This window comes from Yeosuana marina (assembly GCF_011762485.1).
GTDB classification, from domain to species: domain Bacteria; phylum Bacteroidota; class Bacteroidia; order Flavobacteriales; family Flavobacteriaceae; genus Yeosuana; species Yeosuana marina.
Genome location: NZ_JAAKGI010000001.1, coordinates 115343 through 173013, shown reverse-complemented (window position 1 = coordinate 173013; position 57671 = coordinate 115343). Strand labels below are relative to the sequence as shown.

The 57671-nt window shown below is 33.0% G+C and carries 55 protein-coding genes and 1 tRNA gene (2 of these 56 running past the window's edge); 35 read left to right on the top strand and 21 right to left on the bottom strand.

The window, feature by feature from the left end:
- From G5V56_RS00705 to G5V56_RS00685, 5 genes are all read left to right on the top strand, one after another.
- On the top strand, window positions 1-854 hold the 3' end of the coding sequence (locus tag G5V56_RS00705) for a M16 family metallopeptidase (protein ID WP_166959760.1). The gene continues 1960 nt to the left of window position 1, outside the view; the window shows 854 of its 2814 coding nt (coding positions 1961-2814); its start codon lies off the left edge, out of view; the stop codon is at window positions 852-854.
- 11 nt (window positions 855-865) lie between these two features.
- Complete coding sequence (locus tag G5V56_RS00700) at window positions 866-1312, top strand: protein-disulfide reductase DsbD domain-containing protein (RefSeq protein ID WP_166959757.1); 447 nt, start codon at window positions 866-868, stop codon at window positions 1310-1312.
- 15 nt (window positions 1313-1327) lie between these two features.
- Window positions 1328-3298 (top strand): protein-disulfide reductase DsbD family protein, encoded by a 1971-nt coding sequence (locus tag G5V56_RS00695; RefSeq protein ID WP_166959754.1) that lies wholly within the window; start codon window positions 1328-1330, stop codon window positions 3296-3298.
- An 85-nt stretch (window positions 3299-3383) separates the two neighbouring features.
- A complete protein-coding gene (locus G5V56_RS00690) occupies window positions 3384-4904 on the top strand; it encodes an aminotransferase class V-fold PLP-dependent enzyme (protein ID WP_166959751.1) in 1521 nt (506 codons plus the stop codon).
- 237 nt (window positions 4905-5141) lie between these two features.
- On the top strand, window positions 5142-5351 hold the full coding sequence (locus G5V56_RS00685) for a PID-CTERM protein-sorting domain-containing protein (RefSeq protein ID WP_166959748.1): 210 nt from the start codon (window positions 5142-5144) through the stop codon (window positions 5349-5351).
- Here G5V56_RS00685 and G5V56_RS00680 read toward each other — a convergent pair whose 3' ends face one another.
- Complete coding sequence (locus G5V56_RS00680; protein ID WP_166959745.1) at window positions 5352-5951, bottom strand: riboflavin synthase; 600 nt, start codon at window positions 5949-5951, stop codon at window positions 5352-5354.
- A 65-nt stretch (window positions 5952-6016) separates the two neighbouring features.
- Here G5V56_RS00680 and pdxA point away from each other — a divergent pair, with 65 nt between their 5' ends.
- From pdxA to G5V56_RS00595, 17 genes are all read left to right on the top strand, one after another.
- Window positions 6017-7063, top strand: a complete 1047-nt coding sequence (gene pdxA / locus G5V56_RS00675) for a 4-hydroxythreonine-4-phosphate dehydrogenase PdxA (RefSeq protein ID WP_166959742.1) — start codon at window positions 6017-6019, stop codon at window positions 7061-7063.
- A 74-nt stretch (window positions 7064-7137) separates the two neighbouring features.
- On the top strand, window positions 7138-7677 hold the full coding sequence (locus G5V56_RS00670; protein WP_166961081.1) for a YceD family protein: 540 nt from the start codon (window positions 7138-7140) through the stop codon (window positions 7675-7677).
- Window positions 7678-7686: 9 nt separating this feature from the next.
- On the top strand, window positions 7687-7890 hold the full coding sequence (rpmF, locus tag G5V56_RS00665) for a 50S ribosomal protein L32 (protein ID WP_069829108.1): 204 nt from the start codon (window positions 7687-7689) through the stop codon (window positions 7888-7890).
- 179 nt (window positions 7891-8069) lie between these two features.
- A complete protein-coding gene (locus G5V56_RS00660; protein WP_166959739.1) occupies window positions 8070-9074 on the top strand; it encodes a beta-ketoacyl-ACP synthase III in 1005 nt (334 codons plus the stop codon).
- Between the two features lie 13 nt (window positions 9075-9087).
- Window positions 9088-9576: an acetyl-CoA carboxylase biotin carboxyl carrier protein gene (accB, locus tag G5V56_RS00655; protein WP_166959736.1), complete on the top strand. Its 489-nt coding sequence runs from the start codon at window positions 9088-9090 to the stop codon at window positions 9574-9576.
- 86 nt (window positions 9577-9662) lie between these two features.
- Window positions 9663-11015, top strand: a complete 1353-nt coding sequence (gene accC / locus G5V56_RS00650) for an acetyl-CoA carboxylase biotin carboxylase subunit (protein WP_166959733.1) — start codon at window positions 9663-9665, stop codon at window positions 11013-11015.
- A gap of 170 nt (window positions 11016-11185) precedes the next feature.
- The gene (locus tag G5V56_RS00645; RefSeq protein WP_166959730.1) at window positions 11186-12301 is read left to right on the top strand and encodes an NAD(P)/FAD-dependent oxidoreductase; all 1116 of its coding nucleotides are present in this window, start codon (window positions 11186-11188) and stop codon (window positions 12299-12301) included.
- 1 nt (window position 12302) lies between these two features.
- Window positions 12303-13001 carry a monofunctional biosynthetic peptidoglycan transglycosylase gene (mtgA, locus tag G5V56_RS00640; protein ID WP_166959727.1) on the top strand — a complete coding sequence of 233 codons (699 nt, stop codon included), beginning with the start codon at window positions 12303-12305 and terminating at the stop codon, window positions 12999-13001.
- Window positions 12991-13452, top strand: coding sequence for a GreA/GreB family elongation factor (locus G5V56_RS00635; RefSeq protein WP_240911187.1), 462 nt, complete (start codon window positions 12991-12993; stop codon window positions 13450-13452). The genes mtgA and G5V56_RS00635 overlap by 11 nt, the downstream gene beginning before the upstream one ends.
- A 57-nt stretch (window positions 13453-13509) precedes the next feature.
- Window positions 13510-14649, top strand: coding sequence for an NAD(P)/FAD-dependent oxidoreductase (locus tag G5V56_RS00630; protein WP_166959724.1), 1140 nt, complete (start codon window positions 13510-13512; stop codon window positions 14647-14649).
- Entirely contained in the window at window positions 14646-15356 is a 711-nt protein-coding gene (locus G5V56_RS00625) for a methyltransferase domain-containing protein (RefSeq protein WP_166959721.1), read from the top strand. The genes G5V56_RS00630 and G5V56_RS00625 overlap by 4 nt, the downstream gene beginning before the upstream one ends.
- Window positions 15356-16408, top strand: a complete 1053-nt coding sequence (locus G5V56_RS00620) for a type III polyketide synthase (protein WP_166959718.1) — start codon at window positions 15356-15358, stop codon at window positions 16406-16408. Before G5V56_RS00625 ends, G5V56_RS00620 begins: the two co-directional genes overlap by 1 nt.
- Window positions 16402-17199: an enoyl-ACP reductase FabI gene (locus tag G5V56_RS00615; protein WP_166959715.1), complete on the top strand. Its 798-nt coding sequence runs from the start codon at window positions 16402-16404 to the stop codon at window positions 17197-17199. Before G5V56_RS00620 ends, G5V56_RS00615 begins: the two co-directional genes overlap by 7 nt.
- An 85-nt stretch (window positions 17200-17284) precedes the next feature.
- Window positions 17285-17731 (top strand): 3-hydroxyacyl-ACP dehydratase FabZ family protein, encoded by a 447-nt coding sequence (locus G5V56_RS00610; protein ID WP_166959712.1) that lies wholly within the window; start codon window positions 17285-17287, stop codon window positions 17729-17731.
- The gene (locus G5V56_RS00605; RefSeq protein ID WP_166959709.1) at window positions 17728-19002 is read left to right on the top strand and encodes a beta-ketoacyl-[acyl-carrier-protein] synthase family protein; all 1275 of its coding nucleotides are present in this window, start codon (window positions 17728-17730) and stop codon (window positions 19000-19002) included. Before G5V56_RS00610 ends, G5V56_RS00605 begins: the two co-directional genes overlap by 4 nt.
- 17 nt (window positions 19003-19019) lie before the next feature.
- Window positions 19020-19274 carry an acyl carrier protein gene (locus G5V56_RS00600; RefSeq protein ID WP_166959706.1) on the top strand — a complete coding sequence of 85 codons (255 nt, stop codon included), beginning with the start codon at window positions 19020-19022 and terminating at the stop codon, window positions 19272-19274.
- A complete protein-coding gene (locus G5V56_RS00595) occupies window positions 19271-19840 on the top strand; it encodes a 4'-phosphopantetheinyl transferase family protein (RefSeq protein ID WP_166959703.1) in 570 nt (189 codons plus the stop codon). Before G5V56_RS00600 ends, G5V56_RS00595 begins: the two co-directional genes overlap by 4 nt.
- On the opposite strand, the gene G5V56_RS00590 is transcribed toward G5V56_RS00595, so the two are convergent.
- Together G5V56_RS00590 and G5V56_RS00585 are read right to left on the bottom strand one after the other, a co-directional pair.
- The gene (locus tag G5V56_RS00590; protein WP_166959700.1) at window positions 19799-20737 is read right to left on the bottom strand and encodes an ABC transporter ATP-binding protein; all 939 of its coding nucleotides are present in this window, start codon (window positions 20735-20737) and stop codon (window positions 19799-19801) included. The two genes, G5V56_RS00595 and G5V56_RS00590, sit on opposite strands and share 42 nt — an antisense overlap.
- Window positions 20738-20800: 63 nt before the next feature.
- Window positions 20801-22924, bottom strand: a complete 2124-nt coding sequence (locus G5V56_RS00585; RefSeq protein WP_166959697.1) for a prolyl oligopeptidase family serine peptidase — start codon at window positions 22922-22924, stop codon at window positions 20801-20803.
- A 100-nt stretch (window positions 22925-23024) separates the two neighbouring features.
- Here G5V56_RS00585 and G5V56_RS00580 point away from each other — a divergent pair, with 100 nt between their 5' ends.
- Window positions 23025-23975, top strand: a complete 951-nt coding sequence (locus G5V56_RS00580) for a M28 family metallopeptidase (RefSeq protein WP_166959694.1) — start codon at window positions 23025-23027, stop codon at window positions 23973-23975.
- A gap of 66 nt (window positions 23976-24041) precedes the next feature.
- On the opposite strand, the gene G5V56_RS00575 is transcribed toward G5V56_RS00580, so the two are convergent.
- From G5V56_RS00575 to G5V56_RS00555, 5 genes are all read right to left on the bottom strand, one after another.
- Window positions 24042-24479: a hypothetical protein gene (locus tag G5V56_RS00575; protein WP_166959691.1), complete on the bottom strand. Its 438-nt coding sequence runs from the start codon at window positions 24477-24479 to the stop codon at window positions 24042-24044.
- Between the two features lie 24 nt (window positions 24480-24503).
- A complete protein-coding gene (locus G5V56_RS00570) occupies window positions 24504-25493 on the bottom strand; it encodes an aspartate-semialdehyde dehydrogenase (protein ID WP_166959687.1) in 990 nt (329 codons plus the stop codon).
- A gap of 135 nt (window positions 25494-25628) precedes the next feature.
- Window positions 25629-26030, bottom strand: a complete 402-nt coding sequence (gene mscL, locus G5V56_RS00565) for a large-conductance mechanosensitive channel protein MscL (RefSeq protein ID WP_166959684.1) — start codon at window positions 26028-26030, stop codon at window positions 25629-25631.
- A gap of 72 nt (window positions 26031-26102) precedes the next feature.
- The gene (gene alr / locus G5V56_RS00560; protein ID WP_166959681.1) at window positions 26103-27209 is read right to left on the bottom strand and encodes an alanine racemase; all 1107 of its coding nucleotides are present in this window, start codon (window positions 27207-27209) and stop codon (window positions 26103-26105) included.
- The gene (locus G5V56_RS00555) at window positions 27202-27849 is read right to left on the bottom strand and encodes a thymidine kinase (RefSeq protein WP_166959678.1); all 648 of its coding nucleotides are present in this window, start codon (window positions 27847-27849) and stop codon (window positions 27202-27204) included. Before G5V56_RS00555 ends, alr begins: the two co-directional genes overlap by 8 nt.
- A gap of 106 nt (window positions 27850-27955) precedes the next feature.
- On the opposite strand from G5V56_RS00555, the gene G5V56_RS00550 reads away from it, so the two are divergent.
- Window positions 27956-28684, top strand: coding sequence for a hypothetical protein (locus tag G5V56_RS00550; protein ID WP_166959675.1), 729 nt, complete (start codon window positions 27956-27958; stop codon window positions 28682-28684).
- Complete coding sequence (gene rsmI / locus G5V56_RS00545) at window positions 28681-29352, top strand: 16S rRNA (cytidine(1402)-2'-O)-methyltransferase (RefSeq protein WP_166959672.1); 672 nt, start codon at window positions 28681-28683, stop codon at window positions 29350-29352. The genes G5V56_RS00550 and rsmI overlap by 4 nt, the downstream gene beginning before the upstream one ends.
- Before the next feature lie 127 nt (window positions 29353-29479).
- Here rsmI and G5V56_RS00540 read toward each other — a convergent pair whose 3' ends face one another.
- Window positions 29480-30364, bottom strand: coding sequence for a hypothetical protein (locus G5V56_RS00540; RefSeq protein ID WP_166959669.1), 885 nt, complete (start codon window positions 30362-30364; stop codon window positions 29480-29482).
- Between the two features lie 21 nt (window positions 30365-30385).
- A complete protein-coding gene (locus tag G5V56_RS00535; RefSeq protein WP_166959666.1) occupies window positions 30386-30976 on the bottom strand; it encodes a carboxymuconolactone decarboxylase family protein in 591 nt (196 codons plus the stop codon).
- Window positions 30977-31045: 69 nt separating this feature from the next.
- Between G5V56_RS00535 and G5V56_RS00530 the strand changes: the two genes are divergently transcribed.
- Window positions 31046-32056, top strand: a complete 1011-nt coding sequence (locus tag G5V56_RS00530; protein WP_166959663.1) for a dipeptide epimerase — start codon at window positions 31046-31048, stop codon at window positions 32054-32056.
- Between the two features lie 6 nt (window positions 32057-32062).
- Window positions 32063-33091, top strand: a complete 1029-nt coding sequence (locus G5V56_RS00525; RefSeq protein ID WP_166959660.1) for an aminotransferase class I/II-fold pyridoxal phosphate-dependent enzyme — start codon at window positions 32063-32065, stop codon at window positions 33089-33091.
- Window positions 33092-33143: 52 nt separating this feature from the next.
- Here G5V56_RS00525 and G5V56_RS00520 read toward each other — a convergent pair whose 3' ends face one another.
- The 4 genes from G5V56_RS00520 to G5V56_RS00505 all read right to left on the bottom strand — a co-directional run bounded on the left by G5V56_RS00520 (window position 33144) and on the right by G5V56_RS00505 (window position 42574).
- Window positions 33144-34628, bottom strand: a complete 1485-nt coding sequence (locus tag G5V56_RS00520) for a SusD/RagB family nutrient-binding outer membrane lipoprotein (protein ID WP_166959657.1) — start codon at window positions 34626-34628, stop codon at window positions 33144-33146.
- Between the two features lie 14 nt (window positions 34629-34642).
- The gene (locus tag G5V56_RS00515; RefSeq protein WP_166959654.1) at window positions 34643-37690 is read right to left on the bottom strand and encodes a SusC/RagA family TonB-linked outer membrane protein; all 3048 of its coding nucleotides are present in this window, start codon (window positions 37688-37690) and stop codon (window positions 34643-34645) included.
- Between the two features lie 244 nt (window positions 37691-37934).
- Entirely contained in the window at window positions 37935-39413 is a 1479-nt protein-coding gene (locus tag G5V56_RS00510; RefSeq protein WP_166959651.1) for a SusD/RagB family nutrient-binding outer membrane lipoprotein, read from the bottom strand.
- Window positions 39414-39424: 11 nt separating this feature from the next.
- Window positions 39425-42574 (bottom strand): SusC/RagA family TonB-linked outer membrane protein, encoded by a 3150-nt coding sequence (locus tag G5V56_RS00505; RefSeq protein ID WP_166959648.1) that lies wholly within the window; start codon window positions 42572-42574, stop codon window positions 39425-39427.
- A 125-nt stretch (window positions 42575-42699) separates the two neighbouring features.
- Between G5V56_RS00505 and G5V56_RS00500 the strand changes: the two genes are divergently transcribed.
- Window positions 42700-43449, top strand: a complete 750-nt coding sequence (locus tag G5V56_RS00500) for a DeoR/GlpR family DNA-binding transcription regulator (RefSeq protein ID WP_166959645.1) — start codon at window positions 42700-42702, stop codon at window positions 43447-43449.
- Window positions 43450-43459: 10 nt separating this feature from the next.
- Window positions 43460-44731: a D-alanyl-D-alanine carboxypeptidase gene (locus G5V56_RS00495; RefSeq protein WP_166959642.1), complete on the top strand. Its 1272-nt coding sequence runs from the start codon at window positions 43460-43462 to the stop codon at window positions 44729-44731.
- Between the two features lie 6 nt (window positions 44732-44737).
- Here the strand turns inward: G5V56_RS00495 and G5V56_RS00490 are convergent, their stop codons facing one another.
- Both G5V56_RS00490 and G5V56_RS00485 read right to left on the bottom strand, forming a co-directional pair.
- Window positions 44738-46201 (bottom strand): M14 family metallopeptidase, encoded by a 1464-nt coding sequence (locus G5V56_RS00490; RefSeq protein ID WP_166959640.1) that lies wholly within the window; start codon window positions 46199-46201, stop codon window positions 44738-44740.
- A 1-nt stretch (window position 46202) separates the two neighbouring features.
- Entirely contained in the window at window positions 46203-46868 is a 666-nt protein-coding gene (locus G5V56_RS00485) for an N-acetylmuramoyl-L-alanine amidase (protein ID WP_166959637.1), read from the bottom strand.
- 150 nt (window positions 46869-47018) lie between these two features.
- On the opposite strand from G5V56_RS00485, the gene G5V56_RS00480 reads away from it, so the two are divergent.
- Genes G5V56_RS00480 through G5V56_RS00470 form a run of 3 tightly spaced genes read left to right on the top strand, consistent with a single transcriptional unit; the run spans window position 47019 to window position 50432 of the window.
- Window positions 47019-47441 carry an OsmC family protein gene (locus G5V56_RS00480; protein ID WP_166959634.1) on the top strand — a complete coding sequence of 141 codons (423 nt, stop codon included), beginning with the start codon at window positions 47019-47021 and terminating at the stop codon, window positions 47439-47441.
- Window positions 47442-47461: 20 nt separating this feature from the next.
- Window positions 47462-49174: a single-stranded-DNA-specific exonuclease RecJ gene (gene recJ, locus G5V56_RS00475; RefSeq protein ID WP_166959631.1), complete on the top strand. Its 1713-nt coding sequence runs from the start codon at window positions 47462-47464 to the stop codon at window positions 49172-49174.
- Window positions 49155-50432 carry an MFS transporter gene (locus G5V56_RS00470; RefSeq protein ID WP_166959628.1) on the top strand — a complete coding sequence of 426 codons (1278 nt, stop codon included), beginning with the start codon at window positions 49155-49157 and terminating at the stop codon, window positions 50430-50432. Before recJ ends, G5V56_RS00470 begins: the two co-directional genes overlap by 20 nt.
- Here the strand turns inward: G5V56_RS00470 and G5V56_RS00465 are convergent.
- Both G5V56_RS00465 and G5V56_RS00460 read right to left on the bottom strand, forming a co-directional pair.
- Window positions 50429-51181: a UDP-2,3-diacylglucosamine diphosphatase gene (locus tag G5V56_RS00465; protein ID WP_166959625.1), complete on the bottom strand. Its 753-nt coding sequence runs from the start codon at window positions 51179-51181 to the stop codon at window positions 50429-50431. The two genes, G5V56_RS00470 and G5V56_RS00465, sit on opposite strands and share 4 nt — an antisense overlap.
- 191 nt (window positions 51182-51372) lie before the next feature.
- On the bottom strand, window positions 51373-51825 hold the full coding sequence (locus G5V56_RS00460; protein ID WP_166959622.1) for a 6-pyruvoyl trahydropterin synthase family protein: 453 nt from the start codon (window positions 51823-51825) through the stop codon (window positions 51373-51375).
- A 113-nt stretch (window positions 51826-51938) separates the two neighbouring features.
- On the opposite strand from G5V56_RS00460, the gene G5V56_RS00455 reads away from it, so the two are divergent.
- Window positions 51939-52580: a 2OG-Fe(II) oxygenase gene (locus G5V56_RS00455; protein WP_166959619.1), complete on the top strand. Its 642-nt coding sequence runs from the start codon at window positions 51939-51941 to the stop codon at window positions 52578-52580.
- A 307-nt stretch (window positions 52581-52887) separates the two neighbouring features.
- Here the strand turns inward: G5V56_RS00455 and G5V56_RS00450 are convergent, their stop codons facing one another.
- Entirely contained in the window at window positions 52888-54213 is a 1326-nt protein-coding gene (locus tag G5V56_RS00450) for an MATE family efflux transporter (RefSeq protein ID WP_166959615.1), read from the bottom strand.
- 171 nt (window positions 54214-54384) lie between these two features.
- Here G5V56_RS00450 and G5V56_RS00445 point away from each other — a divergent pair, with 171 nt between their 5' ends.
- Both G5V56_RS00445 and G5V56_RS00440 read left to right on the top strand, forming a co-directional pair.
- Window positions 54385-55182, top strand: a complete 798-nt coding sequence (locus G5V56_RS00445) for a universal stress protein (RefSeq protein ID WP_166959612.1) — start codon at window positions 54385-54387, stop codon at window positions 55180-55182.
- Window positions 55183-55188: 6 nt separating this feature from the next.
- Window positions 55189-55262: transfer RNA gene (locus tag G5V56_RS00440), tRNA-Ala, on the top strand.
- A 40-nt stretch (window positions 55263-55302) separates the two neighbouring features.
- On the opposite strand, the gene G5V56_RS00435 is transcribed toward G5V56_RS00440, so the two are convergent.
- Together G5V56_RS00435 and G5V56_RS00430 are read right to left on the bottom strand one after the other, a co-directional pair.
- Window positions 55303-56142, bottom strand: coding sequence for an alpha/beta hydrolase family protein (locus G5V56_RS00435; RefSeq protein WP_166959609.1), 840 nt, complete (start codon window positions 56140-56142; stop codon window positions 55303-55305).
- 3 nt (window positions 56143-56145) lie between these two features.
- Window positions 56146-57671 carry the 3' portion of a PD-(D/E)XK nuclease family protein gene (locus G5V56_RS00430; RefSeq protein WP_166959606.1) on the bottom strand. The gene runs 1237 nt beyond the window's last position, so 1526 of the gene's 2763 nt are visible here — the last part of the coding sequence; its start codon lies off the right edge, out of view; it ends in the stop codon at window positions 56146-56148.

The following is a 57671-nucleotide window of genomic DNA, read 5'->3' as shown; positions in this document are numbered from 1 at the left end:
GTAAAAATTTAGATGAGAAGATGAGAGATAGCTTAACAGTTACTCTATACGGAAAAAACAATCCTAAAAAGCATATTTTTAATCAAGATTATGCTGATGCTATTTCATTTGAAAAGATTAAAAATATTTATAAAGAACGTTTTGCAGATGCTTCAGATTTTGAGTTTTTCATTATAGGCGATGTTAAAGAAGAGGAGTTAAAACCTCTTTTAGAAAAATACATTGCCAGTATTCCTACTAAAAATGTAACTGAAACGTACAAAAATAATGGAGCAGAATGGCTATCAAACAACATTGATAAGGATATCTACTTAACCATGGAAGATCCTAAGGCTACTGTAAATATTGCTTATAAAAAGGAAATGCCTTACTCAAATGAAAACTTTATTTACACGAAAGCTTTAGGTGATATTTTACAATTACGAGTTGACGAAACTGTTAGAGAGTCTGAAGGAGGAGCTTATAGTCCATCTGCTTTTGCGATTTTTATGAGAGAACCTAAATCATTGGCTTATGTGGGTTTTAAATTTGATTGTAACCCAGATATGGTTGATAAATTAGTAGATATTGTAAATACTGAATTACAAAAAATTGCTGATGGTAATATTAGCGATGACGATTTAAATAAAATTAGAACAAACTTTATAAAAGAGCGTGAGCAAGCAAAAGACAAAAATGGATACGATATGAGTTTGCTTACAAATTATTTTAGATATAATGAAAATATCAATGATCCTAAAAACTTTGAGGATATTGTAAATAAAATGTCTAAAGATAATATTCAAGGAATAGCAAAAGAAGTTCTTGAAGGTGGGGGAAAATCGTTTGAAGTTGTATTTAAACCGAAACAATAAAAGTGAACAATATGAAACATATAATTTTAGCTTTTGCCCTTATAATGGTTAGTGTTGGGCAGGCTCAAATTTTAAAGCCTGTAAAATGGGAGGCATCAGTTAAAAAAATATCTGATACAGAATACGAACTGATTGCAACTGCTAATATTGACGAACATTGGCATTTGTATTCACAGACGGTTCCAGAAGGTGGCCCTATTGCAACAACGTTTACATTTCAAGGTAATGGCAAGTTTTTAAAAAAGGGAAATACAATAGAAGATGAAGGTCGAACTATTGACGACCCTGTTTTTGGAATGAAAATAAAGTTTTTTGAGACCAAAGCATCCTTTAAACAACGAATAAAATTAAAAACAAAAGAAGCATTTAAAGTAAACGCAACTGTAGAGTTTATGGTTTGTGATGATAGTAGATGCTTACCGCCTACAGAAGTAGATTTGGTATTCAACGTAAATTAAAAATTGATTGATTTAATGAGAAAGTTTCTTTTTGTCTTAACTGTATTAGTCTTATCATTTTCTGGGCATGCACAAATATTAAACCCTGTAAAATGGAGCACATCTGTAGAAAAACTATCTGATAGTGAATACGAACTAGTATCTAAAGCAACTATAGAATCGGGTTGGCACTTATACTCACAAAAGGTTCCAGAAGATGGTCCCATATCAACAACATTTACCTATGATGACAGTGAGGGCACCATTAAAATAGTTGGAAACACCTCTGAAGAAGAAGGACACACCATTGATGATCCTGTTTTTCAAATGAAGATTAAGTATTTCGAAAAATCAGCGATTTTCAAACAAAAGGTAAAAGTACAAAAAGGGGTTGCTACCATCAATGCTTTTGTTGAATTTATGGCATGTAACGATACAAACTGTACACCTCCAAAAGAGGTTGATTTAGTATTTAATTTAGCCAATAATAAAGAGGCTGCTGAAGCATCAAAGACTATTGTAAAAGCTGATAAAGGTGGTGCTGTTTCAAAAAATAAGTCAGAATCGCAAAAAGGGTTATGGTCTATTTTTATCATTGCCTTTTTCTCTGGTTTTGCAGCCTTGCTAACACCTTGTGTGTTCCCAATGATTCCAATGACAGTAAGTTTCTTTACGAAACAAAGTAAAACTAAGGCAAAAGGTATTAGAAATGCTATTATTTATGGCATTTCAATTATTGTCATTTACGTATTGCTGGGCATTTTTGTAAGCTTAATATTTGGAGCTGATGCCTTAAATGCATTATCAACCAACGTATGGTTTAATATTGCATTCTTTATACTACTAATAATTTTTGCAGTATCCTTTTTAGGGGCTTTTGAAATTATGTTACCCAACAAATGGGCGAATAAAGTAGATTCTCAAGCCGATAAAGGAGGATTTATTGGAATCTTTTTCATGGCCTTAGCCTTGGCTATTGTATCATTTTCTTGTACAGGCCCTATCGTCGGGACCTTATTGGTACAGGCCGCGGCTGGCGGAAGTCAAGTAGGTCCAATTGTTGGTATGTTAGGCTTTTCATTAGCCATAGCCTTACCATTTGCATTATTTGCAGCCTTTCCGGGGTGGTTAAATTCACTGCCAAAATCAGGCGGCTGGTTAAACACTGTTAAGGTGGTTTTAGGTTTTTTAGAATTGGCATTAGCGTTTAAATTTTTATCGAATGCCGACTTGGTATTGCAAGCTCACTTTTTAGAGCGTGAAGTCTTTATCGCTATTTGGATTGCTATTTTTGGAGTTTTAGCTTTTTATTTATTTGGAAAAATACAATTACCACATGATTCACCAATAACCCATATTTCTGTTGGTAGGTTAAGTTTGGGATTAATAGCCTTATCTTTTACCATCTATATGGTTCCTGGTCTTTGGGGAGCACCGTTAAATTTAATAAATGCCTTTCCTCCACCACAACATTATGGAGAATCCCCTTACGGCGTTGGTTTTACAAAACTAGGTTCTGGAACTGTTTCAGCGAATCATGACGAAATTCCAGAAGGAGCTCATTTAATGGCGCCTCATGATATTTTGGCTTTTAACGATTACGATAAAGGATTGGCATATGCTAAAAAAGTAGGCAAACCTGTGATGATTGATTTTACAGGACATGCCTGTGTCAACTGTAGAAAAATGGAAAATAACGTTTGGATTAAGCCTGATGTTTTGGACATCCTTAAAAATGATGTGGTTCTTATTTCACTTTATGTAGATGATAAACGCCCTTTAGCAGATGAGGATGTTGTAGAGTCTAAGTTAAATCCGGGCAAGAAACTTAAATACATAGGACAGAAGTGGAGCGAATTACAAACAATAAAATATAAAGCAAACACGCAACCTATGTATGTGTTAATGGATCATAATGAAGAAAACCTGATAGATCCTGTGGCTTATACTCCTGATGTCGAAACTTATCTTAACTGGTTAAAGGAAGGTATTTCAAATTTTAAATAGAATTATTTTTAAATAGTTAATTTTGTATTAGAATCACTTTGTCTATAACATAGTCATAGTGATTCTTTATTAAATAGTTTATAAGATGAGTTTACATAATAATCCTGTTGAAAGTACTTTTAGTTCAAAAGATAAAGTATCGTCTCTTGAAAGCTATTTTGCACCGTTTAGACAAAATATTGTGGGGATAGATCAAGCCTTTGAATCACCCTACGGAAAGAAAAAAATCATATATGCCGACTGGACTGCTAGCGGAAGATTATATGGACCTATTGAACATAAACTTTTAAACGACATTGGCCCATATGTAGCCAATACACATACAGAAACATCTATTACTGGCTCCGCAATGACTATGGCATATCATGATGCCAGAAATATTATAAAAAACCATGTTAATGCTTCAAAAGATGATGTATTAATTACTGTGGGGACAGGAATGACGGGGGCTATTAATAAATTTCAACGTATTCTTGGAATTAAACTTAATGAAAATTTAAAAAACCATACAGAGGTTCCTGATGAAAAGAAACCTATCATTTTTGTATCACATATGGAACATCATTCTAATCAAACATCATGGTTAGAAACAATTGCGAAAGTTGTTGTTATTCCTTCAAATAATAATGGGTTGCCTTGCTTAGATAGTTTGGACGCATTATTGCAAGAATACAGTCATATTCCTATAAGAATGGCAGCTATCACAGGGTGTTCAAATGTAACCGGAATTCAAACAAATTATCATGAGATAGCAAAAAGAATGCATCAAAATAACGGATTATGTTTTGTTGATTTCGCCTGTTCTGCGCCGTATGTAAACATAAATATGCATCCTCAAAATGAAGATGAATATTTGGACGCTATTACCTTTTCACCACATAAATTTTTAGGAGGCCCTGGTTCTTCAGGGGTTTTAATATTCAATAAGAAGCTGTATAAAAATTTAGTTCCCGATAATCCTGGAGGAGGCACGGTAAATTATACGAATCCTTGGGGTGATCATGATTATATTGACGATATTGAAACCCGTGAAGATGGTGGAACGCCAGGGTTTTTGCAAGCTATAAAAATAGCACTGTCTATTAAGCTAAAAGAGCAAATGGGCGTTGATAATATTCTAAAACGTGAGCATGAGCTAACGACTATAATTTTTAATAAGCTTTCAAAAATTAAAAATTTAACCATTTTAGCGCCTGAACATACTGATAGATTGGGAGTTATTTCTTTTTATATAGAAAAAGCTCATTATAATCTAGTTGTTAAACTATTAAACGATAAGTTTGGAGTGCAAACTAGAGGTGGCTGCTCATGTGCAGGAACATATGGACACTATTTATTGCATGTAGATCAACTAACATCCAAAGCTATTGAGGAAAAAATATTAGAAGGTTGTTTAATGGAGCGCCCGGGCTGGGTTAGAATGTCCATACATCCAACTATGACAATTGCTGAGGTTGAATTTATTTGTAACGCTATAGAAGCTGTAGCAGATAATTTTAAAGAATGGGAAAAAGACTATACGTATGATCCGATTAAAAACGAATTCATTCATTTAAGTAATATCTCAGTAGAGAAGAAAATAACCAAACATTGGTTTAAACTATAAGCTCTTAAATTTTAATTTATATATATTTGTTGCGTGAATAGGGAATTTGAGGGATTATTTTTCTGACTCATATACTTTTAAACGGTACAAAGCGTTAATGTTTTTTAAATAGATCTTAGTTGTTTTTAATTAAAAATGCATTTAATCGATGTTTTAAAACTTTTAAAAGATATTTTTTTGAAAGAAAAATCCGCAAAAACATGGTTTACCCACTTATTTTTATAATTTTGCTATATAATGACTGCACAAAATAAAAAAATAGTAGCCTCTATCTTATTTGTATTAATAAGTTGTGTATGTATGGCTCAAATAGATAAACCGCCATCTCCAATGGCAAAATCTGCTGCTGGACCACCACCACCAGGATTTCCTATTGACGGTGGAGTCCTAGTAGGGGTTTGTATAGGTGTTTTTTATGGAGCAAAGAAAATACTGGCTAACAAGTAACTATTTAGCTATTAAATTTATGTCAATAAGTTTAGCAACATACTTGCCTAACACATCAAACTCTAAATTTACTACGGTTCCTTTTTTAAAATCGCCAAAATTTGTGTGGTCATACGTGTAGGGTATAATAGCAACACTAAAACTATCTTTTTTTGAATTAACCACCGTAAGACTTGTTCCGTTTACGGTAATAGACCCTTTTTCAATAGTAATATTATTAAGAGAAGAATCGTAATTAAAGGTAAACATCCAACTTCCGTCTTCCTCTTTAATGTTGGTACAAGTAGCTGTTTGGTCTACATGGCCTTGAACAATATGGCCATCAAGTCTGGCTCCAAGTATCATAGCGCGTTCTAAATTAACGTTATCACCAATTTTTAAAACACCTAAATTAGATTTATCTAAAGTTTCTTTAATAGCAGTAACAGTGTATTCGTCTTGGTCAATAGCAACAATAGTTAAGCAAACACCATTGTGCGCCATGCTTTGATCAATCTTTAACTCGGGAGTTAATTTGCTTTTTATTGAAATATGAAGGTTGTTCATTTCTTTTTTTAAATTGGAAACAACACCCATATCTTCAATTATTCCTGTAAACATATTATTATCTGTTTATTTAGTTAAATTTGCAATAACAAAAATACGAACAAAAGCTGTCATTTTTAATGAAGAAATCAGAAAATATAGTAGTAGGAATATCTATTGGAGACTTAAATGGTATTGGCGGAGAAATTGTTTTAAAAACATTTGAAGACTCCAGAATGTTAGACTTTTGTACACCAGTTATATTTGCCTCATCAAAAACCATGTTGTTTTTAAAAAAACAGTTTAATTCTTCCATTAACTTTAATGATATAAACCAGATTGATCAAGTAGTGTTTGGCCGAATCAATGTTTTAAATTGTTGGAAAGAGCCCGTAACTATTGATTTTGGTAAAGAAGATTTTAAAATAGGCGAATACGCGATAAAATCATTACAAGAAGCTACAAAAGCATTGAAGAATGATGCTATAGATGTCTTGGTAACCGCCCCAATAAATAAACATAACATACAGTCTGAAGAGTTTAATTTTCCAGGGCATACTGATTATTTGGCGCAAGAGCTTGGAGGCGAAAGTTTAATGTTTATGGTCACAGACTCTTTGAGAGTCGGGTTACTTACAGATCATGTACCAGTAAAAGATGTGGCGTTAAAGATTTCTTCAGAATTAATTGAAAAGAAAATAAACACTGTTTACGATTCACTTCAGAAAGATTTTAAAATAAACAGGCCTAAAATAGCCGTTTTAGGGATTAATCCCCATACTGGAGACAATGGTGTTATTGGTAATGAAGATGATGAGGTTATGCGCCCGACTCTTGCAAAAATTAAAGAGGAAGGTAAATTAGTTTATGGCCCTTATGCGGCTGATAGTTTTTTTGGATCTAATAATTACAAAAATTTTGATGCTATTATTGCTTCGTATCACGACCAAGGATTAATTCCGTTTAAAACATTATCTTTTGGTCAAGGCGTTAATTTTACAGCTGGTTTAAGTAAGATAAGAACCTCGCCAGATCATGGTACAGCCTACGAAATTGCAGGTAAAGGAGTTGCAGATGAAAACTCTTTTAAAGAAGCAGTTTTCACTGCCTTACAAATTTTTAAAAACAGATTTGATTATGAGCGACTTATAGAAAATTCTTTAAAGAAAGCTTCAAAAACCAGATAATCAAAAAAATATGTATAAGTGCTGTGGCATAAATTAAAAATTTATATATTTGCAGGCTCAAATTAGATGTGATGATGAAGCCACTAAAAGAGTTTACAATTCCATTTGTAGGGTTAAAACTAGGGACACATCACTTTAATTTTAAAATTGAGCAAACGTTCTTTGATTATTTTGAGTATGAAGATTTTAACGATGTAAACGTTAATGTTGATGTTGAATTGATAAAAAACACAACATTATTAGACTTACACTTTAAAATTTCTGGAACAGTTAATATTAACTGCGACGTTACTAATGAACCCTATGATCAAGCCATAGAAAATGATTTTGATTTAGTGGTTAATTTTGGAGAAGAATATAATGATGACAATATCGATATTCTTGTTCTTCCACATGGAGCTTACGAAATTAATATACAGCAATATATTTACGAATTAATTGTATTAGCTGTACCAATTAAACGTGTGCATCCTGGTGTTGAAGATGGGACATTACGTTCAGACATACTTGAAAAATTAAACGAATTAAGCCCAAAGCTTAATGAAGAAAAGGAAAAAAATGAGGATATTGACCCTCGTTGGAATACATTAAAAAAACTATTAACGGATAAATAAATATAGAAAATGGCACATCCTAAGAGAAAAATCTCGAAAACAAGAAGAGATAAAAGAAGAACTCATTATAAAGCAACTGCGCCACAGATTGCAACTTGCCCTACAACAGGTGAAGCTCATTTATACCATAGAGCACACTGGCATGAAGGTAAATTATATTACCGAGGACAAGTTTTAATTGACAACTCTGAAGCAGTAGAAAACGTAGCTTAAAAAAGTTAAACTTATTAATAAAGCGCTCACATGTGAGCGTTTTTTTTATGATAAGTTTTTATAAGAGCCAAAAACGACTTAATTTGCATAGAAATTAGACCAAAAATTAGTATTTTGAACAAATTTTCGAATATTTTGGTGATTTTTTGTGATTTTTTGATCGAATTAACGATAAAGTTATGAGTAAAATATCAGCAGCAATTACAGCTGTAGGTGCCTATGTGCCAGAATATGTATTAACCAACCAAATTCTTGAAACGATGGTTGATACTAATGATGAATGGATTACTTCACGAACAGGTATTAAAGAACGTAGAATTCTGAAGGAAGAAGGAAAAGGAACGTCTTACTTAGCTATTAAAGCAGCCCAAAATCTTATTGATAAAAAAGGATTAGACCCAAAAGATATAGACCTAGTTATAGTTGCAACTGCAACTCCAGACATGAAAGCTGCTTCAACCGCAGCTTTTACAGCTTCAAATATAGGAGCTGTTAATGCGTTTACGTTTGATTTAGACGCTGCATGTTCTAGCTTTTTATTTGGAATGTCTGTTGCCGCTAAGTATATAGAATCGGGTAGTTACAAAAATGTTCTTTTAGTTGGAGCCGATAAAATGTCGTCTTTAATTAATTATAAAGACCGAACTACCTGTATTATTTTTGGAGACGGCGCTGGCGCTGTATTGTTTCAACCTAATGAAGAAGGTTTAGGTTTGCAAGACGAATATCTTAGAAGTGATGGCAACGGTAGAGAATTTTTACAAGCCACTTATGGAGGGTCTTCATTTCCGGTAACACCAGAAGTTTTAGAAAAAGGAGGACAGTATGCATTTCAAGAAGGACAAACTGTATTTAAAAATGCGGTGTTCAACATGGCCGATTCCACCGTAAAAATCCTAGAGAGAAATAAACTAACTAATAACGACGTTGATTGGTTAGTAGCGCATCAAGCTAACAAACGCATTATTGATGCTACCGCTAGACGTATAGATTTAGAAGATAAGAAAGTGATGATGAATATACATAAATATGGAAATACAACATCAGCTACATTACCGTTACTATTACATGATTATGAATCACAACTTCAAAAAGGAGATAATTTAATTTTCGCTGCTTTTGGAGGTGGATTTAATTGGGGAGCCATTTATTTAAAATGGGCATATAATTCATTGACTAACTAAAAACCTTAATATTATGGATTTAAAAGAGATTCAAAACTTAATTAAGTTTGTTGCCAAATCGGGAGCAAGCGAGGTTAAATTGGAGATGGAAGACATAAAAATAACCATTAAAACAGTATCAGAATCAGATACTACTTCTGTACGATATATTTCAGAAGCACCATTACCACAACAAGCTGTTGTACCTGTTTCGAATGAACAGCAACAAGCCCCTGCTAATCAAGCACCAGCAGCTGCAGCTAAGACGGATGACGATTCTAAATATGTAACTATAAAATCACCAATCATTGGAACTTTTTATAGAAAACCATCACCAGACAAACCATTGTTTGTTGAGGTTGGTCAAACAATAGCTGAAGGAGATGTACTTTGTATCATTGAAGCAATGAAACTTTTTAACGAAATAGAATCTGAAGTTTCAGGAAAAATTGTAAAAATATTAGTTGATGATTCATCACCAGTTGAATTTGATCAACCACTATTTTTAGTAGATCCGTCATAACCCATTAAAAATTCCAATACACAAATCTCACAATCCAATTTTTGGATTTTTGCGATTGGAATTTGAAATTTTTAATACCATAAGTTATGTTTAAAAAAATATTAATTGCCAACAGAGGAGAAATAGCACTGCGTGTTATAAGAACCTGTAAGGAAATGGGAATTAAAACGGTTGCTGTCTATTCAACAGCAGATGCTGAAAGTTTACACGTTAAATTTGCAGATGAAGCTGTTTGTATCGGTCCTCCATCAAGTAGTGAATCATACTTAAAAATGTCAAATATTATTGCAGCTGCAGAAATTACTAATGCAGATGCGATACATCCAGGTTATGGTTTTTTATCAGAAAACTCTAAGTTTTCTAAAATCTGTGGAGAACACGGTATCAAATTTATTGGTGCTTCTCCAGAGATGATTGACAGAATGGGCGATAAAGCCAATGCTAAAGCAACCATGAAAGAAGCTGGTGTACCATGCGTGCCAGGAAGCGACGGTGTTATTGAAACCTTTGAAGAGTGCGAAAAAATAGCCAAAGAAGTTGGGTATCCTGTTATGCTAAAAGCCTCTGCCGGTGGTGGTGGAAAAGGAATGCGTGGTGTTTTTAAGCCTGAAAACTTAAGAGATGCTTGGGATTCGGCACGTCAAGAAAGTAAAGCTGCTTTTGGAAATAACGATATGTACATGGAAAAACTCATTGAAGAACCAAGACATATTGAAATTCAAATTGTAGGAGATTCTACAGGAAAAGCATGTCATTTGTCTGAGCGTGATTGTTCTATTCAACGTCGCCATCAAAAATTAACAGAAGAAGTGCCTTCTCCGTTTATGACAACGGCTCTTCGTACTAAAATGGGTGAAGCTGCTGTAAAAGCTGCTGAATATATTAAATATGAAGGCGCAGGAACCATTGAGTTTCTTGTTGACAAAAACAGAAACTTTTACTTCATGGAAATGAATACACGTATTCAAGTGGAACACCCAATCACAGAACAAGTAATTGATTTCGATTTAATTCGGGAGCAAATATTAGTAGCTGCAGGAGTGCCAATTTCAGGAAAAAATTATACTCCAAAATTACATGCCATTGAATGTCGAATTAATGCTGAAGATCCTTATAATGGGTTCAGACCTTCGCCAGGTAAAATCACAGTTTTACACGCACCTGGAGGACACGGCGTACGTTTAGATACGCATGTGTATGCAGGTTATACGATTCCGCCAAACTACGACTCCATGATTGCTAAGTTAATTACGACGGCGCAAACACGAGAAGAGGCTATTAATAAAATGAAGCGTGCTTTAGATGAGTTTGTCATAGAAGGAATAAAAACAACCATTCCATTCCATAGACAATTAATGGAGCATCCAGATTATTTAGCAGGTAATTATACCACTAAGTTTATGGAAGACTTTGTTATTGAAAAGCAAATAGAAGAATAAGATAAAAGCTTCGAAATTTTTTTCGGAGCTTTTTTTATGGTGTTACTTTTCCTTTTTTATAAAGTAAAAGTCAGACTGTACACTATATCTTTTTGTGAAAAAACAAAAAGGATGCCGCTTCCATCCTTAACACAAAAATTTAGTAAATTCCCATACTTAAAACTTTAAAAGTGAATTTATCCTATTGGGAAATAAAATCTTGGTTTACTAATATAGACTATACCATTGTAGGAAGCGGTATTGTTGGTTTAAGTTGTGCCTTACGCTTAAAAGAACGATTTCCTAAAGCACATATATTAGTACTTGAAAAAGGAACACTTCCGCAAGGCGCCAGCACAAAAAATGCAGGGTTTGCATGTTTTGGAAGCTTAAGTGAAATTCTTGACGATTTAACAACACATTCAAAACCAGAAGTTTTTGAGATTGTAAAAAAACGAGTTGAAGGCTTACATCTTTTAAGGAAAACTCTAGGCGACAAAAACATTAACTATTTACAATACGGTGGTTACGAATTATTTTCTAAAGATGACACTGCCCTTTTTGAACAGTGCTTAGCACAAAAAGAGGAAATCAATACATTTTTAAAACCACTTTTTAACGAGGATGTTTTTAGGTTAAAGGAGAATCGTTTTGGTTTTAAAAACATTCAAGAACGGTCTATTTTTAATCCTTTTGAAGGGCAAATTGATACCGGAATGATGATGAAAGCATTACTTAAAAAAGCACAAGATAAAGGTATTCAAATATTAAACAATATTATGGTCGAAGAGTATCAGGAGTTACAGAATTCCGTGTCTGTAAAAACAAATCTTTTAGAATTTTCAACCTCAAAACTATTGATTGCTACCAATGGTTTTGCTTCACAGCTCATTAAAGAACAGGTAAAACCAGCAAGGGCACAAGTGTTAATCACAAAACCAATTATTAATTTACACATTAAAGGTACGTTTCATTTAGATAAAGGCTATTATTACTTTAGAAATGTAGATGATAGAATTTTATTTGGAGGCGGCAGGAATCTCAATTTTAAAGGAGAAGAAACGACCAGTTTTGAACAAACAGAATTAATTCAAAACACTTTAGAACATCTTTTAAAAACAATGATTTTACCTAATATTCCTTTTGAAATTGAACATCGCTGGAGTGGTATTATGGGGGTTGGCAATCAAAAAAAAGCGATTGTAAAACCATTGTCAAATAATGTATTTTGTGGCGTAAGGCTGGGCGGAATGGGCATTGCTATTGGGTCAATAATTGGTAATGATTTAGCAGAGTTAATTAATTAATATGATAAAACGATTCTTTAAATTCATCTATAAATTAGTTTTATGGTTATTTGTGTTTTCAATTGCCGTGGTTATTCTATACAAATGGGTGCCTGTGCCAATGACTCCATTAATGCTTATTAGAAATGTTGAACAACTTCAAGACGATAAAAAAGTAGTTTTAAAACATGACTGGATTCCTATTGAAGAAATATCTAAAAATTTACAATTAGCCGTTATTTGTAGTGAAGATCAAAATTTTTTAAATCATCATGGATTTGATTTTGAAGCTATACAAAAAGCCATGGAGAATAATGAAAAAGGAAGACGTATAAAAGGCGCTAGCACCATTAGTCAGCAAACCGCAAAAAATGTGTTTTTATGGCCACAACGCAGTTGGTTACGTAAAGGATTGGAAGCATATTTTACCTTTTTAATTGAATTATTCTGGTCAAAACAACGTATTATGGAAGTGTATTTAAACAGCATTGAAATGGGTAATGGTATTTATGGTGCAGAAGAAGCTTCTAAATATTGGTTCAAGAAATCAGCCATAAAATTGAATAGAAACGAAGCTGCCGCTATTGCAGCAATTTTACCAAGTCCTTTGAGATATAGGGCGAATCCTGCTTCAAATTATATTCAAGGAAGAAAAAATTGGATTGTAAGACAGATGGGTTTTTATGGCACATTAGATTATAACAAAAAAGATGATAAGTAACATAGAACTTAAAAGGCAACTACATCAACATTGTTTAGGTTATATTGAAGATAGGTTTAGAACCATTCAAAATACTATTAATGACATTCAGGAATCGTTATTCTCTGAAACTAAAAGCAGCGCGGGAGATAAGCATGAAACGGGCAGAGCAATGTTACAGTTAGAACGCGAGAAAGCAGGAAACCAATTGTCCGAAATTCAAAAAGTAAAGGAAGCGTTTTCTAAAATCGATATTTCTAAAAACCCCAAAGTTATAGTCTTAGGGAGCCTAGTTTACACAACGAAATTTAATTATTATATTGCGATAAGTGCTGGAGAAATAAAATTTAATGACCACATAATTTATGCGATTTCCCCAAACACGCCAATTGGTAAATTATTAATGGGAAAATCTTGTGGCGACACCATTGTCTTTAATGATGCTATATTTACAATTACAATTCTGATATAATTTCAATCTTAGGTAAAATACACTTATCTTTAGTAAAAATTGTTTTAGAATTAGTACGTGAATCAAATTCCTCAAATCTTTGATGTTGTTATAGTTGGTGGTGGATTAGCTGGATTATCTAGTGCTATTCATTTATCAAAAAATAACCTAAATGTTTTACTTATAGAGAAAAATAACTATCCAAAACATAAAGTTTGCGGAGAATATATTTCTAACGAAGTCCTACCATACCTGGAGTATTTAGGCATTGACGTTTTCGGTTTAGGAGCGCAAAAAATCAATAAGTTCCAACTATCTACCCCACAAAACAATATTTTAAAATCCGACTTGACATTAGGAGGTTTTGGCATTAGTCGTTACAAGCTAGATAATGCTTTATTTGAAAAAGTAAAAAGTCAAAATGTTGAAATAGTACAAGATTCTGTCATAGATATTAAGTTTTTAGATGATGTGTTTTCAGTAGACACAAAAAATAACAACACTTATAGATCTAAATTGGTGATTGGAGCTTACGGGAAACGCTCTGCACTCGATGTCACTTTAGAACGAAATTTCATTAAAAAAAAATCACCTTTTTTAGCGGTGAAAACACATGTTAAAGGTAATTTTCCAAACGACCTAGTGGCACTTCATAATTTTAAAGTCGGTTATTGCGGTGTTTCAAAAGTTGAAAACAACATTATCAATTTATGCTATATTACGGACTATGATGCCTTTAAAACATATAAAGATATTGAGGAGTTTCAAGAGAAAGTTGTTTTTAAAAATACCTATTTAAAAACTATTTTTCAGAATTCTACCCCAGTTTTTGAACGGCCATTAACCATAAGTCAAATTTCATTTTCAAATAAAAACCCAATAGAAAATCACGTTATCATGTGTGGTGATACTGCTGGAATGATTCATCCATTATGCGGTAACGGTATGAGTATGGCTATTCGTAGTGCACAAATGGCTTCGCAATTAATTATTGATTATCTTCAAGAAAAAATTAAGTCACGTCAAGCCTTGGAAAATGCTTATCAAAAATCATGGAATAACGAGTTTAGAACCCGATTAAAAGTAGGACATTTTGTAGCGAAACTATTTAGCAAAAATAAAGTGGCAGACCTATTAGTAACGATTTTGAAACGTGTCCCAAAGCTGTTACCACAAATTATAAAACAAACCCACGGAAAACCAATGGTCGTAAAATGAGTCTTTTAATTAATACAAAAAAGCGAACGGATGCTATTGAGATTATGGATGATTTTTCCATTAGTGGGAACGTTTTACATCGTACTTTAGACACGTTAGCTGATATTAATAAATGGCTGGGCGGAAATATGGTGACGATGAACGGGTTGAAAAAAGTCATCAAAAATCATCCCCAAAAAGAACCGTTAACCATTATAGATTTAGGCTGTGGTGGTGGTGACATACTACGTAAAGTTGCTAATTACGGAAAGAAGGAAGGTTATATATTTAAACTTATTGGTATTGATGCGAATAAAGATGCGATGGTTTATGCGCGACAATTATCGAAAAACTATCCTGAAATTAGTTTTATAGATTGCGATATATTTTCAGATGAATTTGAATCCTTAAAATATGATTTGGTTTTAACAACCTTATTTTTACATCATTTCAAAGAAAAACAAATCATAAACATTCTATCAACAACCAAAAAGAAAGCAAAATTAGGAATTGTTGTCAATGATTTACATAGAAATCCCCTAGCATATTACTTATTTAAATTGGTATGCTTAACTATAAAAAATAAGATGATTATTGACGATGGACTGACTTCTATTTTGAGAGGGTTTAAACGTAAAGAATTGGAAAGTCTGTCAAAAGAATTGCAAGTAACGCCTCAAATTAAGTGGAAATGGGCATTTCGCTATCAATGGATAATACAAAACTAATGAGTGTAAAAATAATATCAGTAGCAAAGCAACTTCCTAAATACACACGGTCAACTGCCGATATTTTACCCTATTTAGAAGTTTGGTTGTCTGGTCAAGAAGATCGTTTCAAGCGGAAAGTCCTCAAGATTTTTGAGAATGCAGGGGTAGACAGGCGCTATTCTATCATGGATGCCGAGGAAGTATTTTTAAATACGTCTTTTGAAGAGAAAAATGATATTTACGTTAGAGAAGTCATCAAACTAGGTGAAAGTGCTCTTATAAAATCTCTTGAAAAAGCAAAGCTTCAACCTGAAGACATCGATTATATCATTACAGTAAGTTGTACGGGTATTATGATTCCGTCGTTAGATGCTTACTTGATAAATAGCCTGAAAATGAAACAAGATATTGTGCGCTTACCCGTTACCGAAATGGGTTGTGCCGCAGGTGTTTCAGGTATTATTTATGCAAAGAATTTTTTAAAATCAAACCCAAATAAGCGTGCTGTTGTTATTGCGGTGGAATCGCCAACGTCAACGTTTCAGTTAGATGATTTTTCCATGGTAAATATTGTGAGTGCCGCTATTTTTGGTGATGGTGCCGCGAGTGTTATTTTATCTTCTTATGAAGATGAGGAAGGTCCAGAAATTAAAGATGAAGCCATGTATCATTTTTATGATGCAGAACATATGATGGGGTTTAAATTGGTAAACACGGGTTTGCAAATGATATTAGATATTTCGGTTCCACAAACAATTTCAGATCATTTCCCAAACATCGTATATCCTTTTTTAGAGCGAAATGGGTTGACTATACAAGATATAGACCATCTTATTTTTCATCCAGGTGGTAAAAAAATTGTTCAAACCGTTGAAGATTTGTTCGGTTCTCTCGGAAAAAATATTGACGATACCAAAGATGTTCTTAAATTGTATGGCAATATGAGTAGCGCAACGGTGCTTTACGTTTTAGAGCGCTTTATGGATAGAAAATTACCAAAAGGAGACAAAGGCCTTATGTTAAGTTTTGGCCCTGGGTTTTCGGCACAACGTATTTTATTAGAATGGTAAAAGAATTTAAAGAGAAAAACTATTGGGCACTCATTTTGGGTGGCTCAACTGGACTGGGTTTAGCAACGGCAAAAAAACTAGCTAAACAGGGTATGAATATTTGTATAGTTCATAGAAACTCAAGATTTCAAGAAGCCGAAATAATGTTTGAATTTAATAAAATAAAAGCAGAAGGGATTCAGTTTGTATCGTTTAACACGGATGCCATAAATCCGGAAAAGAGACAAGACATCATTGCAGAATTGCAACAACATTTAGGACCAGACGGAAAGATTAGAACGTTGGTACATAGTATTGCAAAAGGCAATTTGAAACCTATGGTTGCTGATGAAAACCCTATCTTAAAAAATGATGATTTTATCTTGACCATTAATGCCATGGCCATTAGTTTATATGATTGGACGCAAGCTATTTTTGAAGCGAACCTATTTGCTAAAGACGCTAGAATTATAAGTTTTACAAGTGAAGGAAATACAAAAGCATGGAAACATTACGCAGCGGTTTCTGCAGCAAAAGTAACTTTAGAAGCTATTACTAGAAATATTGCTTTAGAATTTGCGCCCTTTGGCATAAGAGCCAATTGCATTCAAGCGGGAGTCACAGATACTCCATCATTACGACTAATTCCTGGAAACGAAAAAATGAAAGAACATACGGTATTACGAAACCCCTTTAAGCGATTAACAACCGCGGAAGATGTAGCAAATGTGGTTTATTTATTAAGTAAGGATGAAGCAAGTTGGATTAATGGAAACATTATTCCTGTCGATGGTGGAGAACATATATCCTAAATTCCTGCGAAAGCAGAAATCTCATGAAATTCTTTAAAATCGTAGTTTGAATCAAACAATAGGTGAAGAAATAAGTAACTAATAAATGACATCAAAAGAAATCATATCCTTATTGCCCTACGAACAGCCATTTCTATTCGTAGATAGTCTTTCTGCAATTTCGGAAGAAGGCACAACGGGACATTACACCTTTAAAAATGATGCATATTTTTATCAAGGTCATTTTAAGAATAATCCAGTTACGCCAGGTGTCATTCTTACCGAATGTATGGCTCAGATAGGTGTGGTCTGTTTAGGAATTTATTTAATGAAAGATATGATTTCAGAAAATTTTCAACCTCAAATCGCTTTAACGTCTAGTCAGGTAGATTTCTTTTTACCCGTGTTCCCCAATGAAAAAGTAACGATAGTTTCAGAAAAAGAAGTCTTTCGATTTAATAAACTAAAATGCAAAATCAAGATGTTCAATTCAAATGAAGAATTGGTTTGCAGAGGTTGTATTTCAGGAATGATAAAACCCAGTAACACATGAAACATCGAGTTGTGATTACAGGTATGGGAGTTGTGGCACCAAATGGAGTAGGCTTAACGGAATTCACAAAAGCTATTAAAAACGGTACATCAGGCATCACTTTTCATCAAAATTTAAAGGATTTAGATTTTTCATGTTGCATTGGTGGGATTCCCACTATTTCAGAAGAAAAAAAACTAGAATATTTAACTCCATTACAACTTAGAGGTTTTAATAGTTCAGGTATTTTATATGGATGTATTGCAGGTATGGATGCTTGGAAAGATGCTGGATTTTTGGTGGATGCCAATAGTGAATTGGATTATGACAGCGGAACTATTTTTGGAACAGGAACTTCTGGTGTTGAAAAATTCAGAGAAGCTATTTATAAACTTGATAATAAAGAAGTAAAACGCTTGGGGAGTACTGTGGTTGTGCAAACGATGGCAAGTGGTATTAGTGCTTTTTTAGGCGGTATTTTAGGTTTAGGGAATCAAGTGACTACTAATTCTTCGGCATGTACGACAGGAACTGAAGCTATCAATATGGGTTTTGATCGTATTCAATCTGGTAAAGCTAAACGCATGTTAGTAGGCAGTTGTAGTGATGATGGCCCTTATATTTGGGGTGGCTTTGATGCCATGCGTGTGATGACTTATAAGCATAACGACACACCAACACAAGGCTCAAGACCGATGAGTGCTTCTGCGAGTGGATTTGTACCCGGAAGTGGCGCTGGTGCCATGGTTTTAGAATCTTTAGAAAGCGCTCTAGAAAGGAATGCTCCCATTTATGCTGAGGTTTTGGGAGGTGCTTTAAATTCTGGCGGACAACGGAAAGAAGGTTCTATGACAGCTCCAAATCCTGAAGCTGTTCAACGCTGTATTAGTGATGCTTTAATAAATTGTAGTATTTCCGAAGAAGACATTGACGTTATTAATGGACATCTAACAGCGACCTCTAAAGACAGTTTAGAAATTGAAAACTGGACCAAAGCACTAAACAGAAAAGGCATTGATTTTCCTTATATTAATTCTTTAAAATCGATGGTTGGTCATTGTTTGGCTGCTGCAGGAAGTATTGAAAGTGTGGCGACTATTTTGCAATTAAAAGAACAGTTTGTTTTTCCAAATATCAATTGTGAAGATGTGCATCCTGAAATTCTGGATTTGATTCATGAAGAAAAAATACCTAGAACAGTATTAAAAAAGGAAATAAATATTGCTGTAAAAGCCAGTTTTGGTTTTGGCGATGTTAATGGCTGTATTTTATTTAAACGTTTTATTGATTAACTTAACAATAAAAATTTATGGAAAAGAATGAACTTATTACCAAATTAAAATCAATAGTAGAACCCTATATTCAAGACGAAGAAGCCTTTAAAAATTTATCTGAAGAAACGGATTTTGTTAAAGATTTAAAAATTAATTCGGCAAACTTAGTAGATGTTATTTTAGATGTTGAAGATGCTTTTGATATTAGAATTGAAAACGATGAAATGGAAAAAATGCTCTCTGTAAAAGCAGCCATGGACATTGTAAATTCGAAATTAGAAGCAAAATGATAGGCAATGATATTGTTGATTTAAATACTATCAAACCTAACTGGAATAGAAAGAGGTTTTTAGATAAGGTTTTTACTGAAAAAGAACAACACATTATTTCTGTTTCAGAAAACCAACATCAAACGCTATGGTTACTTTGGAGTATGAAAGAAGCAGCGTATAAAATATATGTTCAGCAGTTTGGAAAACAATTTTTTAATCCCAAAAAGTTGGTTTGCTATTTGTCTTCTTCAACGAGTGGATATATAACTATTGAAAACGAAACGTATACCACTACGTCAACTATTTCCAAAGATTATATTTATACGGTTGCTAGCTTAAATTATTCAGAAAATTATACAAGTGCTGTTTTTAAGATCGAAAACGATTCTTATATAACACAAAGTGAATCTCTTAAAAATCGTTTTTTTGAAACCATTTCTAAAAGTGAAGGCTTAAATTTTAATAATTTGAATATCAGAAAGAATATTCTTGGTGTGCCAAAATTATTTCATAACAATTCCAAATTACCAATTCAAATGTCTTTAACTCACTGTGGGAATTATTGTGGGTATGTTTATTTCTAAATAAACCATTGTATTTTTTTCAAGTTGATTGGGATGTTCAAAAAACACGTTTTCACCATTTAAATCGCCTTCAATTAAATAATAATACCCTTTAAAATAAGATTGTTTGATTATTGCTTTTAAGTTCGATTTTTCAACTACTTTTAATTGATTTGCGTAGATAATTCCATGGCCTTCAATCTCATTAAATTCACCAAAGAAAGAAGCGATTAATTTGTCCTTTGGATTATGGTATAAGTTTTTAGGAGAATCATTCGCTAAAACTTTAGCCTCGTGTAAAACAATCATCGTATCTGAAAAAGATATAACATCATCCTGATCGTGTGTTGCCACAATACAAGTGATGTTTTTTTCCTTTAAATATTGAAACAAACTTCTTCGTAAAGAGCGTTTTTTAAAATTATCAATATGACTAAAAGGTTCATCAAGCAATAAAATTTCAGGTTGTTTTGCAATAGCTCTTGCTAAGGCAACACGTTGTTTTTGTCCGCCACTTAATAATTTAACTTTGGTTTTAGCCCAAGGTTCTAATTCTACAACTTTTAAAAGTTCAGTAACACGTTCTTGTTTCTCTTCAGGATAAAAATTGGAAAGAAATTCACCTATGTTTTCTGAAACAGATGTAAAGGGCATTAAATCAAATTCCTGAGCAACATATTTCATGTATTCTGGCCCAATAATCAAATTGTATTTAGGGCCTAAGATGGCTTGATTTTTCCATGAAATGCTACCTTCATCAAGATCGTAGGTTCCGTAAAGCAACTTTAAAAGTGTGCTTTTTCCTGAACCACTTTCACCAATAATAGAAACATGATCTCCTTCCTTTACTTCAAAAGAAATAGTCTTTAGGATAGGTGATTCTTTATAACTAAATGAAAGATTTTTTACTTGTAACATATTACAAAAATACCATAAATAAGTTGGTTGAATTACCAGTTTTAATTTTTAACAAACTAACTGTTATCCTTTATTTGGTAATGATTTATATCCCATATTAAATAAGGTAAAACCAAAAATATCTGCATAGTATGCAATGGTTTTACTAACAGGAGTTCCAGCGCCATGACCAGCATCTGTTTCAATCCGTATTAAAATAGGGTTACTACCTGGTCGTTGTCGTTGTAATTCGGAAGTAAATTTAAAACTATGAGCAGGAACTACTCGGTCATCATGGTCTCCTGTAGTGACCAAGGTTGCTGGATATTCAACGCCTTTTTTAATATTATGAAGCGGCGAATATCCTTTGAGGTAATCGAACATCTCTTTGCTTTGTTCAGAAGTGCCATAATCATAAGCCCAACCTGCACCCGATGTAAAGGTATGATAGCGTAGCATATCTAAAACGCCAACGGCAGGCAATGCTACTTTTGCTAAATCAGGACGTTGCGTCATCACAGCACCCACTAATAACCCACCATTAGAACCTCCTCGTATTGCTAAATATTTTGAAGAGGTATAATGATTAGCTATTAAGTATTCGGCAGCAGCAATAAAATCATCAAACACATTTTGTTTTTTAAATTTGGTCCCGGCATCATGCCATGTACGCCCGTATTCACCTCCTCCTCTTAAATTAGGAACAGCTAAGATGCCTCCTTGTTCCATCCAAACAGCATTTGATACACTAAAAGCAGGTGTTACACTAATATTGAATCCACCATAACCGTATAAAATGGTTGGGTTTTTACCTTGTAATTTAATTCCTTTTTTATGTGTAATCATCATCGGAATTTTGGTTCCGTCTTTTGAGGTGTAAAACACTTGATTACTTTCATAATTACTGGGGTTAAAATCAATGCTAGGTTTCCAATAGGCTTTTGTTTTGCCTGTTTTCGGATTTAAACTATAGATACTTGAGGGGGTGTTGTAATTAGTAAATGAATAGTATATAACTATATCATCTTTTTTTCCTGAAAATCCACCAGCAGAACCAAGCCCCGGCAACTTAATCTCTCTTAAAAATGTGCCGTTTAAGTCGTATTGCTTTACTTTCGAAATGGCATCGACCATATACATAGCAAATAAATAATTACTTCCTGTTGAAATATTTAATACGTTTTCTGTTTCAGGAATCACATCAACCCATTGCTCTGGTACTGGATTAGAGGCATTAACAGATACAACACGTTTGTTGGGTGCATTTAGATTTGTTACTAAAAACAAGTTACTGCCATCATTTTTAATAAAGAATGTGTCACTATCGGTATCATCTAAAATAGTAACAAACTTACTATTTGGTACAGATAAATCTTTTATGTACAATTTGTTACCAGATGTAGATACACGAGGTGTTACAACTAAATATCTATCATCTTCGGTAACGGTTCCGTAGATGTATCGATGCTTTTCTTCTGGTGTTCCACCAAAAATTAATGTATCCTCTTTTTGTGAAGTTCCTAGTTTATGGTAATATACTTTGTGTTGGTCTGTTTTAGCAGACAGCTCACTTCCTTTGGGTTTATTATAACTGGAATAGTAAAACCCTTCATTTTTATACCATGAAATAAGACTAAATTTAATATCAGTTAATGGTTCCTCAATGATGACTTTGGTTTCCACGTCCATGACAATTACTTTACGCCAATCACTGCCTCCTTCTGAAATGGAATAAGCAAGTATCTTTCCGTTTTTAGAAAAGCTTAATCCTTCTAGGGAGATGGTTCCGTCTTTTGAAAAGTTATTAGAATCCAAAAAAACTTCAGCCTTAGCATCTCCTTTTTGTCTGTAATAAACATCTTGATTTTGTAACCCATCGTTTTTAGAGAAATAGGTGTAATCTCCTTCAATAAAAGGAGCTCCAATTTTCTCGTAATCCCATAATCTGGAAAGCCGCTCTTTTAGTTCGTTTCTAAAAGGAATTGTATTTAAATAATCAAACGTAGTTTTATTTTGTGCTTTTATCCAAGCACGTGTTTCAGTACTTCTATCATCTTCTAGCCATCTAAAATTGTCTTTGACGTCAACTCCAAAATAGGTGTCAACAACATTAACCGTTTTAGTTTTAGGGTATTTTAGAGTTGCTATGTTTTTCAGAGAATTTACTTTTTTTAGGCTATTAATAATAAACGATTGTATAGGGTTCATTTCAAAAATAAACAAAAATCTGTTAGCTTAGATGATAAGTTTAACCAGCAAATTAAATTACTTATAATATCTTTGAGTACTTATAAGAAATTGAGTTATTATGAAGAAAATTCTCTTGCTTTTTATATTGAGTTTTATTTACTCCAATATATTTTCACAAACTGATATTACAGAAAGCGAATTAAAAGAACATCTACAATTTTTAACTTCTGATAAAAATGCAGGAAGATACCCAGGAGGAAAAGAGAACAGATGGGTTGTTAAGTATATAAAAAAGGAGTTTAAGAATTTAGGTATAAAGCCTTTTAAAACAGGATACGAGCAAAATTTTAAAGCAGAGTTACGTGTTGATAAAGGAGAAAAACCGGTTGTAAAAACGTGTAATGTGATTGGTTTTATTGAAGGAAATGATCCTGTTTTAAAAAACTACTACATTGTTTTAGGAGCTCATTATGATCATTTAGGTTTTGGAGGACCCTCTGCAAAATCTGATAAAAGAGGAGTGGTGTATCATGGAGCTGATGATAATGCCAGCGGAACGTCAGCACTGTTGGAAATTGCCGAAAAGCTGGCAGCTAAGAAATCCCAATTAAAAAGAAGCGTTTTGTTTATTGCGTTTGGAGCAGAAGAGCAAGGTTTATTGGGTAGTAAATATTTTGTAGAACACCCCACGGTGTCATTGTCTCAAATTAAGTTAATGATTAATTTGGATATGGTTGGCAGGTTAAATTCAGAGCAACAAGTATATATGGGTGGCGCCGGAACCTTTCCGGGTGGTGTTAAATTTATGACTAATTTAGGAACGTCTTTAGGGTTAAATCCAGTCGTTCATGCAGGATCTGTAGGTGGATCAGACCATGTATCATTTTATAAGAAAGGAATTTCGGTTTTAGGAATACATACAGGAGGTCACCCACAATACCATAGACCAGAAGATACCATAGATTTAATAAATTTGAAAGGTGAAAAGCAGGTTTGTGAATATGTTTTTCAGACTATTTTACAAAAAGCGTCTTCTCATGACGAGATGTCTTTTATTAATCAAGACTAAGAATAAAAAAAGCTTCTACACAAACATATTTGTAGAAGCTTAAGGTCAAGTTTAGTTTATTAAAATTTAATTAGCTAAAACAGTTTTAGCATTGTTAATACTACCGTTAAGAGCATTACGTACTGCATCAACTTTTGTTTTTTCTTTTTTAAGCTCTTCTATGGCACTCAGAATTTCTTCAGTCGATTTACCTTTTAAACGATCATCTGAATAGGGGAATTTATTGCTAAAATCTTCCATCCATTTCATCATATATTTATGGGCATTACCTAATGAATCCAAAGCCTTTTGATACGTTTTGCCAACAGCAGTGGTATCAATTTTCGCTTTTAGTTCAGCTGATAATTTTCCCATTTCGTTCATTTTTGGCATCACTTCGTCATGCACCGCCATGACCTCTTTAAAGGTACTATTAAACTCAAGGGTTTCTTTTGATGGCTTTTTGTCGCAGGAAACAACGAGTACTAAAATTAATGAAAGGACTATTGTTTTTAAAGTTTTCATTTTTATGTTATTTAAGAGTGTTTTTTAAACCAAATGATTTGCTACTAAGTATTCACCAATTTGAATAGCATTGGTGGCAGCACCTTTACGGAGATTATCAGCAACTATCCACATGTTTAAGGTATTAGGTTGTGTTTCATCACGTCTTAAACGACCCACAAAAACCTCATCTTTATCATGCGCAAAAATAGGCATTGGGTATGAGTTTGTAGCAGGATTGTCTTGAACGATAACACCAGGTGTTTCGCTCAATAATTTGCGAACTTCGGCTAAATCAAAATCGTTTTCAAATTCTACATTTACAGATTCTGAATGCCCGCCCGAAGTAGGAATTCTAACAGCTGTAGCAGTTACAGAAAAGGATTTATCATTAAATATTTTTTGAGGCTCTCTGGCTAGTTTCATTTCTTCTTTGGTATAGCCATTATCTTCAAAAACATCGCAATGTGGTAACGCATTTCTACCTATAGGATACGGATATGCCATCTCACCTTCAATACCGGCAATTTCATTTTCTAATTGTTTAACTGCTTTTACACCAGTACCAGAAACGGATTGATAAGTTGAAACCACGACACGTTTCATTTTATATTGTTTATGAAGTGGTGATAGCGCCAAAACCATTTGAATGGTCGAGCAATTAGGGTTTGCTATAATTTTATCGTCTTTTGTTAATTCGTGAGCATTAATTTCTGGAACCACTAATTTTTTTGTAGGATCCATACGCCATGCTGAAGAATTATCGATAACCGTTGTGCCAACTTCTGCAAATTTTGGAGCCCATTCTAAAGAGGTGCCTCCACCAGCTGAAAAAATGGCAATATCTGGTTTGGCTGCAACTGCATCAGCTAAACTAATAACCGTATATTCTTTATTTTTATAGGTTAATATTTTGCCTACAGAACGCTCTGAGGCGACTACTAATAATTCAGTAATTGGAAAATTTCGTTCTGCAAGAACTTTCAGCATTACTTCGCCAACCATACCAGTGGCACCAACAACAGCTACTTTCATGTGTTTATATTTAATAAAATTTGATAGGCAAAATTAGGTATTAATTCTAATTTAAAAATCAAAAAAAGCCTTCATTTTTTAAAAACAAAGGCTTTTTAACAACAAATAACACGTTGTTATTTATTTAACAACAAGTTATTTTTTAAGCAAATCTCTTATCTCTGTTAACAAATCCTCTTGAGAAGGACCTTTTGGAGCTTCTGGAGCTGCCTCTTCTTTTTTCTTAGTTTTGTTGATTCCTTTAATTATCATAAACATTACAAAAGCAACGATTATAAAGTCAATAACATTGGTTAAGAAACTACCATAAAGTACGGCGATTTCTCCTGTCATATTTCCAGCTTTGTCTAGAGTGCCTGGTGTAACGACATACTTTAAATCATTGAAGTCAGATTTAAAAATCAATCCGACCAATGGAGAAACAATTCCTCCGGTAAATGAGGTAACTACTTTATTAAAAGCAGCACCCATAACAAATGCAACGGCTATATCAACCAAATTGCCTTTCATTGCAAAGTCTTTAAATTCTTTTAACATATAATTAAATTTTTAGTTAGTGATAAACTAAAATAGTTAAAATAGTTAAATGTTAAAGTCTGTTCTTTAAAATTATTTTAAATAGACACGTTTAACACGCTGCGAGATTCCTGTAATAAGCTCGTAAGAAATGGTATTTGCTTGCTCAGCTAAGTGTTCTGCGGTAGATTTTGGGTCAAAAACAATAACTTCATCTCCTTCTTTACATGCAATAGTAGTCACATTTACCATAATCATATCCATACAAACATTACCTATAATTGGTGCTTTTTGACCATGAATTATCACAAATCCTTTTCCATTACCATATTGTCTTCCTATACCATCGGCATGCCCAATAGGAAGTGTGGCTGTTTTTGTAATATCACTGCTTTTATAAGCTCTGTTATAACCAACAGATTCGCCTTTATTAATGGTATGAATTTGTGAAATAACGGTTTTTAAAGTGCCTATTGGTTTAAAGTGCTTGTTTTCTTTTTCTGAATTTCCAAAACCATATAAACCAATACCGGTTCTAACCATATCAAAATGTGCCTCAGGATAGTTTAGGATTCCCGACGTATTACACAAGTGAAGCATGGGTTTATAGTCTAATTTTGAAATAAAGTTTTCAGAAATTATATTGAAGGACTTTATTTGATTTTGAGTAAATTTTGTTTCATTTAAATCTTCACTCGCCGCCAAATGTGAAAAAATAGAAGCAACTTTTATACTTGTTGTTTTGTTTAATTTTGACATCAAAAAATCAATATCATTTTCAGAAAATCCAAGACGATTTAACCCTGTGTTAAATTTAATATGAACGGGATAATTAGTTTGATTTTCTTTAGAAGAGGCTTCAATAAATTCATTAAAAATTTTAGCGTTGTATAAGCTAGGTTCAAGACAATTACCAATTAATTCTTTAAAGTTTATAGCTTGTGGATGCAGTACTAAAATAGGTTTGGTAACACCAGCTTGTCGCAAAGCAATACCTTCATTTATATAGGCAACTGCAAAATAATCAACGCTAAGATTTTGTAAATAAAGGGCTATTTCAGTAGCATCGCTGCCGTAAGCAAAGGCTTTAACAACGGCTAAGGTTTTTGTTTTTTTTTGAAGTTTTGATTGTATATACTCAAGATTATGTTTGAGCGCTTTAAAATCAATTTCAAGAATAGTTTCGTTGGCTTTAGGCATCCGTGTTTTTAGGTTTTGAAATCACTTCTTCGGCATCATTAACCTTCATATTACGAACTTTATCACGCATCATGGCTTTGTAATAAGCGCCTCTGCTTAGCGGTTCATATTCTTCTACTTCACCTAAAAGAACCAGGTTATCATTTTTAGATTTTCGGTAGCTATATTGTGCTAAATTACCTGTTCTTGTGCAAACCGCATGGACTTTGGTGACATACTCCGCCGTGGCCATTAAATGAGGCATTGGCCCAAACGGATTACCTTTAAAATCCATATCTAATCCTGCTACAATAACGCGAACTCCTTTGTTGGCTAAATCATTACAAACACGTACAATTTCGTCATCAAAAAACTGGGCTTCATCAATACCAACCACGTCACAGCCATCAGCTAAAATAGGGATATTTGCAGCGGCAGGAACTGGGGTAGACCGGATTTCATTAGCATCATGAGATACCACCATTTCTTCATCATAACGCACATCAATAGTAGGCTTAAAAATTTCTACTTTTTGCCTAGCAAACTGCGCGCGTTTAAGTCGTCTGATTAATTCTTCTGTTTTGCCAGAAAACATAGAGCCACAGATTACTTCAATCCACCCAAATTGTTCTTTATGATTTACTGTATTTTCAAGAAACATTTCGTAATTTTAACACTAAAACAAACCAACTATTCGTTTGTATAAAGGTGGCGCAAATTTATTAAAAATAAAAGCCCAAATAATATAATTCTAAAAAATTAAAACAATGAAGAAGAAACTGGAATCTGAATTGGTAAGTATAGCACACAGAATTCTCAAGTTAAAAGGGAAAGAAGATGTTATAAAAATGCATGCAGAAGTATCAGTTCTTTTTGAAAAACTGTCCGTATTAAAGTTTGCTCAGGAAAATTTTGATGATAATATTCCATCTATAGGAAATGATTCGTCTTTTTTCGGGATGCTTGATAATGCCTTTAATAATACCTTGAGTGATACCATAGAAGTTGAAGATAAAATCTATATTAATCTTGATGATGTGGAACATGACGATATTATGGAACCTGGTATGAAGACCATTAGAGATATGGTTGAACATATGCCAGAAGAGGATAAAGTTTTTAAAGAACCAAATCGAGATAAGCAAAGAAAACAGGAAATATTAGAGGATTTAACCGCTGGCTTTGAAAATTTACCTCAATTTGAACCCGTTGTTAATGCCCAAAAAGTTAATGTAAATAAATCTTTAAATGATAGATTGAAAGCCAACACTTTAAATATCGGACTCAATGATAAGTTAGCGTTTATTAAACATTTATTTGATGGTAAATTAGAAGATTACGAACGGGTTTTGTCTCAAATAAATACAGCAACGAGTTTTGATGAAGCGGGTAAACTTGTTCAAAACATTGTGAAACCAGACTATAATAATTGGATTGGAAAGGAAGAAGTAGAAGAGCGTTTTATGGAAATTATTGAAAGTAAGTTTAATGTATGAGTAAACTTTATATTGTTCCTACACCTATTGGAAACTTAAAGGATATGACCTTTAGAGCCGTTGAGGTTTTAAAGGAGGTTGATTTAATTCTTGCTGAAGACACACGCACCTCTGGAAAATTGTTGAAGCATTTTGAGATTAGTACACATATGCAATCTCACCATATGCATAATGAACATAAAACGGTTGAAAATCTTATTCAAAAACTAAAAAGCGGCACTACAATAGCCTTAATTAGCGATGCCGGAACACCTGCTATTTCAGACCCTGGATTTTTATTAACACGCGCTTGTATTGAACAGAATATAGAGGTCGATTGTTTGCCAGGAGCCACTGCTTTTGTACCTGCTTTGGTGAATTCTGGTTTACCCAATGATAAGTTTGTTTTTGAAGGTTTTTTGCCTGTTAAAAAGGGCAGACAAACACGATTATTATTGCTAGCCGAAGAAACCAGAACTATTATTTTTTACGAATCTCCACATAAATTAATAAAGACTCTAACTCATTTTTGCGAGTATTTTGGAGACGACAGACAAGTTTCGGTTTCAAGAGAACTTACCAAATTATACGAAGAAACCATTCGCGGAACCGCCAAAGAAGTTTTAGAATATTACACCAACAAACCACCAAAAGGGGAGATTGTGATTGTGGTAGATGGAAAGAAATAAAATAAAGTATTTTCTATTTAATACCATCATTTCTAAATAGGTTTTGGCTAATAAAACCCAAGATTTGAGGTTTAGGTATTGCCGAATTTAATGACGAATGCTAATCGAACAAATTAACATTAAGGCTTTAATCCCCTTTTTTAGAACTTAATATTTCAATGAGAAATTTTGTTTCAATATTTATTTCTATTTTACTTGTCATCAACTTTTCAAAATCATACAAGTAATTACAAATCATTTCTATTGTTTGGTAAATCAATGTTGTTCTTCTACTTAAATCATATCTAGTTCGATACAAATCACCAAACTGGAAAACAGAAAAATAGGATGGATGACTATCAAGAGAAAATATTTGATATATTTTATCGTTTGCAATTTTATTTTTTCTTGAGTTTTTAAACATTTCTTTCCAAGAAATATGAATTACTTTATTTTCATTGATTGTAATTTGCCATTTATTAGTTTTTAAACAGTTGTTAATGAACTTTTTATTTTTATTATAAAGTGAAGAGTTTTTAATTTCTTGAGTTAATATTAAAACAAAATCTTTTTCATTTTTAATCTTCGAACTATCATCAGGATTCATTAATACTAAACTATTATCAAGAAGATAAAACCTTTGTTTTAAAGATGAAATTTTCCAAATGTTTTCTATCAACATAAATTCTTCTTTTGACCAATTTCTAATATATAAATGGTTAAAAAAGCAATAGTTTTCAAACAAGGATCTAAAAATGCTCGATTGTGATTGTATGTCTATAATCGAGTTTTCTATTCCTGTAACATTTTTAAGTTTAGTGCCTTCAGATAATTCAAGAATGGAATTTGCTTTTAATAATGACATTTGAAGCATCATGTTAGCAAATTTATTATCATCAAATGAATAATGGTTTTTCACATATATGAAACCAATTTCAATTAAATCGAGTAAGACAGATTTTTGAAATTCATAATTAGATAATAAATCATCTTTTTTTACAAATAATTTTTTTAAAAAATCTTGCTTTGTCATTTTTTAATTAAGTTGAATAATTTATATATGTTTCCCTTTCTCCCAACCATGTTTCCCAAGATACTGTTCGCCACTTTCAACCGCACCTTCTTCAATAGAGGTTCCCATAGAATCGTTCCAACGGTTTAAATATCCAAACAATGAAATCACACCCAACATTTCAACTATTTCGCCTTCATTCCAATAGTCATATAACCGTTTTTTAATATTTTCATCTACGGCATTAGGAACTTGAGACGCAGCCAAACTAAAATCCAATGCTGCACGTTCGGCTTCATTAAAAGCAGGATGAGTTCTGTATTCCCAAATGTTATCCAGTTGCTCTTGCTCGGCACCGTAACGTTCCGCGGCTCGTATAGCATGCGCCTGGCAATAGCGACATCCAGCAGAATTACTACTTACCCAGGCAATCATGCGTTTTAAAGCTGAAGTTACGCGGCCTTCATTTGCCATTACCGCTTTATTTAAATTAATAAACGCTTTAGAAATCGCAGGTCTACGTTGCATAGTTAGTACTGAATTGGGACAAAATCCCAGGGTTTCATTAAAGAATTCGGAAAGTTTTTTGGTTTCTAAATCGTGGTCTGCAGAAAGAGGTGTAACTAGTGGCATAAATTCAAGTTTTCGTTATAATCAAAGGTATAATTTTATTAACTTTCACGTATAATTAAAACATATTTTATGGAGGTTATTTTAAGACCATTCGAACTAAAATTAAAACACACGTTTACCATTTCAAGAGAGTCTTACAGTGTGCAACCTAATTTAATTGTTGAACTAAAAGATGGAGAATTTTCAGGCTATGGAGAGGCAACTTCGAACCCATATTACGGAATTACGGTTCAAAAAATGATAGAAGCCATTGAGCCTCTTAAGTCTAAGATTGAAGCTACTAAGCAGAGTACGCCAGAAGAATTTTGGGATGCTATGTATCCACATTTAAAGCATAATATGTTTGCATTATGCGCGTTAGACTTAGCTTACAACGATTTATATGCTCGTAAAAAAGGCAAAAAACTTTATGAGCTTTGGAATTATGATATTTCAAACAATCCGTTAACAGATTATACCATTGGAATTGATACCATCGATAAAATGGTTTCTAAAATGAAAGAGTTACCATGGCCTATTTATAAAATAAAACTAGGAACCAAAGAAGACATTAAAATAGTTACCGAATTACGTAAACATACCAATGCTATTTTTAGAATTGATGCTAATTGCGGATGGACTGTTGATGAAACCATTAAAAATGCCGTTGCTTTAAAAGAACTTGGTGTTGAATTTTTAGAGCAACCCATGAAAGCAGATGATTGGGATGCACATAGAGAAGTATTTCAAAAATCTGTATTACCGGTTATTGCTGACGAAAGTTGCCAGATTGAAGCCGATGTTGCTAAATGTCATAATCATTTTCATGGTATTAATGTGAAGTTGGTAAAATGTGGCGGTTTAACGTCTGCAAGACGTATGCTTAATCATGCGAAAGATTTAGGAATGAAAACCATGGTAGGGTGCATGACAGAATCGTCGGTTGGGATTTCGGCTATAGCACATCTCCTTCCGCTTTTAAATTATGTTGATATGGATGGCTCTTTATTATTAGCAGAAGATATTGCCACAGGAGTCACTATTAAAGATGGTGTTGTAGGATATAGTTCTTTAAACGGAACCGGGGTTTCTTTAATTTAACGCTACATGATTGTTGAAAATTTCCCTGATAGAACCATACAAGTTGAAGGAAAAGAATATTTGTATTTTGGTGGAACCGCTTATTTAGGGCTTTCAACAAATGCTAGCTTTTTAAAGATTCTTACTCAAAGTATTACTAAATGGGGGTCTTTTTATGGGAGTTCGAGAAGCTCGAATATTAAATTATCTATTTTTAATACGGCTGAAGCTTTTTTTGCTGAACAGATTGGTGCTGAAGCTGCTGTAACCACATCGTCTGGAACACTAGCTGGTAAATTGGTTTTAGACTATTTATCTCAATCTGATTATACCTTTTATCACTATCCAAAAACGCACCCTGCTATTTTACATCCTAATAGTTTGCCTGTATTTGTTAATGGTCAATTACATCCAAATTTACGTAACACGACCAATGAAAATATTGTTATTACCGTTGATGCTGTTTTGGCATTAGAAGTAGAACCAACATCCTTTGATTTTTTAAATAATATTTCTTCAGAAAAAAAGGTAACCCTTGTGGTTGATGAATCTCATAGCTTAGGAATTTTTGGAAAACAAGGGCAAGGAGTTTTTAGTAGTATTTTAAGTGAGAAACTAGAAAGGAAAATAATGGTGTCTTCTTTGGGAAAAGCTTTAGGATTATCAGGAGGGATCATCGCATCGGATAACGATTTTATTGATTCCATAAAAAACGAAATTCTTTTTATTTCGTCATCTTGTGCGAATGCAGGCTACTTAGAAGCCTATTTGCAATCTCAAGATTTAATTCATCAACAACAGAAAAAGCTTAAAGAAAACTTAGCCTTTTTGTTTGATGATTTTAAACCAAAAGAACGTTTTAAGTTTAGTAAAAACTATCCGGTTATTTACTGTAATGAAGACGGTTTTTATGATTATTTATATAAAAACAACATCATTATTACCAACTTTAAATATCCAAATTATGAAGGCTTTATGAGCAGGATTGTTATTTCGGCCAATCATACTCAAGAAGATTTAGAAATCTTGAAGCATGCTTTAATACATAGATTATAATAAAAAAACCCGCTTATTATAATAAGCGGGTTTTTATTTAACAAATTTCTATTTAATCAGCAGTATTCCACCAAACAGGAGTTGTTAATCTTACATACGGATCATTATTTGGCATGTTTTCATAATTTCTGTCTTCTTCATTATATTCATATACCATAGCTTGAATCCAATCATCATCATTTGGAAATATATCAAGGTTCACATTGTCTGGACGTTGTAAACCAGGATAAATATCAGAGCTATAATCCATTCGTCTCATATCTACCCAAGTTTCAGGGTTTAATACATTAGCTATATATTTTTGAACCATGATATGAGATAGACTGATATTGGTTGTTCCAACTTCTGTGTCCAATAAATTTAAATATGCAGTTTTCGCTGCAGAATCAACACCAAGTTTGTCTAAATCAGCTTGAACACCTTCTTTAAAGGCAGAATAAGCTCCTGAAGGATCATTGCTTCGTAATTTTGCCTCAGCTTCAATAAACTTCACTTCACTAAAGTTTATCATATCTGTTGTTGAATTAGGACTTGTATAGAATCCTCCATTCCCTAAAGAATAATCATCACTTGGGTTGCCATCTAACCCTCTGCCAGTTACAACACCATGATAGCCGCCGTTTACTGCTTCGGGAACAATAATTGTTAATCTAGGATCCTCAATAGGAACAGCAAGATTTAATGGATTTTTTAGTAATTCAACAAAGAAGTTTGAAAAATAATCAAATCTTGATGAGCCATAGCCACCTACTGCAAATGGTTGGATATCATTTGAAGAAGGACCTCCACCATAAGTTTTTTGAGCATTTTCAGCATTAGAACTAATGGCTAATTGACAAGCTGTAATTATAGCCTGAGCATCATAAGAAGATTTTTTACTTAAATGATTTAAGTATCGCGCTTTTATTGCATAAGCAAATTTTTTCCATTTTGCTTGATCACCTGCATAAAGTACATCACCTCCTTCTTCGTTTAATGCGATTGGGCTCGATTCATCCAATTCTGCAATAGCTTCATCTATATAATCAAAAATGGCTTGATATACTTGTTCTTGAGTTGCGAATTTTGGTGTTATATTCATAGAAGAAACACCATCGTAAGTGTCATCTAAAACAATATCACCATATTGGTCTGTTGTCATTCCTAATATATAAGCTCTAAGAATTTTACCAACGGCAACAAAATTAGGAGCATTATCTCTTTTTCCTAAAACAATTAAATCTGCTGTATTTGGTAATGAGTATACATAGGCATTTTGCCAAAGGAAATAACGTCCTGTGGTAAATTCATTACTCCAAGTCTCAGAGTAATAATTAGCAACATTTTGAGAACCATATTGTGTAACACCTAATACCTCACGACTACCTCTGTATTGAGCTTGAGCCGTTGTGTTTTCAATGGCTCCTTGAATTCTGTACTGAGGAGGCAAGGAAGAGGTTGTAGGTTGTGTTTCAGATCCGTTTACATCAAAATAATCATCACTGCACGAAACAGTTATGGTTAATAATGTTAGTAGTAAATATTTGTATAATTTCATAATTTATAATTTTTTTAGAATCTAACTTTTAAACCAAAATCAAAACCTTTTGTATTAGGTGTCCCTAAATTATCAATAGCCATAGACCCTGCACCAGAAATTCCAGCACCAAATGTATTTACTTCAGGATCAACCCCACTATAATCTGTTATAGTAAATAAGTTTCTTCCTGTAACGTAAAGCTCTAACGATGATAAAGACATTTTATCAAGTATTGTTTTAGGGAAATTATAAGCTAAGGTTACATATCTTAATCTAGCAAAAGAACCGTCTTCTATAAAATTTTCAGAATTTCTATAGTAATAATTTTGATAGAAAGCTTGATCCATTGGAACTGCAACGGTATTGGCAGCACCATTTACATCAACACCTGGTAGAACGATAGTTTCATTTCTGTTTAGAGTTTGTTTACTAAGACCATAATATTGTAATGCAGATTCAGTAGCGTTATACACATCGAATCCTTGAACAAAATCTAATAAAAAAGATAAACGGAAATCTTTATATTTTAACGTATTTGAAATCCCTAATGTCCAATCAGGCATACGATCTACATTATCATATGTTTCTTGCACTAGTGTTGGTAGTCCATTAGAATTAATAACAACGTCACCATTGTCATTTTTTTGAGGTCTGTAGCCTCTTAAGCCAAATAGCGAGCCATCTAAAATAGCAGCACCAGCAGCGGTACTATTAAACGTCCAAGAATCTGATAAATAAACTTCGTTAAGGAAACCAGGTAAATCATTAACTTTACTATTGTTAACACCAAAATTAAAATCAATATTCCAAGAAAGTGCTTTACTAGGTGGTAATACTTTAACAGAAAGCATTGCTTCTACACCACTGTTAGTTATAGATCCTCCATTAAGTGTTGCATAAAATGTTCCTGTTGTAGGAGGGACCCTGATATCTCTTAAGATTTGATTTTCAGATTTACTGGTATAATATGTAAAATCAAAATTCACTCTACTTTCAAAGAAACGAGCATCAAGTCCTATTTCAAAACTTCTTGTAAACTCAGGTTCAAGATTAGGGTTTCCTACATCAACTCCATTCCAAGTATATGCTGAACTTGCTAATGAGTTTATATTAGTTGACAGAGAGCTTTCTAATGCTCCAATAGGAGCATCTTTTCCTACTTTAGCCCAAGTAGATCTTAGTTGTAAATAGGATAATCCATTTGGAGATGTAATATCATGACCACCTTTTTTGAACAAATCCGTTATTACTGCGGACATACCAACTGATGGATAGAAAAATGATCTTTTATCTTTAGGAAGTGTAGAACTCCAGTCATTTCTTCCAGTAGCTGTTAAAAATAGTGCGTTTTGCCATCCTAATTTTAACTCGCCAAATACACCTACAATACGTTTTCTAGTTATTAGCTCAGAAATACTTTGATCTTCCTGCAAAACATTTCCAATACTATATATTCCAGGGGCTTGAAAACCTAAACCACTAGTATAAGTTGTTCTAATATCTAATTCTTCAACAGAGTTTCCTAATAGAGCATTTAAAGAAAAATCTTCCGTAATATTTTTTTGATAGGTTAATAAAAAATTAGAATTTAATCGTTTACTATCTTTTTCAAATTGACTAATATAACCGTTTTCTCTGTTGTCAATAAGAGAACCATCTCCAGTTACTTTTTTGTTGTATTCGCTAAAATTATCAATTCCTAACTTATAGTTAATATTAAAGTCGTTTAAGAAATTGTAATTTAAACTTATAGCACTTATTAAACGCTTAACATCATCTGTGTTCGGACTATTTTTTATACTCCAGTAAGGATTATCGAACTGTTGATCTAAAAAATAACTTTTTTGAGAATTATCAGCATTTAAATAGTCTTTCGCATCAATATTACTAGGATATGATAATAAACTTAAAAAACTACCACCTGAAGCATTTCCTTGTTTTGTGCTATTTATTTTTGTGGTAATATAGTTTCCATTAATACCTAACGTAAGGTTATCAGTAATTTTAGATGATGAATTAATTTTAAACGATGTTTTATCATAGCTTGTGCTTTCTATAACGCCATTTTGTGAAACATCTCCAATAGAAAAATATAAGTTACTTTTATCGTTACCACTAGAATAGCTTACGTTATGATTTTCTGTAACAGCAGTGGTATAAAAATCTTTTATATTATTAAATTTAGAACCAGAAATTGGATTTCCCCAAGATAAATTGGATTCAGGATTAATAGTTGTTCCTGTGGTGCCAACAATTTGAGCGCCTTGCCCATATATTTGTTGGATACTTGGAGTTCCCAAAACATTATCAATTGATAATGATCCAGAGTAAGTAACCTGGCTAACACCAGCTTTCCCTTTTTTTGTGGTAATAATCACGGCGCCTTCAGCAGCTTGAATTCCATATAATGCAGCAGCAGCAGGACCTTTAAGAACAGAGATGCTTTCAATGTCTTCTGGATTGATATCTGAAGCTCTATTGGTACTTGCAACTTCTAAACTTGAACTTGTTGAGTTATCTATAGGAAGACCATCAACAATAAAAAGAGGTTGATTGTTTCCTGTAATAGAAGAACCTCCACGAATCATAATAATTGCAGAAGAACCAGGAGCTCCACCAGAATTTACAATGGTTACACCAGAAACTTTTCCTTGTAAACCATTAACCATACTATTCTGATTACCTTCCATTAGGCCTTCAGCTTTTACGGCTTGTACTGCATATCCAAGAGATTTTCTCTCTTTTTTAATACCTAATGCAGTAACTACTACTTCATCAAGTTGACCAGCATCTTCTTCTAAACTTACGTTTAATGAAGTTCCGGTTACAGTAACTTCTTTGGCTTTAAAACCTAAGAAGGAAAAAATTAATACATCACCTTGATTTGCAGAAATTTTATAATTTCCATCAAAATCAGTTGAAGTTCCATTGTTAGTACCTTTTACTTGAATATTTACACCAGGTAACGGAACACTTGACGCGTCTGTAACCTTACCATCAACTGTTATGTTTTGAGCAAACAAAACACTACATGCGGCTGTAAAAAAAACGAGAAAAGAGAGGGTAGTTTTTTTTTTCATATGGATGAGTTTGAATTATTAGTTACTCAAAAATAATAAAAATTTGCGGTTTATTGCATTATTTTGCATGTTTTTGCATTTTTTATGATGTATTTTTAATTTTTTGCTTGTTTGGGTATTAATATTTAGGAATTAAGTTTAATAAAAAGAATATTTAATTATTTATGAAGGCGTATAAGTATTTACAAATAAAAAAAACCGCTTAATTTATTAAGCGGTTTTTAAAATTAAACATTATTATTTTTTATTGTGCCCACCAAACACTTACGGTAGGTTCTTCTTCATAATCAAATGCTTTTGGATTAGCATTCTTCTCAGATGTTGGATAAATAGCTCTTCTAAACCAAAGGCCGTCATAATCATCTACCACATCATCTAGATTTAAACGAATCGCTAAATCTTTAAATACATCAGAAGAGAAATCGTATCGTCTTAAATCATTATAAGTTTCAGCATTTAAGTTATTAGCAATATATTTCTCTTTCATAATATGATTTAACATTAACCCTGCTTCACCAACATCTACAGATGTATCTGCCATATAATCAGTGCCATCAACTCCAATTTGATCCATACTGGCTGATATACCTGCCATATAAGCATTATAGGCCTCTGTTGTAGATCCTGTGCTAGTGCTGGTTCCTCCATCGGATAAGAACGCAGCTTCAGCCTTAATAAACATAGCTTCTGCATAGGTAATTAAAATTAATGGAGATGTAGAACTGGTATAGTAACCCCCTTCTTTAAAGAATGTATTAAGAGGTTCTCCATCCGAAGAATCGCCAATTCCACCATTCATACCACCTCTCCATGGGTCTCCTGGATCTCCTTCGTTTTGATAGATTTCATGAAGTCTAGGGTCTTCAGTTATAACACCGCTTTGGAATGGATACGATGTGCCATTCATCATGCTAACTATTTGATCATTAGGCGCTACAAAATAGTTTCCTGTTTGTCTCGTTAAAATAGATCCTTGATACCAAGGATTTAGCTCATTTTCTGGATATACCATCATGAAGTTATCATCGTTAGAAGTAAATCCATTTGCTATTGATGTAAGTACATCATTAGGAGTTGTAATTCCTTTTTGAACTAAATGAAGCTGAAAACGTGCTTTAAGTGTATACGCAGCTCTGAGCCATTTATCAAAATCACCTCCATAAATAAGATCTTCGCTTCCCATATTAATAAAAGAATTGTCTGGTGCTTCAAGAATGTGAATAGCTTCATCTAAAAGAGAAAAAACACTATTGTAAATTTGTTCTTGAGAATCAAAATCAGGATGAGGATATTTAGATGACTGTCCTGCCTGTGAGTAAGGAATTTTATCCCACATATCTGCAGCTAAACCAATATTAGCGGCCTCAACTATTAAGGCAACAGCTCCATAGTGTAAAGCTCCTTTTTCATTAGCCTTATCTTTTATTAACTTTAGATTTGGTAATACCCTTAGGTATATATTACTCCAAGTTGAAGCCATTTCAGATTTACCCGCCGCACTATAACCGTAGCCTCCAAAATATTGACTGTAATTTCCAGCAACAACAGAAGCGTAGTATTGAGCCAACATTGTATTATACAATACAGGACCCATGAGATCTTTCATATCTAGTTGATCTAAAGGCACAGAATCAACGGGAGTATTTATATCAAAATACTGATCGTTACATGCTGTGAATCCAACAACTATTACAAATAAATATATTTTTAATATTTTTTTCATTTTCATTTTTTTTAAAATCCAATTTGAAGACTAACACTATAATTCTCTGTCAATGGTATTCCTTGACCAGAAAAACCATAAATACCACTACCAGCTGAAAAAGTACTTCCTTCAGGATCATATCCATCGTAAGGTGTCCATAGCAAAATATTGTTAGCACTTGCACTAACCGAAATACTACTTAAATTTAACTTTTTCAAAAGGACATTCGTTAAATCATACGATAAGCTAACGTTACGTAATTTAATCCATGAGGCATCTTGTAAAATATTTTCAGCTGCTCCAGTATATCTTGACCAGCTTCTGTAGTAACCTTCATCTAAATTTACTTGCGTTGTATTTGGAATGTAGTTTCCTGGATTGGCAGGATCTTCCATGACTCCATCAAACACATAATCACCAGTTCTAACTCTATATTCTGTTGCAATACTAGTACCTCCTCTTAACATTTGGCGTCTGGCCCAACTATATTTGTCACCTCCTTTTTTCCATTCAAGTAAGAAATTAAAGCCTAAATTTTTCCATTTAAAATTAGTTCCGATGGAAGTAATAAAATCAGGAAGTGCGTTACCCACTTTTACATAATCATTGTCACGATCTAAAGTAGGGTATCCGTTACTATCAAGATAAAGTTGTCCTTCAATATATTTTAAGTTGTATCCATACATACTTCCCATTTCGTCACCTTCTTTTACTCTTGCAAAAATTTCTGGACCACCATCTCCGTAATAGTTAATATTGTCTATATCATCTGGCAAGTCTATAACTTTACCTTTGTTAGTTGAGAAATTCCAGATCAATTCAAGAGAAGTGTCTGCAGTACTTAATATTTTACCACTTACTAACAACTCATGTCCCCATGTTTTGTAATCCCCTGCGTTTGTAACATAAGAAGATAAGCCAGTTGAATAAGGAACCGAAGTATTAAAAATTTGACTGCTCACTTTTGTAGTATAATATGAATAATCGATACGAATTTTATTTTTGAAGAATCTTAAATCTGTACCTATTTCAATACCTTTAGAACTTTCTGGAACCATGTTTACATCTCCAGCTAGAGTTGATGAGGCATAACCTCCAACACCTCCAAAAGGAAAACCATCTGCTGGATATATTAATTGGCCAACTTGTCCAAATTGTGGACCATTACCAACTTCGGCGTAAGAGGCTCTAAGTTTACCAAAAGAAAGGATATCATTATCTATTAAAATATCTTCAGTAAAAACATAAGAAGCACTTATAGAAGGGTAGAAGAACGAACGATTCTGTTTTGGTAATGTAGAAAGCCAGTCGTTTCTACCTGTTATGGATAAGAAAAGTTTATCGTCATATTCTAATTTTAATTCACCAAATACACCTACAGTTCGTTGGTGGTTTATGCTGTTCGAATTATCCCTATCAGTTGTATTACTAATATGATTAAAATATGGAAGATTAAAATTTTGACCATACATTCTATTGTAAATACGTTTTTTATCTAGAATTTGATTACCAACCATGAGTGAGGTTGTAAATTTTTCAGTCCAGTCCTTTGTGGCAGTAGCTATTAAGTTAGATTCTAATCCTGTAAAGTTGATGTTTTCATTAACTATAAAACCGTTTACTTGCGTTCCAGAATCTAAGTCGGCAGAAACAAAACGATTTCTAAGATCAGAATAATTATCAACTTGAGCTTTATAATTAACATTTAACCAATCTTCAGGAGCCCAATTAAAATTAACATTTCCTGTCCATCTATTTACTTCATCCTCTAAAGCACTTCTTTCAGCATAATATCTAGGGTTGTCAATAATGCCATGAGAGAAATCTCTTTCCGATCCATCAGCATTTTGATAATCATTAACAGGAAAACTCCAAATAAAATAAGCTAGTGAACTCATTATTGATTTATCACCGCCATTTGCTCTTCTTCCTCCAGATTTGGAATAATTTATAGAAGAATTTAATTTAAAATTATCTGTAATTTGATAACCTGCACTTAATCTCATATTTATTTTCTCATAATCTGAGTTTGGAATCGTGCTTTTTTCCTTTTGATCTCCTAAAGATAAATAGTAATTCATTTTTTCAGTGGCTCCAGAAATGCTTAGGTTTGTTTCTGTGTTAATACCTGTTTTAAAAATATCCATCGGATCGTAAAATTTATCATTTGATAAATCTACTACAGTACCATCATCTAATGTATAAGAATCAGCAGATAACTCAGGACCCCAATTGTAAAATACGGTACCTCCCAATCTGGTAAATCCAGTTTCTGTTTCAGGCGTATATAATTGTCTTGGCGCTCCGTTATATCCTTCGCGATATGTTTTTTGATACTCTGGAGTTTTAACAACATTTCTAAAAGTGGTTGAAGTTCTCAGTTTGATTTGAGCCTTTCCTTCTTTTCCTTTTTTAGTTGTAATTACAATAACACCATTAGCGGCCTCAACACCATACAACGCAGTCGCGGCACCACCTTTCAAGACACTTATTGATTCTATATCGTTGGCATTGATGTCACCTGCACGACTAGTAAATCCAAATTGATCAAAACTTCCTGGGGAATTTGATCCTGCGCTTGGCAAAATGTTACCCGAAAAAGTATCATTGTTAAGTGCTACTCCGTCTAAAACAATAAGGGGTTGGTTATTTCTACCTGGTGCTATTGATGTAATACCACGAATTGAAATATCAGCTCCTGCACCAGCTCCACCAGAATTTTGGTTGATTTGAAGTCCGGCCACCTGACCTTGTAGTGCGGTTATACCATTCATTTGACCAGATAGATTAAGGTCTTCTGCTTTGACTTGAGAGACAGAATAACCTAATGATTTTTCTTTCTTTTCAATCCCAAAAGCAGTAACGACTACTTCATCAAGTTGACCAGCATCTTCTTCTAAACTTACGTTTAGAGAAGTTCCAGTTACAGTAACTTCTTTAGTTTTAAATCCTAAAAAGGAATAAACCAGTACATCACCTTGATTTGCTGAAATTTTGTAATTTCCGTCAAAATCAGTTGAGGTTCCATTGTTAGTACCTTTTACTTGAATATTTACACCGGGTAACGGAACACTTGACGCGTCTGTAACCGTACCGCTAACTGTTATGTTTTGAGAAAACAATACACTACATGCAGCTGTAAAAAAAACAAGAAAAGAGAGGGTAGTTTTTTTTTTCATATGGTTGAGTTTGAATTATTAGTTATCCAAAAATAAAAAAATTTTGCACTTTTTTGCGTGATTGTGCATTTTTTTTGCAAAATTAACTTGATTGTCGCATATTTATAAAATATTATGTAAGAATTATGTTAAAACAGGAAAGACATCAAATAATTTTAGATAAGTTAAAAATTAGTAAAAAGGTGTTGTCAGGTAAGTTAAGTGAAGAATTATTGGTTTCAGAAGATACCATTCGAAGAGATTTAAAAGAGCTAGAATCTAAAGATTTAATTTATAAAGTTCATGGAGGCGCTTTAATTAAAGATAATAGAGTATTGTCTTATGATGAACGAAGTGTTGCTGACATTAACGAGAAAAAGGAGATCGCAGAAAAAGCTGTAAAATTAATTAAGGACGGCCAAGTTATTATTATGAGCGGTAGTTCAACTAACCTGGAACTAGCTAAAATTATACCACCAGAAATTAATGCTACTGTTTATACCTATAGTATTCCCATTGCTGCACAACTATCGCATCACCCTTCAATAGAAGTCATTTTTATGGGTGGTAAATTAAATAAAGCCGCTCAAGTAACAGTTGGTATCGATTTAGTAAACTTTATATATAATATTAGTGCAGATATTTGCTTTATTGGGACAGAAGGTATTGATATTAGTCGGGGTTTAACAGAACCAGATTGGGAGGTTTCACATATCAAGAAAAGTATGATACATGCCTCAAATTATGTGGCAGTTATGTGTATTAGCGATAGAATAATGTCAGTAAAAAGACACTCAGTCGTACCTATTCAAAAAATTGACGCTATTATTTCTGACATTGATCCAAGTGACCCTATTTTTAATGACTTTAGAGATTTTGATTTAACAATTATTTAATTTAAAACGCATGACTTTGTATAGAAAATCCCTTGTTTTAATTGTATTAATGTTTTCTCTTTACGGCTGTAGATCTTCTTACATTTCTAAAAACATTACAAAAAAAATTGAAACCTCTTTTTATGATAATCAATTTACAGGGCTTTTAGTTTATAATCCAGCAACCAAAGACACGGTGTTTAAGCATAATGCTGATAGGTATTTTACGCCTGCTAGTAACACTAAAATTTTTACTTTATACACGGCGTTGCAATTTTTACCTAAGGACTTACCTGCATTTAAATATCATATAGAACAGGATACGATTACTATTGAAGGCACAGGTAATCCTGCGTTTTTACACCCTTTTTTTAATGATAGTACTGCTTTAAAAATGGCTAGTCATTACCAAAAGGTTAATTTAATATGTGATAATTTATTAGATGATAAATTTGGACCTGGTTGGGCTTGGGAAGATTACGATACCTATTTTAGTCCAGAACGAACTAGTTTTCCTATGTATGGCAATGTGCTTACAATAACCAATCAAGATAGTTTGCAAAGTACACCAAGTGTTTTAAAAAATCATATTATCGACTCTATTGCAAAAAAATATAGAAGTTATAATAAAAACACCTTTTTCTATAATTTGAAAGAGAAGGATACGGTAGAAGTTCCTATGGTTATTGATACGACATTAATTTCTAAATTATGGAATGATATTTTACCTGGAAAAGTGTCTATATCAAATTTTTCAGGAAAACCTTTGGAGCATACAGCCTATAGTATTCCATCTGATACCTTATATAAACGGATGCTGCTGGTAAGTGATAATTTTTTAGCAGAACAAATGCTGATTATGGCATCTTCTACTTTGTCTGATACCTTGAGTTCAAAACGAATGCGAGATTATGTTTTAGACAATCAACTAAAAGACTTAAAACAAAAACCTCGATGGGTTGATGGCTCTGGGTTAAGCCGATATAATTTGTTTACACCAACATCGTTTGTTCAAGTTCTTGAAAAGTTATATCATGACATTCCACAAGAGCGTTTATTTAATTTATTTCCTGTTGGAGGCGAATCTGGAACCTTAAAAAAATATTATTCTGGCGGTGATAAACCCTATATTCATGCAAAATCAGGCACTGTTGGAAACAATTATTCTTTAAGTGGTTATTTGGTTACAAATTCTGGTAAAACACTCATTTTTAGTTTTATGAATAATCATTACAGAAAGCCTACTGATGAAGTTAAAAAACACATGCAATTGGTCTTTGAATGGCTTCGCGATAATTATTAAAAGCTATTATCGGTAAATCAGTGCATTTTTAAAATGACTTTCTTTAGTCTTTAAATTAATTAAGAATCCATTAATAACCGCATAGTCAATAGTATCATTTTTCTGCAATAAAAAAGTTGAATTAGCGCCTGGTTTTAAAACAAGTTTAGGAGTCTTATTTCCTGCTTTAATTAAATTAATTGGTAAGGACGTGTATTTTTTATCCTTAGGTAATTCTTCGAGTTGTACATAGGTATATCCCGATTTTAAAAGCTCATAAGTATCTAAACCAGATAAGTCTTTTATAGATTTAAATACTTTAGGATATATATTGCCTTCAATAATTCTATAATCACTAGCATCAAAGGTGTTGTATCCGTAATAGGTTGATAAATCACCCTGATCCATAACCTTTCCTATATTGTAATAGTCTGAGTGATCTTCATTATCTACTTCTAAATGATTAATTCCTAAATCAATAGTATAGTTGTTATCTAACAACGTATAGGTTGCTCCCAAAATTTTTAAATCAAATAACTTGCGGTCATTCTGAGGTATTTTATCATACTCTTTAATAGAGATGTTTTTGTAGTTTTCTTTAGCAATACTGTAAATGGCTGATAGAATGGACACATAGTTTAATCGTCTTATCTCTTGTTTTTCTACGTCGTTTTTGTACCCTCCAGATTCAATTAAAATAGTACTTGTTCCCCATTTTTGAATGTTATCACCAAAAGCCCTGGGTTCAAAATCGTCATTATATCTGCCTACTTGTCCTGGCGCGTATTTTTGAATGATGCTATTCATAAACACAATCACTTTCATAGCATTGCCACGGACCGTATTAATGTCTTTTTCATAATTATAAGCAGGCGCCAAATAGGAAATGGTTGCTGGTTTATCGGTACGCTCGGCATTGTAATAAATACTTTGGTCATGTAAATTAAATCCAAAATCGGCATTTAGGCTGTCTCTAACACGTTTTAAGGTTTTACTTTCTGGCGATTCTAATCTTACAGCATCTCTATTAATATCAACGCCTAATGCATTTCGCCTTGTGAAATTTTCTGCGCCATCAGGATTTAACATAGGTAAAAAATGAAGCGTTAAATTGCTTAATATGGCTTCTTTTTCATCTGAAAATTCAGAACCATTCAAAAAATTAAAAATATCAAAAATGGCTTGTGTTGCTGTGGGTTCATCGCCGTGCATTTGAGACCATAAAAGGACATTCGTTTTTCCTGAGCCAATACTTATCAAGCTTAAATCTCTCCCTTCAATAGATTGTCCTACCTTTTTTATAGTGTATTTTGAATTTTCTTTAAGCCTATCAATTAATGGCTGAATGTCGGTATGTTTTATGCGCCGTTCACCTAGACTTGTCTCTTTGTAGGTGTTATATGTTTCGTATAATTTTGAAGTAATATCATTATTTTGACTGACAACAGTTGTTGTAAATAATAAGAGGAACAGTTTTAAAATGCGTGTCATATTAATTAATTGTTTTTTTTGGTGCATATTTTAAATGAAGTTCTTTAGTACCTTCTTTTACAGCGTTTAAAAAGTCTTCTCCGGGATCTGTTTTTTCAGTTCGGTAACCAGCATCTTTTTCTAACCATAAATCGGTTCCTTCAAAATTTGTGTATTCGTAATGCCCAATTAAATAGTCGATATCATATTTTTTGGCAAGGTATTTTACTAACCAAATATTGGCTTTAATTTGAGCTTCGGTTAACGGTTTGTCTTTTGTTCCTCCTACATTTTCTACACCAATAGCACAATGGTTTAAACCAATTACATGTCTGGCCATAGTGGTTTCGGGCATTAAACGGTAAATAGTACCATCTTGGTCTACAACAAATTGCGAAGACACATTTAAGGCGCTTACCGATTTAATATCTGGTCTCGAGTTTGATAATGTAGGACTATTAAAAGCTTCAAATGTTTTTTCTAAGGTAGGAATAGCTGTCCAATGTAAAACAATCATTATGGGCGTTATGGTAGGTTTTTCTTGATGTAATCCATAGTGGTTCGCTAGATATTCTAACGTTAATTGAGTACGCAAATCATCAAAGATAATGGGTTTAGAAATAATTTTTTTTGAAGTGTCGCAAGACAACAGAAATAAAAGGCTAAAGCAGAATGTTAAAATTTTCATTTTAAAGGATATTAGTTTTTTTAATAAGAAACAGAGAGTCAGTGTTTAAATAACAAATTAAAGGTATTAATTTATAATTATATATAAAGTGTTGAAATTGTTTAAATTTATATATAGTATTTTTGACAATAACAAAAAACAATTCAGAAAATGACAAATCATATTACGACAACGTGGTTAGGTGGCATGAAGTTTGAAAGCACTAATCCGTCAGGACATAATCTGTTTATTGATGCAGGGCCAGAAAACGACGGACAAGGGGAAGGGTATCGCCCTAAAGCGTTGATGCTATCTGCACTTGCTGGATGTTCAGGTTTAGATGTGGCGGCACTGATAAAGAAAATGAAGCTGGAAGTTGATGATTTTAAAATTGAAATAGATGCTGATCTTACAGAAGAGCATCCAAAATTTTATGATAAAGTAACTATGGCATTTCATTTTTTTGGAACAGACCTTAACGAAAGTAAGCTTCAACGCGCCGTTGATTTATCGGTTGAAAAATACTGTGGTGTTATGGAGATGTTTCGCCAGTTTTCAGAATTAAAAATAGAAACACATTTTCATAAAAAATAGTCTGTAAATCAAGTTTTGTTATGCGCTGGACACTTAAATCGCAACCAGAATCTAAAAAAATTGAAGCTTTACAAAATGCGCTTCAAGTAGATGCTATTACAGCGACTCTGCTTTTAGAAAGAGGCATAGAAACCTATGATGAGGCTAAGAAATTTTTCAGACCAAGTTTAGACGATTTGCATGATCCATTCTTAATGAAAGATATGGATAAAGCGGTAGCGCGTATTGAAAAAGCAATGGCCAACCAAGAAAATATCTTGGTTTTTGGTGATTATGATGTTGATGGCACCACATCTGTGGCGTTAATGGCGTCGTATTTAAAAACTAATTATCCTTTAGTTTATACCTATATTCCCAATAGATATGATGAAGGATATGGCATTTCATATAAAGGAATTAATTTTGCTTTAGAGAACGATTTTACTCTTATTATTGCTTTAGATTGTGGTATTAAAGCGGTCGATAAAGTAGCTTTTGCAAAAGAAAAAGGGATAGATTTTATTATTTGCGACCATCATAGACCAGGAGTAGAAGTACCAGATGCAGTCGCTGTTTTAGACGCGAAACAAGACGATTGTTCGTATCCTTATAAAGAATTATGCGGATGTGGTGTTGGGTTTAAATTGATACAGGCATTAGCGTCAAAACAAGGCCAAACGGTTGATAATTTGGTATCTTATCTCGATTTAGTGGCCACGGCCATTGGTGCCGATATTGTTCCCATTACTGGAGAAAACAGAGTGCTGGCTTATTACGGATTACAAGTAATTAATATCAATCCGAGACCTGGAATAAAAGCCATTCTTGAGCAAGTCAATAAAACAGAGCTTACCATTACCGATGTTGTTTTTGTGGTCGCACCAAGAATTAATGCCGCAGGTAGAATGAAGCATGGAAATTATGCAGTTACCTTATTAGTTGAAGAAGAGTATGAAAATGCGCAACAGTATGCCGCTGAAATTGATGATTATAATTCAGATAGACGAGAAGAAGACAAGCGTATCACTGAAGAAGCATTAAAACAAATAGTAACAAATAAGGAAGAAAACAATCTAACTACGGTTGTTTATCAAGAAGATTGGCATAAAGGCGTTATTGGTATTGTTGCCTCCAGATTAACCGAAACGTACTATAGACCCACATTAGTATTTACCAGAAGTGGGGATAAATTAGCAGCATCAGCAAGGTCTGTAAGAGATTTTGATATATATAATGTTTTGGAAGCGTGCAGCGAACATATCGAACAGTTTGGTGGTCATAAATATGCTGCAGGATTAACGCTTAAAGAAGAAAATTATGAAGCTTTTAAACAGGCTTTTGAAGATGAGGTATCGAAGACTATAGACAGGTCGTTATTAATTCCAGAAATTAAGATTGATGCTAAAATTGACTTAAAGGATATCACGTCAAAGTTTTATAGAATACTAAAACAATTTGCTCCTTTTGGCCCCGAAAATATGACTCCAATTTTTATGACTGAGAATCTAACAGATACTGGCTATGGAAAATGTGTGGGAGAGGATAAAACACATTTAAGAATGACCGTAAAACAAGGAGAATCAAATAGTATTGTGGGTATAGGTTTCGGAATGGGAGATAAGTATGGTTTAATTTCAGATAAAAAAGTGTTTAAAGCGGTCTATTCTATAGATGAAAACGAATGGCAAGGACATGTTAGTTTACAACTTAAATTGAGAGATATTAAGGGTATAGATGAAGAAGTTAACGAGTAAGGATCCTTATGCCGCTTTAAGAATCAAAGAATTCAAGATTTTTTTATTGTTGCGATTTGTGTTAGTATTTGGCTGGTCTATGCAATTTATTGTGATAGAATGGCAAGTATATAGCATTACCAAAGATCCGTTATCGTTAGGGGTAATTGGTTTAATGGAGATTATTCCAGCCCTTTCCATGGCCTTATTTGCTGGCCATATTGTAGATCAAAGAGAAAAACGAAATCTATTAGCCATATGTCTTGCCGCTTTTTCGTTGATTAGTTTGGGACTGTTTTTACTCACTTGGCCCGTTATAGTTTCAACGTGGTCAACTAAAACTATTTTATACTCTATATATGCATTGGTTTTTTTCGGAGGATTTTTACGTTCTTTTTTTGGTCCTACCATTTTTTCACTAATTGCGCTTATTGTTCCTAAAAAATTATATCCTAATGCTGCCACTTGGAGCAGTTCTACATGGCAAATGGCATCGGTTTTAGGACCTGCATTTGCAGGGTTTGCAATTGGATGGATTGGAGTACATTGGTCGCTTTGTATTATTTTTAGTTTGGTTATTTTGTCATTAATCATTCTATTGCAGATTAAGAAAAAACCCATTTTGAATCCAAAATTAGGAGAACCTATTATTGAAAGTTTAAAAGAAGGTGTTCGTTTTGTTTTTAAAACAAAAGCAATTTTGGGAGCTTTAACCTTAGATATGATTGCTGTTTTATTTGGAGGAGCCGTTGCGTTGCTACCAGTATTTGCGCAAGATATTTTAAAGGTGGGATCAGAAGGGTTTGGCATTTTAAGAGCAGCTCCAGCTGTGGGCGCTTTTTTGACCATGCTGATTACAGCATATATTCCTATTAGTAAAAATGCAGGGATGAAACTTTTAGGTGCTATTTTTGGATTTGGGGTTTGTATTATTGTTTTCGGATTGTCTTCAATATTCTGGATTTCGGTAATGGCCTTATTTTTTAGTGGTGTGACCGATGGTATTTCCATGGTGATTAGGCAAACCATTTTACAAATAAAAACACCAGACAATATGCGCGGACGCGTAGCTTCTGTAAACTCGATGTTTGTAGGATCATCGAATGAACTTGGAGCTTTTGAAAGCGGCTTAACCGCAAAACTTATGGGAACTGTTACCGCTGTAGTTTTTGGAGGAACAATGACCTTAATTACAGTAGTTACAACAGGATTAGTACTACCATCATTTAGAAAACTAGATCTTACTAAAGATATTGAAGCCCACGAAAAAGAAGATTAATATTTTTTTAACTCAAAAGATTCTCCATCAAAAACACCATAGGTATAATATTGAATCCAATCTCCAAGATTAATGTATTTGGAGTTATTGGAAAGGGTGATCTCTAATGGTAAATGGCGATGACCAAACACAAAAATATCACGGTGTTTTTCTTCTAACTTCTTTTTACTGTATTGAGCTAGCCACTCGTTTTCTTCCCCAAGAAATTTAGCATCATCATCACCAGAAATTAATTTGTTTTTTACCGATAAATATTGAGCAATTCGCATACCAATATCAGGATGTAACCATCTAAACAACCATTTAAAAAATGGATTGGTAAACACTTTTTTCATGCGTTTATACCCTTTGTCTTCAGGCCCTAAACCGTCGCCATGCCCTATATAAAACAAGGTATTATTTAATAGAAATTCTTTTGGTTTATGATAAACAGGAATATTTAATTCTGTTTTAAAATAATCAGCCATCCACATATCATGGTTGCCGACAAAAAAGTAAATAGGAATACCAGAATCACTAATTTCAGCTAGTTTGCCCAAGGTTCTTGTAAATCCTTTGGGAACAACGGTTTTGTATTCAAACCAGAAATCGAACAAATCACCTAAAAGAAAAATAGCCGCGGCATCTTGTTTTACCTCATCTAACCAAGCAACAAATTTCTTTTCGCGAGGTAGTGATGCTTCTGCAGTTGGTGCTCCAAGATGATTATCGGAGGCAAAGTATATTTTTTTTCCTTTTGGAATTTGCATGTTGTAAATATAATTAAATCCTATGAAGGCAGAATCTCTTTTTTTAGATAGGAATATGTTTTAGTTGAAGCATTTTGCTATTATGATTCTTGGTTAAAATGGCTGAGGCTACATAATGCGTTAGGGATGGAGGTATTGTTGGAGCTCCTCGCAGAGAGCGACTACCGACAGCCCGACCCTTGGGTAACGCCCTAAATGTTATCGTATTCAAACCATTCTGCATAGGAAGAATCGGTTTCTTGAAGCTTTAAAGAATGTAGTTTAATGTGATTTGGTAAACGACTCTTAATTTTTTTTGAAAAATCAATGACCATCATTTCACTAGTTGGCTGGTAATCAACTAAAAGAACGTTGTGTCCTCTAATTTCAAGTTCTTTGGCAAGTTCAACATGTGGTGTGTTTTGATTAAAAACGGTTGCATGATCGAACACGTTTACAATTTCTTCTTTGACGATTTTTTTCAAATCTCCAAAATCAATCACCATACCGTACTTAACATTTTTGTTATCGGTGATAGGTTTTCCAATAACGGTTACCGAAAGTTTATAACTGTGTCCGTGTACATTTTTGCATTTACCATCATAACCGTAAAGGGCATGACCTGTTTCGAAAGAAAATTGTTTTGTAATGCGAATATTGCTCATAGTAGAATTATTAAAGTGCAAAGATATTCATTTTGTAAAAGGAATTGCTTTTTAGATTACATTTGCTCGCTTTTACAGAAGGCAGGAATAGTTTCATTTTATTTTTTTTAAATATGAGTAAGCTTTTTGAAGCTATTGGCTTTGTTGAAAACCCGCTTTATGAAACCATAATAGACGATATTTCTTCTAAAAAATATAGTATTGTTGATAGTTTTTTTACTGATGAAGAAACCAATTTATTGCGGCAATCCTTAATAGAAAAACACGAAAAAGATACCTTTAAAAAAGCAGCCATAGGTAATAAGCTAAATGAAACGATAGTAAAGTCTATTAGAGGTGATGTTATTTTATGGATTGACGAAACCAAAAATGATGCGTCTGAATTACTTTTTTTTAATAAGATTAACGATTTAATTGCCTATTTAAACAGAACCTGCTTTATGGGGATTTTACATAAGGAGTTTCACTATGCTTTATATCCGCAGGGCACGTTTTATAAACGTCATATAGATACTTTTGAAAATGATGATAGGAGAAAATTGTCGTTTGTGTGTTATTTAAACGAAGATGGCTGGCTACCAGAAAACGGAGGTGAATTGGTGTTATATTTAAATGAAAACAACAAGCCTGTAGAAAAGGTTATTTATCCTATTCCGGGTAGAGTTGTTATTTTTGAAAGCCAACTCATAGAACACGAAGTAAAGCCTGTTAATAAGGAGCGGCTAAGTATTACCGGATGGTTAAAAACTAGATAACTACCGTTTTTTTATTCGGTTAACCACATAAATTACGATGAGCGCTAAGGCTAGAATTAAAAATAAACCATTTCCGCTTAAAAGATTTAAAATACTCATTACTTACCTGTTTTGTCTTTTTTTATTATACCTATAAATTAAATAGGCTGCTGTTACCAATAATATAAAAGGTAGCATAGAGCCTATAAAAACCCCTATCTCGTAATTAGAATTTGGGGCACTTTTAATTTTATCTTCGATTTTAATATCTTGAATAAAGGATAGAAATAACATAGTGCCTAAGAATTAGTTTTCAAAGTTAGTGGTTTTATATTAGTGGTAAAAACAAGCGCCTAAATTTTATAATTAAAGGAATGCCTCTGGCAATTATCCAAACGGTAAGCGCAATAAAAATTGCATAAAGTTTATAGTCTAACGTATCTAACCAAAATAAGATAGGAACAAAAACAAGAAATGTAGCAAGTAACAAGACATTTCTAAGATATTTCATCATGCCAAGGCCTTTAAACATGCCATCAAATATAAAAGCTAACGCACAAAGAGGTTGCATGATTAAAACGATCCAAAAAATATCGTAAAAAGCAGCAAGAACTTTTGGATCGGAAGTAAAAATATATCCAATCGGAATATATAAAATAGCACCTACAATAGCCGATATGGTTCCTACAATGATACCATATTTTATAAGTTGATTACTTAGTTGAATTAATAAATTATACGCTTTAGCGCCATATAATTTACCAGATAGAATATTTCCAGCACTAGCATAACCATCAATAATAAAAGCACCTAAAAACCAAAGGTTAATAGCAATGGTGTATGCGGCAATATACTCTGCTCCATAACTTGTAGCAAAAGCACTGGCTAAGTATAAGGTGACATTTAAGGCAATAGTTCTTACAAATAGATTAAGAATCATAAGAACAAATCGTTTCATCTCTTTGTTAAAAGGAAAGGTTACTTTTAAAGAAATAGGCGTTTTTTTAAGTAAAAAGTAAGCAGCACTAATAGCCATAATTATTTGTGAACACAAACTTGCATAGGCAGCTCCTTTAATATTCATCGGTTCAAAAAGACCGTTAATACCATATACTAAAATAACATCTAAAACGATATTAATAACGGCACCGAAAATTGATATAATCATGGGATAATACGTATTTTGCAACCCTCTGAAAGAACCAAAAATGGCAAAAGTAAAAAGGGTAAAAGGGAATCCAAAGACACGTATTTTGTAATATATAACACTATAATCTAAAATTAAATCTGAAGCATTATAGAGTTTAAAAATAGAATGAGCAAAAGGATAGGTACCTACAATAATCAAAATACTAATGGAGGTAATTATAAAAATGGCTTGAGCCGGAAGGTTTTTAACTTTATTTAAGTTATTAGCTCCAACATATTGAGAAACAATAGAAGAAATTGCGCTTCTGGTTTGTCCCAAAACCCAGATTAGCATTGATAAAAAAGTACCTACTATGCCCACTGCTGCTAAAGATTCTGTTGCATTTATATGAATGTTACCAACAATAGCTGCATCGGTTAATGATATAATAGGCTCAGAAATTCCCGATATTAAAGCAGGAACAGCTAACCTATTAATATTTTTTAAACTTATGTCTGAATTCATAGTGTTTATCTATACAATAAAATGTGTTTAATGCATATTTTCAGGACTTTATTTAATGCAGGTCTGGATATTTTTTGAATTCGAAAATACTATTAATATTATAATATGTTTCATAATGCATCATTTAATTATTTACTTTTGCAATAAATTTAGTCTATTAAAATTTTACTTATGAAAAATATATTAGTACCAGTTGGAACTTCACCAAATACGATTAGTCACTTGCAATATGCTGTTGATTTTGCGGAAGCTTTTGGAGCTAAGCTTTATGTTGTTCATGTGTATAAAGTATTTTCTAAGGCAGGAACGATTCTTAATTTAGATCATATCATAGAGCGTGAAAGCAAGGATTTTTTAGATGATCTTATGTCTAAAATTGACACTAAAAATGTTGAAGTTATTACAAAGGCTTTAAAAGGTAAAATTGTAGATGTTCTGGAGTTAGTTTCTAAAGTAGCCAATATCGATTTGATTTTGATAGAGCCCAGAACAAATTCGATTAATGACGAAGTGTTTTTAGGAAAAACATCGGGTAAAATTATAAAGCAAATGAATGGGCCAGCAACCTTAATAGTGCCTGAAAACTATACGTTTAAGCCTATAAAAAATATGTTAATGGCAATGAAATCTGCTATAATTAAAAAAGAGAATGCTTTAGATCCTGTTAAATATTTTAGAGAAAAGTTTAAGACTAAAATAAGCTTATTATTAGTTAAAACACCGTTTCATAATGAAGGCGATTTTGATGTTAACGACGAATTAGAAGCTTTAGTTGATGATGTTTTAAAAACCGAAAACGCCACAACTTTTCAAGGTGTTTTAAGACACTATGAGTCGCATAATCCAGATATGCTTTGCGTGGTGAGAAGAAAAAGAGGTTTTTTTGCTAAAAAATGGGAAAAGAATGTAATTTTGAAAAGAGATTTTTCTAGCGATATTCCAGTGTTGGTTTTAAGCGGATTAAAATAATTTTTTGGGGATGTAGCTCAGTTGGCTAGAGCGCTTGACTGGCAGTCAAGAGGTCGTCGGTTCGAGCCCGATCTTCTCCACAATAAAAAGCAACGTATTTGCGTTGCTTTTTATTTTTAATTAATTATTAAAAAAAGTAGTTGACAATTTAATAACGTGTTCCAAGTCTTTCGGGAGTTCTTCTGAGGACCACGGGTGAGATGCTCCAAAGACATGATTGGCTCCATCAATAATTTCTAGTTTACTTTTTGGGTTCCATTCATGCAAACGTTTTGCTTCTTCCATAGAAACACTAGTGTCTGCATTTCCGTGAATTATTAAATGTGGAATATTTAAATGTTGTATAGCTCGTTTAATAGTTAATCGCTCTTCATTCTCCATAAAGTTTTTATAAAATTGGAAATAATGAGGCATTTGCTGCTTTGTCCTGCCGTTTTCAACGTAATAAACACCTTCCTTTTTCCAAGTATCAAAATGATTTCCTTTAGGGAACCTAATTTTATAATCACTAACTCCAGCTAAACTAATCACTTTTTTTATTCGGGAATCTTCTTCTGCTTTAATTAAAACGATACCACCACCTCTGCTGTGTCCAATCAAGTTGATATTACTTGTATCAGCTTCTTTTTTAATATCAGAATTTGAAGTAACCCAATCAATAACAGCGTTTAAATCATCTAATTCCTTGATGTAATTGTTATGTCCGAAGGCTTCTAAATCTGGGAAATCTATGGGTTGTTCTATGGTGCCTCCATTGTATGAAAAATTGAATTTAACAAAATAAAACCCTGCTTCAGCAAATTTATTCGCCATTAAATTCCATGCACCCCAATCTTTAAATCCTTTGTAACCATGGCAAAATATTACAATAGGTTTTGGTTGGTCATCTGAAATATAAGTGCAGTCAATTAAAATTGACTTTTCATCGTTACCTTGAATAATGGTGCTGTTTTTAATCATAAGTTATAGGTCTTTTTCAGTAAATGGAATATCAGCATTACAAATTTCTAAGATAAGTTTTTTTAATTCTGATGTAAAATTATCAAGAGTTTCTTCTGTAATTAAAGTTTCTTTTTTTGCATAAGATCCAGGTTTATCTTTTTTAGAAAACTTTAAAAATCCAGATTTTAGATTTTTGAAGGATACTATGCCTGCTTCAACAGGGAGGTTTATTAGTCCAGACTGTTGCATCATAAGCGCATAGGTGAGTATTTGAAACGATTTGCTGTATTTTTTATAATCGCTTGCAATATCTTCCCAATTTACAATTTCAACGTCTCCTTGGGTTACGTTTCCACTTTTATAGTCTATAATTCTGGTAATACCATTGTATTCATCAACTCTATCAATTTTACCAATGATTTTTATAGGAAAATTTAGCTCAGGAATACTAATTCTAATGTTGTTCTCTAATTCAATAGCAACTATTTTTATTTGATTACCTTGTTTAATATCCTCAATTTCTAATTGTAAAAAGTTTGATACATATCGTTTTGCAATTTCAAAAACAATTAAGTTTTTCCCTTTTGATAGGTCACCTTCTTTATAAACTGATTTAAAATGATGTGTCACCGTTTTTGTGATGAGCGATTTCATATTTTTAATAGTGTCAACGGTTAAATATCTGCCTATTAAAGGCTTATAAAAATCTTCAAGGGTATTGTGTATAACGGTTCCAAGTGTGTTTGCAGCTACTGTTTCTTCAACATCATCATGTTCTTTAATCTTTAAAACCTTTTGATAATAAAAATCGATGGGGTTTCTGATGTAACTAGTTAAGGATGATGGAGAAAATCCTTTTTCAGCAATTTGAATCAGAGTCTCTATAACGGCTGGTGTTTTTTTAACAGTTTTTAAAGCTGGATTAATAATTGGTACTTTTGGTGTTATTATTTCATGATTAACCTGATGTATTCCTTCAACTTCTAACTGTGTAATAAATCTACTTTTCTCGCCTCCAGTTAATACATCAGCCTCCGTATTGTATAAAATAATAACCGTTTTAGCACGTTGCAAGAGTCTGTAAAAATGATACGTATAAACGGCATCTTTTTCTTTATAGGTAGGTAAGTTATTTTCTATTTTAACGTCAAAAGGAATAAAAGAATTAGTGCTTTTTCCTGCAGGAAGAATACCTTCATTTACAGAAGAAATAATAACAGTTTCAAAATCTAATACGCGAGATTCTAACATACCCATAATTTGTAAACCTTGTAAAGGTTCGCCTTGAAAATCTAATGTTTCAGAGCTTAATAATTCTTTATAAATGCTGTGTAATGTTGACACATCTTTAATATGATTATATGTTGAGTTTAGTCTTGAAAGTTCATTGAACAATTCGTTAAAACGGAATAAATATTCTAATGACAATAAATTAGACGATTTGTTTTCATCTAAATGTGATTTTATATTAAGGATGAGTTGTGAGCAATTGTTTAAGGCGTTATCAATGCTTGTATCCCAATGATTAAATAAGATATCTATAAGGT

Excerpts from the sequence above, each read along its gene's own strand:
- G5V56_RS00495 (WP_166959642.1), top strand. The coding sequence starts at position 43,460 with ATGACTTTGTATAGAAAATCCCTTGTTTTAATTGTATTAATGTTTTCT.
- G5V56_RS00535 (WP_166959666.1), bottom strand. The coding sequence starts at position 30,976 with ATGCCACTAGTTACACCTCTTTCTGCAGACCACGATTTAGAAACCAAA.
- G5V56_RS00525 (WP_166959660.1), top strand. The coding sequence starts at position 32,063 with ATGATTGTTGAAAATTTCCCTGATAGAACCATACAAGTTGAAGGAAAA.
- G5V56_RS00620 (WP_166959718.1), top strand. The coding sequence starts at position 15,356 with ATGAGTGTAAAAATAATATCAGTAGCAAAGCAACTTCCTAAATACACA.
- G5V56_RS00505 (WP_166959648.1), bottom strand. The coding sequence starts at position 42,574 with ATGAAAAAAAAAACTACCCTCTCTTTTCTTGTTTTTTTTACAGCTGCA.
- G5V56_RS00610 (WP_166959712.1), top strand. The coding sequence starts at position 17,285 with ATGACATCAAAAGAAATCATATCCTTATTGCCCTACGAACAGCCATTT.
- G5V56_RS00580 (WP_166959694.1), top strand. The coding sequence starts at position 23,025 with ATGAAGAAAATTCTCTTGCTTTTTATATTGAGTTTTATTTACTCCAAT.
- G5V56_RS00590 (WP_166959700.1), bottom strand. The coding sequence starts at position 20,737 with ATGTTACAAGTAAAAAATCTTTCATTTAGTTATAAAGAATCACCTATC.
- G5V56_RS00615 (WP_166959715.1), top strand. The coding sequence starts at position 16,402 with ATGGTAAAAGAATTTAAAGAGAAAAACTATTGGGCACTCATTTTGGGT.
- G5V56_RS00490 (WP_166959640.1), bottom strand. The coding sequence starts at position 46,201 with ATGACACGCATTTTAAAACTGTTCCTCTTATTATTTACAACAACTGTT.
- G5V56_RS00635 (WP_240911187.1), top strand. The coding sequence starts at position 12,991 with ATGATAAGTAACATAGAACTTAAAAGGCAACTACATCAACATTGTTTA.
- G5V56_RS00510 (WP_166959651.1), bottom strand. The coding sequence starts at position 39,413 with ATGAAAAAAATATTAAAAATATATTTATTTGTAATAGTTGTTGGATTC.
- G5V56_RS00465 (WP_166959625.1), bottom strand. The coding sequence starts at position 51,181 with ATGCAAATTCCAAAAGGAAAAAAAATATACTTTGCCTCCGATAATCAT.
- G5V56_RS00500 (WP_166959645.1), top strand. The coding sequence starts at position 42,700 with ATGTTAAAACAGGAAAGACATCAAATAATTTTAGATAAGTTAAAAATT.
- G5V56_RS00700 (WP_166959757.1), top strand. The coding sequence starts at position 866 with ATGAAACATATAATTTTAGCTTTTGCCCTTATAATGGTTAGTGTTGGG.
- G5V56_RS00695 (WP_166959754.1), top strand. The coding sequence starts at position 1,328 with ATGAGAAAGTTTCTTTTTGTCTTAACTGTATTAGTCTTATCATTTTCT.
- alr (WP_166959681.1), bottom strand. The coding sequence starts at position 27,209 with ATGCCTAAAGCCAACGAAACTATTCTTGAAATTGATTTTAAAGCGCTC.
- G5V56_RS00540 (WP_166959669.1), bottom strand. The coding sequence starts at position 30,364 with ATGACAAAGCAAGATTTTTTAAAAAAATTATTTGTAAAAAAAGATGAT.
- G5V56_RS00515 (WP_166959654.1), bottom strand. The coding sequence starts at position 37,690 with ATGAAAAAAAAAACTACCCTCTCTTTTCTCGTTTTTTTTACAGCCGCA.
- G5V56_RS00585 (WP_166959697.1), bottom strand. The coding sequence starts at position 22,924 with ATGAACCCTATACAATCGTTTATTATTAATAGCCTAAAAAAAGTAAAT.
- G5V56_RS00455 (WP_166959619.1), top strand. The coding sequence starts at position 51,939 with ATGAGTAAGCTTTTTGAAGCTATTGGCTTTGTTGAAAACCCGCTTTAT.
- G5V56_RS00435 (WP_166959609.1), bottom strand. The coding sequence starts at position 56,142 with ATGATTAAAAACAGCACCATTATTCAAGGTAACGATGAAAAGTCAATT.
- G5V56_RS00690 (WP_166959751.1), top strand. The coding sequence starts at position 3,384 with ATGAGTTTACATAATAATCCTGTTGAAAGTACTTTTAGTTCAAAAGAT.
- G5V56_RS00480 (WP_166959634.1), top strand. The coding sequence starts at position 47,019 with ATGACAAATCATATTACGACAACGTGGTTAGGTGGCATGAAGTTTGAA.
- G5V56_RS00570 (WP_166959687.1), bottom strand. The coding sequence starts at position 25,493 with ATGAAAGTAGCTGTTGTTGGTGCCACTGGTATGGTTGGCGAAGTAATG.
- G5V56_RS00530 (WP_166959663.1), top strand. The coding sequence starts at position 31,046 with ATGGAGGTTATTTTAAGACCATTCGAACTAAAATTAAAACACACGTTT.
- G5V56_RS00595 (WP_166959703.1), top strand. The coding sequence starts at position 19,271 with ATGATAGGCAATGATATTGTTGATTTAAATACTATCAAACCTAACTGG.
- G5V56_RS00450 (WP_166959615.1), bottom strand. The coding sequence starts at position 54,213 with ATGAATTCAGACATAAGTTTAAAAAATATTAATAGGTTAGCTGTTCCT.
- G5V56_RS00600 (WP_166959706.1), top strand. The coding sequence starts at position 19,020 with ATGGAAAAGAATGAACTTATTACCAAATTAAAATCAATAGTAGAACCC.
- accC (WP_166959733.1), top strand. The coding sequence starts at position 9,663 with ATGTTTAAAAAAATATTAATTGCCAACAGAGGAGAAATAGCACTGCGT.
- mtgA (WP_166959727.1), top strand. The coding sequence starts at position 12,303 with ATGATAAAACGATTCTTTAAATTCATCTATAAATTAGTTTTATGGTTA.
- recJ (WP_166959631.1), top strand. The coding sequence starts at position 47,462 with ATGCGCTGGACACTTAAATCGCAACCAGAATCTAAAAAAATTGAAGCT.
- G5V56_RS00575 (WP_166959691.1), bottom strand. The coding sequence starts at position 24,479 with ATGAAAACTTTAAAAACAATAGTCCTTTCATTAATTTTAGTACTCGTT.
- G5V56_RS00605 (WP_166959709.1), top strand. The coding sequence starts at position 17,728 with ATGAAACATCGAGTTGTGATTACAGGTATGGGAGTTGTGGCACCAAAT.
- G5V56_RS00685 (WP_166959748.1), top strand. The coding sequence starts at position 5,142 with ATGACTGCACAAAATAAAAAAATAGTAGCCTCTATCTTATTTGTATTA.
- G5V56_RS00555 (WP_166959678.1), bottom strand. The coding sequence starts at position 27,849 with ATGTTTCTTGAAAATACAGTAAATCATAAAGAACAATTTGGGTGGATT.
- G5V56_RS00680 (WP_166959745.1), bottom strand. The coding sequence starts at position 5,951 with ATGTTTACAGGAATAATTGAAGATATGGGTGTTGTTTCCAATTTAAAA.
- G5V56_RS00470 (WP_166959628.1), top strand. The coding sequence starts at position 49,155 with ATGAAGAAGTTAACGAGTAAGGATCCTTATGCCGCTTTAAGAATCAAA.
- rpmF (WP_069829108.1), top strand. The coding sequence starts at position 7,687 with ATGGCACATCCTAAGAGAAAAATCTCGAAAACAAGAAGAGATAAAAGA.
- G5V56_RS00520 (WP_166959657.1), bottom strand. The coding sequence starts at position 34,628 with ATGAAATTATACAAATATTTACTACTAACATTATTAACCATAACTGTT.
- G5V56_RS00550 (WP_166959675.1), top strand. The coding sequence starts at position 27,956 with ATGAAGAAGAAACTGGAATCTGAATTGGTAAGTATAGCACACAGAATT.
- accB (WP_166959736.1), top strand. The coding sequence starts at position 9,088 with ATGGATTTAAAAGAGATTCAAAACTTAATTAAGTTTGTTGCCAAATCG.
- G5V56_RS00460 (WP_166959622.1), bottom strand. The coding sequence starts at position 51,825 with ATGAGCAATATTCGCATTACAAAACAATTTTCTTTCGAAACAGGTCAT.
- rsmI (WP_166959672.1), top strand. The coding sequence starts at position 28,681 with ATGAGTAAACTTTATATTGTTCCTACACCTATTGGAAACTTAAAGGAT.
- G5V56_RS00670 (WP_166961081.1), top strand. The coding sequence starts at position 7,138 with ATGAAGCCACTAAAAGAGTTTACAATTCCATTTGTAGGGTTAAAACTA.
- mscL (WP_166959684.1), bottom strand. The coding sequence starts at position 26,030 with ATGTTAAAAGAATTTAAAGACTTTGCAATGAAAGGCAATTTGGTTGAT.
- G5V56_RS00485 (WP_166959637.1), bottom strand. The coding sequence starts at position 46,868 with ATGAAAATTTTAACATTCTGCTTTAGCCTTTTATTTCTGTTGTCTTGC.
- pdxA (WP_166959742.1), top strand. The coding sequence starts at position 6,017 with ATGAAGAAATCAGAAAATATAGTAGTAGGAATATCTATTGGAGACTTA.
- G5V56_RS00660 (WP_166959739.1), top strand. The coding sequence starts at position 8,070 with ATGAGTAAAATATCAGCAGCAATTACAGCTGTAGGTGCCTATGTGCCA.
- G5V56_RS00445 (WP_166959612.1), top strand. The coding sequence starts at position 54,385 with ATGAAAAATATATTAGTACCAGTTGGAACTTCACCAAATACGATTAGT.
- G5V56_RS00625 (WP_166959721.1), top strand. The coding sequence starts at position 14,646 with ATGAGTCTTTTAATTAATACAAAAAAGCGAACGGATGCTATTGAGATT.